Origin of the sequence: Streptomyces olivochromogenes, assembly GCF_001514115.1 — a bacterium.
Lineage (GTDB): Bacteria > Actinomycetota > Actinomycetes > Streptomycetales > Streptomycetaceae > Streptomyces > Streptomyces olivochromogenes.
This window is the reverse complement of sequence record NZ_KQ948456.1, coordinates 343043-398994: the sequence shown is the minus strand read 5'-3', so window position 1 is coordinate 398994 and position 55952 is coordinate 343043. Positions and strand designations below refer to the sequence as shown.

Here is a 55952-nt window from a genome sequence, read left to right as displayed (position 1 = left end):
CGAGGATCGCGCTCTTGATGCCGGCCGAGGAGGCCTTCGCGGCGACCTTGACGGTGACCGGCTTGTTCAGTTCGAGCTTGACCTCGTCGGAGCCGACGATCCGGAAGGTGCCACCGGCGTTGTTCTCGAAGTGCAGCTCGTGGCGGATCGCCTTGTCCGGGCCGGACGTACGCGTGATGGTGATGTCGTACGACTTCTTCACGCCGACCTTGAGGCCGCCCTCGCGGTCGTAGAGGCCGGTGCCGAAGCCCGGGGTCTTCAGGGCGTAGTCGATCGCGGTGTCGACGGGGGCCTTGACGGTGTAGTCGTGGGCGGTCGCGTCGTCCTTGATCGACTTCCACGCGTCCACGATGTTGATGAGGCCCGCGCCCTCCTCGTACGCCTGCACACCCTTGATGTGGTCGGCGGTCGAGGTGAGGGCCGTGCGCAGCTTGGCGGGCGTCAGGGCGATGCCCTTCTGCTTGGCGGCGCTCAGCAGCAGCGCGGACGCGCCGGCGGCCTGCGGGGAGGCCATCGAGGTGCCCTGGAGCATCGAGTAGCCGGCCGGCAGGGAGTAGCCGGCCTGGGCGACCGGGGAGCCCGGCAGCCAGGTCTGCGTGGTGTTGATCGCGGCGCCGGGCGCGGTCAGCGTCGGCGTGAAGCCGCCGTCCTCACGCGGACCGCGCGAGGAGAACGGCATCATCGCGTACTTCTTCTCCACGACGGAGCCGTAGTTGGCGGCCCAGGTGTCCTTGGAGATGGACGCGCCGACCGAGATGACCTTGTCGGCCAGGCCGGGGTCGCCGATGGTGTTGGCGCCGGGGCCGGAGTTACCCGCGGAGATCACCAGCTGGACACCGTAGGTGTCGATGAGACGCGTGTAGAGCTCGGAGCGCGCGTTGTTGCCGTCGTTCAGCGCGGGCAGGCCGCCGATGGACATGTTCACGATGTCGACGCCGTGGTTGACGACGAGGTCGATCATGCCCTCGGTGAGCGCGACGTTGGTGCAACTCGGGCCGAACACGCAGGCGCGCGACGAGACGATCTTCGCGCCGGGGGCGGCGCCGTTCATCTTGCCGCCGAACAGGCCGTTCGCGGAGGTGATGCCGGCGACGTGCGTGCCGTGCTCGCTCGCGATCAGACCGATGTTGACGAAGTCGGCCTTCTTGCCGACCCAGTCGCCCCCGTAGGGGTCCATCGGCACGTCCTTGCGGATCTGCACGACGAACGGCTGGCTCTCGACGACGTCGGTGGCCGGGTTGTCGGTCCCGAAGTGACCGATCTGGTAGCCGTCCTTGTACGGCTTCATCGCGGTGTCGTCGCTGAAGTCGTGGTTGTTGTTCACGTCGACGGTGACGGTGCCGGCCGCCGGGTCGTACAGGACGCCCCACGCGTCGGTGGTGTCGCCGTCACGGTTCACGTCGCCCGCGGCGTCGCCGCCCGCGGTCGCGGACTCCCGGAACGTGCTGATCTCGTACGAGCCCGCCGGGGACGTCCAGCTCTGGCCGCCGTAGGTGAAGGTGGGCCCGGAGACCGCGCTGACCATGGGCCGCCAGCTCAGGTCGTTGTCGAGGATCGGGTCGGTCGAGGTGACCCAGTCGACGATCTTGCGCTCGCCGGTGGTGGTCTTCTGCAGCGCCGGGTGGCTCAGGTCCACGCCGGAGTCGAGGATGCCGATGGTGACACCACGGCCGTCCGCCTTCGGGTTCTTCTTCACGAAGTCGACGGCGCCCGTCTCGAAGGACGGGTTGTACGGGTTCTCGGCGGGGGTGTTCTTGTCGGGCGCGGCGTAGGTCTTCGTGGCCTTCGAAGAGGCGCCCTTGGCCGTGTCGGCGCTCGGCGTCGGGTCGTCGAGCGCGATGTCCTGGCGCAGGTCGATGCCGTGCACCGAGGTCAGCTTGGAGGCGGCGGCGATGGCCGCGTCGGCCTTGGCGGTCGGGACCGTGGCCCGGACGTAACCGACCTTGTCGTACGTCTGGCCGACGGACCCGCCCTTGACCGCGTCCATCTCCTTGGCGACCTGTTCGGTCTGCCCGGGAGCGGTGGCGATCATCATCGTGACGTTCTTGGCGCCGTCGGCCTTGGCGTCGGCGAGGAGGTCCGCGTCGTCCGAACCGAGCTTGGCGCTCGCGGACTTGGTGCCCGGATCGGGTGTGGCGGCTGCGTGGTCCGCGGAGAAGGCCATGGGTATCGGCCCGGCCGCGGAGAGTGCGGCCACCAGGCCTGCGGCCACGGCGATGCGGGCCACGCGTCTCGCGCCCGATATCGGTGCGCGCTGAGGGTCGGTCATCAGCATCCCTTGTAGGTAAAGGAACGAGCGTGGAGTGACCGGTCCCGACGTTCCGCGGGACGCGATCACATCAGTCCGGTATGTGGACCCGGATGACCGCTCAGCTTTACCTAAGGGGCAGTTGTTTGGGGAGAGTTGACCGGGGCGGGATGGAGCCATGGCGTACTTCCGCCATACGTCACGACGGCCAAAGCCCAATATGACAGGACATCGACAAGCATCGTCGACCAGTCCATGGCCGCCCGTCGGCCGCTCCCGGCCGTTCAGGCCTCCCGCGAGCGCGCGTAGTGGCGGGACGCCTTCGCGCGGTTACCGCAGGCCGCCATCGAGCACCAGCGGCGGGTGCCGTTCCGTGAGGTGTCGAAGAAATGCAGGATGCAGGTGTCGTGGGCGCAGCGGCGGATGCGGTCGGGAGCGGTGGTGAGCAGTCCGAGGTAGTCGCGGGCGGCGAGCCAGGCGGGCCCCCAGGACGGGTCGCCGAACTCCGCTTCCTCGCCGGGTCCCTGGCCGGTCAGCGTCAGGCGGACCCGGCCGTGCGCGAGGACGGCGTCGATCCGGGCGGCGGCTTCCTCCAGGGTGCCGTCGACGGCCGAGCGCAGGGCGTCGCGGGCTTCCCGTACATGCAGCAGCACGGCGTCGTCGGCAGGGAAGTCCAGTCCGTTCGCCGCCAGCCACACCGCCAGGCCCTCGGTGTCCGTGAGCAGGTCCTGCGTCACTCCCTCGCGGTTCCAGCGGGTGTTGAGCAGGTCGAGCGAGACCGGCTCCCCGGTGAGCGGGCGGGGATCGGCGGTGGTGGACATGAGGGGCTCCCTTCAGTGCTAACCGCTCAAGAGTAAGTCACTGGTTGACGCTCCCCACTCTAACCCTTAATCTCGATAACAGGGGTTAGCCCTTCTGTGGGGCGGCCGACGACAGACGGGACCGTCATGACCTTGCGCACCGGCCACATCGGCCTGAACGTCACCGACCTCGACCGCTCGCTCGCCTTCTACCGCGACGTCCTCGGCTTCGGAGTGATCGGCGAGGGCAAGGAGGAGGAGCGGCGGTACGCGTTCCTCGGCTCCCTCGCCGGAGACGGCCGCCCGGTGCTCACCCTCTGGCAGCAGGCGCAGGGCTCGTACGACAAGACCCGCGCCGGCCTGCACCACCTCGCCCTCGAAGTGGACTCGGCCGACCGGGTCAGGGAGTACGAGACGGCCCTGCGCGACTACGGCGTCGAGTTCGCGTACGAGGGCGTGGTCGCCCACCGTGAGGGCTCGGCGTCCGGCGGCATCTTCTTCCACGACCCCGACGGCACCCGCCTCGAGATCTACGCGCCGAGCGGGGCACAGGGCGCCCCGGTGCCGTCCGCCACCGCCCCCACCTGCGGTTTCTTCTAGGGGCTGTGGAGAGCGGAGCGCGTCATGACGTACCACCGCGGCTCGCGGGCCGTACAGGAACGGGTGGGTGTGCGCGAGGTCGCCGACCATGTGGGGCGGTCCGTCGGACAGGGCATCCGCCCCGTGGCCGCCGCCTTCCTCGAACTCCAGCCGATGCTGGTGCTGGGCGCGGCCGACCCGGTGGGCGGAGCGGTGTGGGCCTCGCTGCTCACCGGCGAGCCCGGGTTCGTACGGGCGACGGGTGTCCGGCAGATCTCGGTCACGGGCGGCGGTCTGCGCGGGAGCGACCCACTGGCGCGGGCGCTCGCCACCCCGGGCACCTCCGTCGGCACGATCGCGCTCGACCCGCGCACCCGCCGCCGCATGCGCCTCAACGGCCGGGCCCGCCCGACCCCCCGCGGCTTCGCCGTCGAGGCCGACCAGGTCTTCTCCAACTGCCCGAAGTACCTGCAGAAGAGGGAGTCGTACGAGAAGGCCGAGCGTCCGCCCGGCACCCCCCGCCGGTCCGCCGAACTCTCGCCAGGGCAGCGGCGGTTCGTCGAGTCCGCCGACACCTTCTTCCTGGCCACCGTCCACGCGCACGGCGCCGACGCCAGCCACCGGGGCGGCAACCCCGGTTTCGTCCACGTCACCTCACCGCACGAGCTGCGTTGGCGCGACTACCCCGGCAACTCCATGTTCCTGACCCTCGGCAACCTGGAGACGGACCCGCGAGCGGGGCTGCTCTTCCTGGACTGGGCGGCGGGGACGGTGCTGCAACTGACGGGCACGGCACGCACGGAATACGCGGCCGACGGGGAGCGCATGGTCGGCTTCACCGCCACCGAGGTCGTTGAGACACCTGCCGCCAGCCCGATCCGCTGGTCGCCGCCGGAGTACTCACCGGCCAACCCGTCCCTGCCGTAGGCGACTTGCCGAGCCCCCGTGTCGTAACGTCTGGGCATGCCGAAGCAGTTGCGGGTGGCGGCCTACGCCGTATGCGTGCGGGACGGGCGGATGCTGCTGGCCCGCTGGGTCGCGGGTGACGGAAGCAGGCGGTGGACCCTGCCCGGCGGCGGCATGGACCACGGCGAGGACCCCTACGACACGGTCATCCGCGAGGCCGAGGAGGAGACGGGCTACGCCGTCGAGCCCCTCGCGCTGCTCGGCGTCGACTCCGTACTGCGTTCGCACCCGCGCCGACTCGGCTCGCCCAACGACTTCCACGCCCTGCGGATCGTCTACGAGGCCCGCGTGACCGGCGGCGAACTGCGCCACGAGACGAACGGCTCCACCGACATGGCGGCCTGGCACCCGCTCGACGAGGTACCCGCCCTCGACCGGGTCGCGCTGGTCGACGTCGGACTGCGGCTGTGGCGGGAACGGCCGCCCCTCGGCCGCGTCGGCTCCGAAGAGGCGGGGGAGTAGACGCCGGGGAGCAGCCGCGGGGGAGCGGTGGCGGGGAACTGGTCCCCTACCCCGGAAAATGAACACGGAGTGACCGCGTCCCGGCCGTTCGGAGAGGGGTCGTGGACGCGCAGGGTGTTCCAAGATCCACGTACGGTGATCGGCGTCGGCCGTTGCCGCCTCGTTAACGTCCAGGTCACCCCCGGTGCCAACGATCCAGTATGAGCGGGGAGTTACCGCAACGAGCCCCCCGCGACCACTGCCGACGCGTTCGCACTCGGGGAGATCGCGCCATGTCGCGCATACGCTCTGTCGCCACTTCCGCCGCCATGAACCGCCGTACCCTGCTCGCCGCCACCGGGGCGGTGACCCTCTCCGCGGGCATCGGCTACGCCCTGCGGCCCGACTCCGAGGCGCACGCCGCCACCACCGGCACCGGTGAGTCCGCCGTCGCCGTGTCACTCCCCCACTCTCGGCTTCGCTCGAGCGGGGGGACCCCCATGGCGCCCGCCGCCCCCCTCGCTCCCTACGAGCGCGGCACCACCCTGGAGAGCGTGGCCGCGCCGCGCTCCGGCTCGGGCGACTACCGGCGGCTCGGGGACGGCCCCGCCTGGAAGCGGGTCGTTCGCGGCGACCTGGCCGCGGCCAAGTCGGGCCGGGCCGACCGGCGCACCGCGCTCGCCGCGTTCGTGCAGTTCACCGACCTGCACCTGATCGACGTCCAGCACCCGCTGCGGCTCGAGTACCTGCGCACCGGCGCCGCGAACGCCTGGCGTCCGCACGAGTCGCTGACCGTGGCCGGCGCCGTCTCGCTCGTCGAGCGGGTCAACGCGCTGCGGGGCGCCCCCGTCACCGGCTCCCCGCTGCACTTCGTCATGACCACCGGGGACAACACGGACAACAACTCCAAGACGGAGCTGGACTGGTTCCTGAAGGTCATGAGCGGCGGCCGGATCAGCCCCAACAGCGGCGACCCGCGCCACTACGAGGGCGTCCAGAACAGCGGCCTCAAGCTGTACTGGCAGCCGGACGCGGCCCTGCGCGACGCCGACAAGCAGCGCGGCTTCCCGCACCTGCACGGCTTCCTCGCGGCCGCCATCCGTGAGCTGCGCAGCCCCGGCCTCGGCCTGCCCTGGTACTCCACGGTCGGCAACCACGACGCGCTGCCGCTGGGCTGCTACCGGCACGGGGACTCCTTCCTCGCCGAGTTCGCCGTCGGCGGCAAGAAGCTGATGACGCTGCCCGCCTCGGCGAGCGTCGCCCTGCGCGCCGCCATCAAGAACGACAAGGACCCCAAGGGCCTCCAGCTCAGGGACCTCCTCAAGACGCACGCGCGGCAGCTGCGCTCGGTCACCCCCGACGAGTCGCGCGCCCCCTTCACGCCCGCCGAGTACCTCAAGGCGCACCTCGACCCCGCGCACACCGGCCCCGGCCCGATCGGCCACGGCTACTCACAGGCCAACCTCACCGCGGGCACCCAGTACTACGCCTTCCGCATCTCCGACGACATCATCGGCATCAGCATCGACACCACCGACCCGGGCGGCCACTACATGGGCTCCATCGGGACGACCCAGCTGCGCTGGCTGGACAAGACGCTGAGCGACAACAAGGACTCGTACGCCATCGTCTTCAGCCACCACACCAGCAAGTCGATGACCAACCGCCGCACCGACCCCGCGCACCCGACCGACAAGCGCCACGGCGGCGAGGACGTGGTCGCCACGCTCGCCAAGCACCGCAACGTGCTGGCCTGGGTGAACGGCCACACCCACAAGAACGAGATCATCGCGCACTCCGCGCCGAACCACGGCTCCTTCTGGGAGATCAACACCGCCTCCCACGTCGACTTCCCGCACCTCGCCCGCATCATCGAGGTCGTCGACAACAAGGACGGCACGCTCTCCCTCTTCACCACCCTCATCGAGTCCGCGGCCCCGCACCGCACGGACTTCTCCGACCTCAGCCAGACCGGCCTCGCGGCCCTCTACCGCGAGCTCGCCTTCAACGCCCCGGGCCGCAGCACCGAACTGGCCGGCGCCTCGCGGGACCGCAACACGGAGCTCGTACTGAAGAAGGCCTGAGGAAGCCCGAAGAACGGCCGAAACCCACTCAACTGGCGTACAGGCGGGCAACCTTCACATCGGTCCGCCGAGTCCCTCCCCCCGACCAGGGTTCACCGGTGAAGGGGGAACGACATGTCAGTGCGTACGGGACTGGTGGCGGCGACGGCGGTGGCGCTCGCGGCCGCACTGGCGGGGCCCGCGGTGGCGGCTCCCGCCGGGGCCGGCCACCACGGCGCGACCCGCGCCGCCATGGACGCCGCGGTGAAGGACGGCGTGCCGGGCGTGACGGCGACGGCGCGGGACACCGGCGGCACGTGGTCGGCCACGGCGGGCGTGGGCGACGTGCGGACGCTCGCGCCGCGCGGCACGGCCGACCACTACCGCGTGGGCAGCATCACGAAGACGTTCGTGTCGACGGTGCTGTTGCAACTGGAGGCGGAGCGCCGGCTGTCGCTGGACGACAAGGTGGAGAAGTGGCTCCCGGGCGTGGTCCGGGGCCATGGCCACGACGGACGCCGGATCACCGTCCGTCAGCTCCTCAACCACACCAGCGGCATCTTCAACTACACGGCGGACGACGACTTCGCCCGCACGTACTTCCTGAAGGACGGCTTTCTCGAACACCGCTACGACACGAAGACCCCCGAGCAGCTCGTGGCCATCGCGATGACCCACGAACCGCTCTTCGCGCCGGGCACGTCCTGGAGCTACTCCAACACCAACTACGTGCTGGCCGGCATGGTGATCGAGAAGGTCACCGGCCACTCCTACGCCGCGGAGATCCGCCGCCGCGTCATCGAACCGCTCGGCCTGCGCGCCACCTCCGTCCCCGGCACCAGGACGACGCTCCCACGGCCCAGCGGCCACGCGTACTCGAAACTGTCCCGGGCGACGACGGGCCCGACGTACGACGTGACGCGGCTCAACCCCTCCCTGGCCTCCTCCGCCGGGGAGATGATCTCCGACTCCGCCGACCTGAACCGCTTCTACTCGGCCCTGCTGGGCGGCCGGCTCCTTCCGCCGAAGCAGCTGAAGGAGATGAAGACCACGGTGAAGGCCGACGAGATCCCGGGCGCCCGCTACGGCCTGGGTCTCATCGACCGCAAGCTCGGCTGCGGGGTTCATGTGTGGGGCCACGACGGCGGCATCCACGGCTCGACGTCCTCCGCCGTGACGACGGCGGACGGCCGCCACTCCCTGGCCTTCAACTTCAACGGGGACTGGTCGGGGGACAGCGATGCGGTGATCGAGGGGGAGTTCTGCGGCAAGTAGGCCCCTGAACGGCCTCCTTGACACAGGTCCGGGCCCGAGGCTCCCCGCGGGCGCACGCACGAGGAGGGGCCGCCGGATCACCGGCGGCCCCTCCTCTCCCCTCCTGGTACCGCCCCGGTCCGTCACTACCGGGGCAGGACCACGACATACGCCGCCGGATCCCGGTCGTTCGCCGCCATCAGCGCGGTGCGGACCACCGCCGCCTGCTGCTCCATCGCGGTGCGCAGCTTGCGCGGGGTGACGTGGACGACCGTGATGCCCAGCCGCTCAAGGTGCTCGCGCTTGCGGGCGTACTCCGACCAGAGGGCGTCGTCTTCCTGCCGATGTCCGGGCCGGGGCGCCCGGGTGTCCAGCTCCAGGGCCACCGCCTGCTCGGGCCAGTACGCGTCGAGGCCGCCCAGGTGGGGCCCGCCCGGCAGGCGCAGGTCGACGTTCCAGACCGGATCGGGCAGGCCGTACTCCCGCACCATCCGGTAGAGCCGGTCCTCCGCGATCGCCCGGCCCTCCGCCAGCAGCGAGTCCACCGCGTCCACCACGTGCGGCCGGCTCAGCAGCCGTGCCTGCGTCAACTCACGCACCACCGCGGCCGGTTCGCAGTGCCCGGCGCGCACCGCCTCCGTCAGCAGCCGCCGTACCGCGCCCGCGTCCGACAACTCCGCCACCGCGTCGGCGAGGGCGCGCGGCACCGGGGCGACCGGGACACCCGTGAGGTACGAGGGGGCGGGCAGCGAAGGTGTACGGACGATGTGGGCGCAGCCGTGCGAGCGCAGCCGGCGCAGCCGGTGGACCAGGACGTCGATCTTGTCGAGCGAGGTCAGCGGGGGCGCCGAGGTGAACCCGTGCAGGGTCAGCGCCGCCAGGCCCGTGATCAGCGCGTCCGTGTACGGGCGCGGGGCGTGCGGCTCCTCGGCGCCCGGCTGGACGGGGATGCCCGGCGCCGACTCACTTACGGGGGTGCGGCCCGCGAACAGCAGGACGGCGTGCAGGCGTTCCTCGGAGGTGGGCGGCCCCGGGTGGAGGAGGAAGACGCCGGGGAGGATCTGCTGCCAGGGGCCGCCCGGCCGGCACTGCTCGGCGGTGTCGGCGGCCGTGACGCCGTGGGTGCGCAGCTGGGCGGCGGTCAGGACCCGCCGCTGCGTGTGGGACAGGTGACGGAGGGGGCGGGGGGACAGTGGGGTGTTGTGGTTCATGACCGGGGGTTTCCCGCGCCCGATCCGTCCCCTAACCGCTGTTACACGCCCGTCGACAAATCCGGACAAGCTCGTCCTAAAGTACGGGCGTTCGACTGCCGAAAGGCGCTGGTCCGGATCGGGGTTACGGGGCCCGGTGCGCGGGTTCGGTAACGGGGCTCCGGGCGGCCGCACGGGCGGCCCGGAGCCCCGTCACTTCCCGACCGGTCCCGCTACGAGCCCGCCGCCGTGTCGCACGCCTGCCCCCGCAGGGTGCGCGCCAGGTCGTCCCGTGCCTCCAGGACCAGACGGCGCAGGGCCGGTGCCGCGTCCTCGTGGGCGGTGAGCCAGGTGTCCGTCGCGTCCAGGGTCTCCTGGGAGTCCCGCAGGGACGGGAACAGGCCCTTGACCACGTCCATGCCGATCTGGATGGACCGCTCGGCCCAGACGCGCTCGATGGCCGCGAAGTACTTCGCGGCGTAGGGAGCCAGCAGCTCCCGCTGGGAGGGCTGCGCGACGCCCGCGATGGTCGCCTCGACCAGCGCGTTGGACAGCGCGTCCGACTCGACGACCTGCGCCCAGGCCTGGGCCTTGACCGCCGCCGAGGGGCGGGCGGCGAGGCAGCGGACCTGGTGGCGCTTGCCGGAGGCCGTGTCGTCGCGGGCCAGTTCGGCCGCGAGCAGGGAATCGTCGGCGACGCCGTGCGCGGCCAGCGGCTCCAGGAACGCCCAGCGCAGCTCCTGGTCGACGTCCAGGCCGTCGACCTTGGCGGTGCCCTCGAGGAGGTGCAGCAGCAGGTGCAGATCGGCCTGATCGGAGGCGACCGTCGCGAAGAAACGGGCCCAGGTCAGCTGGTGCTGGCTGCCGGGCTCGGCGAGCCGCAGCTCCTTCAGGGCGCCTTGGGCGAGCAGCCGGCCGCCCTCCGCACGCCAGTCGGGGGCCGCGTAGTGGACGAGCGCCGAGTGTGCCCAGGCGTGCAGCATCTGCAGGACGCCGATGTCGGACTCGCGGCCCGCGAAGCGCAGCACCAGGCCCACGAAGTCCCGGGCCGGCATCAGCGCGTCCCGGGTGAGGTTCCACAGCGCCGACCAGCACAGCGCGCGGGCGAGCGGGTCGGTGATGTCGCCGAGCTTCTCGCGCAGCGTGGCCAGCGAGTTCTCGTCGAAGCGGATCTTGCAGTACGTGAGGTCGTCGTCGTTGACGAGGACCAGCTCGGGGGCGTCCGCGCCGGCCAGCTCCTCGACCACCGTACGGGGGCCGACGACGTCGACCTCGGCGCGCGCGTACCGCACCAAAGAGCCGTTGACGTCCTCACGCCGGTACAGGCCCACCGCGACACGGTGCGGGCGCAGTTCGGGGTGCGACTCGGGGGCCTCCTGGAGCACGGCCAGCTCCGTGATGCGCCCCTCGGCGCTCAGGATCACCTGCGGGGTCAGGGAGTTCACCCCGGCCGTCTGGAGCCATGCCCGCGACCAGGCGGCCAGATCGCGCCCGCTGGTCTCCTCCAGCGCCGACAGCAGATCGCCGAGGCGCGTGTTGCCGTACGCGTTCCGCTTGAAGTAGCGGCGCGCGCCCTCCAGGAACGCGTCCTGGCCGACGTACGCGACGAGCTGCTTGAGCACGCTCGCCCCCTTCGCGTACGTGATCCCGTCGAAGTTGAGCTTGGCGTCCTGGAGGTCACGGATGTCGGCCGTGATGGGGTGGGTGGAGGGCAGCTGGTCGGCGCGGTACGCCCAGGCCTTGCGGCGGTTGGCGAAGGTGATCCAGCCGTTCTCGAAGCGGGTCGCCCCGACCAGCGCGAACGCGCCCATGAAGTCGGCGAAGGACTCCTTGAGCCACAGGTCGTCCCACCACTCCATGGTGACGAGGTCGCCGAACCACATGTGCGCCATCTCGTGCAGGATGACGTTGGCCCGGCCCTCGTACGACGCCTGCGTCACCTTGCCGCGGAAGATGAACTCCTCGCGGAAGGTGACGAGCCCCGGGTTCTCCATCGCGCCGAGGTTGTACTCGGGCACGAACGCCTGGTCGTACTTCCCGAAGGGGTAGGGGAAGTCGAAGTGGTCGTGGAAGAAGTCGAGCCCCTGCTTGGTCACCAGGAACACGTCGTCGGAGTCGAAGTGGGGCGCAAGCCCCTTGCGGCACATCGCGCCGAGCGGGATCTCCAGCGTCGTACCGTCGTCGAAGGTGCGCGTGTAGCTGTCCGTGACGTAGTGGTACGGGCCCGCCACGAACGCGGTGATGTACGTGGAGATCGGCTTGGTCTCGGCGAACCTCCACACACCGTCGGCGAGTTCACCGACGCCGTTGCTCCAGACCGTCCACCCCTGCGGGGCCCGCACCTCGAAACGGAAGGGGGCCTTGAGGTCCGGCTGCTCGAAGTTCGCGAAGACGCGCCGGGAGTCGGCGGGCTCGTACTGGGTGTAGAGGTAGACCTCGCCGTCCTCGGGGTCGACGAAGCGGTGCATGCCCTCGCCGGTGCGGGAGTAGGCGCACTGCGCGTCGACGACCAGCTCGTTGTCGGCCCGGAGGTCCTCAAGGCGGATGCGGGAGCCGTCGAAGACCTCGCCGGGGTCCAGGTCCTTGCCGTTGAGCGACACGGCGGTGACGCTCGGTGCGAGCAGATCGGCGAAGCTCGCGGCGCCGGGCTCCGCGCAGCGGAAGCGGATCGTGGTCACCGAGCGGAACGTGCGCGGCTCGGCCTCGATGTCGCCCAGGGCGGAGCGCAGGTCGAGGGAGACCTCGTACCCGTCCACGGACAGCAGCGCTGCCCGCTCCTGGGCCTCGTCGCGGGTCAGATTCTCACCGGGCACGGGCGGCACTCCTTCGGGGCGTCACGGAATGGACATGGGTACTGCGGAACGGATGTCCGGCATCCGACGGCGGACACGGCTGGACAGGAGCGATCCTGCCATGTGCCCCTGACGCGGGACACCCGGGAACGAGGTGGTGTCACCCGGGAATGAGGCGAGCGGCCTCCGGTGTTGCTGCGGGAAACACCGCTTTCCGAGGAGAACCATGCCCGAGACCGTCTCCACCAAGACCCCCGTAGATTTCTGGTTCGACCCGCTGTGCCCCTGGGCCTGGATGACCTCGCGCTGGGTGCTGGAAGTGGAGAAGGTCCGGGACATCGAGGTCCGCTGGCACATCATGAGCCTCGCGGTCCTTAACGAGGACAAGCTGGACCAGCTGCCCGAGGAGTACCGGGACATGCTCGCCACCAAGGCCTGGAAGCCGATCCGGGTGGTCACCGCCGCCTGGCAGAAGCACGGCGAGGACGTCCTCGGCCCGCTCTACACCGCGCTCGGCACCCGTATCCACAACCAGGGCGAGGGCGCGACGATCGAGGCGATCGCGGGCGCGCTCGAGGACGTCGGCCTCCCGGCCTCCCTGCTCGACTACGCCGACCAGGAGGACTTCGAGTTCGACGCCGAGCTGCGCGCCTCCCACAAGGAGGGCATCGACAAGGTCGGCCAGGAGGTCGGCACCCCGGTGATCGCGCTCCCCGGCGACGACGGCGAGCAGATCGCCTTCTTCGGCCCGGTCGTCACGCCCACCCCGCAGGGCGAGGCCGCGGCCAGGCTGTGGGACGGCACGCTGCTGGTCGCCTCGACCCCCGGCTTCTACGAGATCAAGCGGACCCGCACGAAGGGCCCGGACTTCAGCAACCTGTAGGGGTCACCAGGAGTCATTCCGGGTCGGGCATCTTCTGGGGCGGGTCGAACGGCTTGACCCTCAACGCCGTGCGGATGTTGCGGCAGTCGAAGTCGGTTCGCCCGCAGATCCAGTAGTCGTCCACATACGCGTTCGGCTTCTGGAGGTTCGCCAGCTTGCGGATGATGTCCCGCTCACGGTCGTCCCGGGGCTGGCGGTGCGGCTGGTAGGACCCACACGTGTAGCAGGGGTACGTCATTTCCCTCGGCATCCCGCAACGATGCCCCGGAAGCCCGCATACCGTAAGGCCCCGTGAGGCTCCTCTTCGCTCCTCACGGGGCCTTCGTGATACTGCCGAACAGACCCGGACGGAGGGCTTCCGCCGGAGCGCACACGCGAGCGTGCCCCGACCGGAATACTGGCGGGTCATGAGTACGACGAGCATGACCCACAGCGCCGTGAGTCCCTCAGCCTCAGTGAGTACGACCCTGCTGCTCGCCCGGCACGGCCGGACCGTCTGGCATGCCGAGAACCGCTACGCCGGAGTGAGCGACGTCCCCCTCGCCGACGAGGGCCGTGCCCAGGCCGAGGCGCTCGGCCGCTGGGTCGCCGCGCACCCCGTGGACGCCGTCTGGACGTCGACCCTCTCGCGCGCCGTCGCCACGGCCGAGCCCGCCTGCCGCGCCCTCGGTCTCACCGCGTACCGCGAACCCGCCCTGCGCGAATGCGACTTCGGGGTGGTGGAGGGCCATACCCTCGCCGAGTTCGAGGCCGAGAACCCGGCGAGGGCGAAGGCGTTCCGGGTCGACCCGGTGTCGTACCCCTTCCCGGAGGCGGAGGACCCGCGCACCGCCGCGGCCCGAGGGGCGGCCGTCCTGCGCCGGATCGCGGCCGCGCACCACGGCGAACGCGTCCTGGTCGTCGCCCACAACACGCTGCTCCGGCTGGTGCTCTGCTCACTGCTGTCCATCCCCCTGGGCGAGTACCGCAGGGTCCTGCCGCGGCTGCGCAACGCCGCGGTCACCGAACTCCGTATGACGGACGGGGCCGCCGCGCTGCTGTCGCTCAACGTGCCCTGCGCGTGACGCGGGCCGTGCACACGGGAGGGCCCCCGCGAGTCACGTCCTCGCGGGGGCCCTCCTTTTCTCCGCCTGCCACGTGAAAGGTGAGAAGACGATCACGAGCAGGACGTTTCATATCCGCCTCAGGGGGTCGGCAGCAACACGTTCGCGCGGGACCTGGCCGCCTCGTGACGCCGGGCCACGTCCTGCCAGTCGACGACCTGCCACATCGCGTCGATGAAGTCGACCTTCTGGTTGCGGTACTGGAGGTAGAAGGCGTGCTCCCAGGCGTCGAACACCAGGATCGGCACCGAGCCCTGCCCCACGTTGCCCTGGTGGTCGTAGATCTGCTCGACGACGAGGCGACCGCTGAGCGGCTCGTAGGCGAGGACGCCCCAGCCGGAGCCCTGGGTGGTCGCGGCGGCCTTCGTCAGCTGCGCCTTGAACCCGGCGAAGGAGCCGAACGACTCGGTGATCGCGTCCGCGAGCTCGCCCACACCGTCCACGGCGAGGGGCTCGCCGCCGCCGTTCCCGGTCATGTTCGTCCAGTAGATGCTGTGCAGGATGTGGCCGGAGAGATGGAAGGCCAGGTTCTTCTCCAGGCCGTTGACCGCTCCCCACGACTCCTTGTCACGCGCCTCGGCGAGCTGCTCCAGCGTGTCGTTGGCCCCCTTCACGTACGCCGCGTGGTGCTTGTCGTGGTGCAGCTCGATGATCTCGGGGCTGATCACGGGTGCGAGCGCGGCGTAGTCGTAGGGCAGCTCAGGGAGTGTGTAGACGGGCATGGCAGGGTCCCCTCCGGCCTCGTAAGACCTTATTGCACATAGGTTGCAAGTGCACGCTAGCAACAAAAAGACCCTCGCGCGTGTCGCACGAGGGTCTTTCGGGGGAGCGGGAACGGTCGGCGGACCGGGGTGCCGGAACGGTCAGCGGGCCGCGCGTGCCCGCTGCCAGGCGTATCCGACGGCAGCCAGGAACAGCGTCATCCCGCCCGTGGAATACAGCTGCACCCGGGTGTCCGGCTCCCGGGCCATCAGGACGAAGATCGCGGCCATGCCGGCCAGCGCCACCCAGGTCAGCGCCGGGAACAGCCACATCCGCACGACCAGCTTCTCCGGCGCCTCGCGCTCCACCCGGCGCCGCAGCAGCAGCTGGGAGACCGCGATGAAGATCCACACGACCAGGATCACCGCGCCGATCATGTTCAGCAGCCAGGGGAAGACGTCGTCCGGCCGCCAGTAGCTCAGCAGCACGCACACGAAGCCGAAGACGCAGGAGACGAGCACCGCGACGCGCGGGACCCCGGCCGAGACCCTGCCGAGGGCCTTCGGGCCCTGGCCGCGCTCCACCAGCGAGTAGGCGATGCGCGAGGAGCCGTAGATGTTGGCGTTCATCGCCGAGAGCAGCGCGACGAACACGACCACGTTCATCAGCTGACCGGCGCCGGGGATGCCCAGGTGGTCGAGGGCGGCGACGTACGGGCCCTTCTCGACGACCTCCTTCGAGTCCCAGGGGACCAGCGTGACGATGACCGCCATGGAGCCGATGTAGAAGAGCGCGATGCGCCACATCGCCGTACGGACGGCACGCGCGACGCCCTGGACCGGGTCCTGCGACTCGGCCGCAGCGATGGTGACCGTCTCCAGACCGCCGTACGCGAAGACCGACGCGAGCAGGCCGACGACCAGCCCCTCGCTGCCGTGCGGGAGGAAGCCGCCCTGGCCGGTGAGGTTCGCGGTGCCCGGGGAGTCCGTGCCGGGCAGTACGCCCGCGACGGCCAGCACGCCCAGCACCAGGAACAGGCTGATCGCGCCGACCTTCAGCGCGGCGAACCAGAACTCGAACTCGCCGAAGTTCTTCACGGCGGCGAGGTTCGCGACGCAGAAGACCACCATGAACAGGGCGACCCAGGCCCACTCGGGCGTACCCGGCAGCCAGCCGGTGACGATCTTCGCCGCCCCGATCCCCTCCAGCCCCACGGCCGTGCAGAGCAGCACCCAGAAGGACCACCCCGCGGTGAAGCCCGCCCACGGTCCGATCGCCCGCTCGGCGTGCGCCGAGAACGAGCCCGAGGACGGATACGCGGCGGACATCTCGCCGAGCATCCGCATCACCAGCATGACCAGCAGGCCGGAGACCGCGTACGCGATCACGATCGACGGTCCTGCGGCGGCGATCCCCGCGCCGGACCCCACGAACAGGCCGGCGCCGATCACGCCGCCGAGGGCGATCATCGACAGGTGGCGCTGCTTGAGGCCGTGGGACAGCGGGGTGTGTGCGTCGGGAGCGGTGGGTGGGGTGTCGAGGGTGGTGCGGGACATGAGAGCGGGTGGTCCCTTACGTGCGAGGGGAAAAAACGCCCACAGTCTGGGCAGCCTCTCCGCTCAGGGGGAGAGGCCGCCCACTATGCGGACACCCGCGGTACGGAGCGTGAGATTCCCTTTACTCGGCCACGCACGTCTGGCGCGTGTTACTCGGCCACGGACGTGTAGTGCGAGGCGTCGCCCTCGATCGAGTGGCTCTCCTTGCCCTCGATGCCGACCGGCACGTCACCGGCGACGGTCACCCGGTGCAGGCGGCGCGGCCGGCCGTCGTAGTTGTCGATCGCGTAGTGCTGGGTGATCCGGTTGTCGAACAGGACCAGCTGGTTCGGGGACCAGCGCCAGCGCAGGATGTTCTCCGGCCGGGTGACGTACGACTGGAACAGGTCGAGCAGCTTGCGGGACTCGCCCACCGACAGCCCGACGATCCGCTGCGCGAACCCGCCGATGAACAGCCCGCGCTCACCGGTCAGCGGGTGGACCCGGACGAAGGGATGGGCGGTACGGAACTTGATGGACGTGAACTGGGCGCGCTGGGCGGCCTGTTCCTCGTCGATCTGCTCGTCGGGCACCGCGTAGTCGTAGTCGTTGGTGTGCTCGGCCCACAGGGTGTCGGCGAGCGCGCGCAGCGGGGCGGGCAGGTCCCGGTAGGCGGCCGCCGAACTGGCGATCAGGGTCTCGCCGCCGTACGGCGGGACCGTGATGCTGCGCAGGGTGCTGGCCTGGGGCGGGTTGAGGACGAAGGTCACGTCGGTGTGCCAGTGGTTGGCGCGCCCGCGCTCACTGTCGACGGGGAGCACGTTCGGGGCGCCGTCGACGGCGGACACCGTCGGGTGGGCGGTGGTGAGGTCACCGAAGTGGCGGGCGAAGGCCTGCTGGCCCTCGTCGTCGAGGTGCACGTCGTCGAAGGCCAGGGCCTTGTGGACGTTGAGGGCCTCGCGGATCGCGGTGACCTGTTCCTCGTCGAGCGGCTTGGAGATGTCTACGCCGGAGACCCGGGCGCCTATGTTCGCGGTGACCTTGCTGATCTCGATGGACATGCGGGGTCCTTTCAGACGAGAGCGGGCTGGAGGTACTGGTTGGCGGGGCGGGGGAGGCCGTAGCGCTCCCGGAGGGTCCGGCGCGGTCCGTACTCCGTGCGGAGCAGGCCGCGGGCGCGCAGGATCGGGACGACGTGGTCGACGAAGAGACCGAGGCCGGAGGGAAGCACGGCGGGCATGATGTTGAAGCCGTCGGCGGCGCCGCGCGTGAACCACTCCTCGATGGCGTCCGCGACCTGCTCGGGCGTTCCGGCGAAGGTGAGGTGCCCGCGCCCGCCGCCCAGCCGCCCGATCAGCTGCCGTACGGTGAGCCGTTCGCGGCGGGCGAGTTCGACGACGAGGGTGTAGCGGCTCTTGGCGCCCTCGATGACGTCCTCGGGAGGCAGGTCCGCGGGGAGCTGGGCGTCCAGCTCCAGGGTTCCTGACTCCAGTTGCAGCAGGTGCTCCAGGCGGTCCACGCCGTGCGTGTACACGATGTGGTCCTCCAGGACCTGCTCGTTCGCCCGGGCCTCGGCCTCCGTCGAGCCGAGCACCGGGACGATGCCGGGCAGCACCTTGATGTGCTCGGGGTCCCGGCCGGCCGCCGCCGTACGGGACTTGAGGTCCGCGTAGAAGGCCTGCGCGTCGGCGAGGGTCTGCTGTGCGGTGAACACCGCCTCCGCGTAGCGCGCCGCGAACGTCTTGCCGTCCTCGCTCGACCCCGCCTGCACGAGCAGTGGGTAACCCTGCGGCGAGCGGGGCACGTTGAGAGCGCCCTGGACACTGAAGTACGTCCCCTGGTGGCGCGGCGGGTGGATCTTGGCGTCGTCGCCCCACACACCGGCCGCCTTGTCGGCGACGATCGCGTCGTCCTCCCAGCTGTCCCAGAGCTTGAGCGAGACGTCCAGGAACTCGGCGGCGCGCGCGTACCGTTCGGCGTGCGCGGGCTCGGCGTCGAGGCCGAAGTTGCGGGCGGCCTCCGCACCGGCCGTGGTGACGATGTTCCAGCCCGCCCGGCCGCCGCTGATGATGTCGAGAGAGGCGAACTTGCGGGCCAGGTTGTAGGGGGAGTTGTAGGACGTGGACGCCGTGGCGATCAGGCCGATGTGCTCGGTGGCCGTCGCCAGTGCGGTGAGCAGGGTGAGCGGCTCCAGGGCGCCGGCCGGACGTTGGGCCAGGTTGCTCCACAACTGGGGTCCGTCGGCCAGGAAGAGGGAGTCGAAGGTGCCGCGTTCGGCGATCCGGGCCAGCTCGACGTAGTGGGCGAGTTCGACGTGGGCGTACGGGTCGCTCTCCGGCAGCCGCCACGACGCCTCGTGGTGGCCGGTGTTCATCAGGAAGGCGTTCAGGTGAAGGTGGCGCGGGGTGCTCATTGGTGGTCCTCCGTGACGCCCAGGGCGGCGAGCAGCCGCTCGCGGTACTCGCCGAGGAGCGGATGGCGATACGAGCGGGGGTGCGGGGCTTCGATGGTCAGGTCGAGGCCGATCCGGCCCCGGTCGAGCACCAGGACGCGGTCGGCGAGCACGATCGCCTCGTCCACGTCGTGGGTGACGAGCAGCACGGAGGGCCGGTGGCGCTCCCACAGCTCGCGCAGCAGGACGTGCATCCGGATCCGGGTCAGCGCGTCCAGCGCGCCGAACGGCTCGTCGGCCAGCAGGAGTTCGGGCTCACGGACGAGTGAGCGGGCCAGGGCGGCGCGCTGGGCCTCGCCGCCGGACAGCTCGTTGGGCCAGGCGCGTTCGCGGCCTTTCAGGCCCACCTCGGCGAGGGCTTCGCGGCCCTTCTCGGCCGCGTCCTTGCCGTTGGTGCCGAGCAGCACGTTGTCGAGGACCCGCCGCCAGGGCAGCAGCCGGGAGTCCTGGAAGACGACCGACACCCGCTCCGGGGCGGTGAGCCGGCCGCTGCCGACGACCTCGTGGTCCAGGCCCGCGATGGCCCGCAGCAGCGTGCTCTTGCCGGAACCGCTGTGCCCGAGCAGGGCCGTGAACTGTCCGGCGGGCAGGTCGAGGTCGATGTCGTCGAGGACGGTACGGCCGTCGAACGACCGTGTGAGACCCCGGAGCTGGACGGCGGGGGCGGCGGTCAGCTGCTGAGTGTGCGGCGCCATGACAGCACCCTCCGTTCGACGAGACGGACCGCGCTGTCGGAGACCAGGCCGAAGACGCCGTAGATCAGCAGGCCGACCAGGATGACGTCCGACTGGCCGTAGTTCTGGGCCTGGAACATCAGGTAGCCGAGGCCGCTGGTGGCGTTGATCTGCTCCAGGACCACCAGGCTCAGCCAGGAGCCGGTCACCCCGAGCCGCAGCCCCACGAAGAAGCCGGGCAACGCGCCGGGGATCACGATCTGGCGGATGAACTGGAGCCTCGACAGCCCCTGGACCTCCGCGAGTTCGACGTAACGGTGGTCGATGCCGGACAGCGCGGCGTGCAGATTGAGGTAGATCGGGATGTAGACGACGATCGCGATGATGGCGATCTTGAAGGTCTCGCCGATGCCCAGCCAGAGGATGAACAGCGGGATGAGGCCCAGGGTCGGGATCGCCCGGTTGAGCTGCACGGTCCCGTCGATCAGCGCCTCGCCGATCCGGCTGAGCCCGGAGGCCAGTGCGAGGACGACGCCGGCGGTGAGGCCGAGGGCGAAGCCGTAGGCCGCGCGCTCCAGGGAGGTCAGCATGTCCGTGGGCAGCGTGCCGGCCGTCCACAGGTGGCCGGCGGTCCTCAGGACCGTCCAGGGCGCCGGGATCGCACCCGGGTCCAGCTGTCCGGCGGCGGAGGCGGCCGCCCACAGGGCGAGGAAGAGGGCGGGGCCGACGATCCGGGAGGCGGGCAGGCGTTTTCCGGGGGCGAGGCCGCGGCGCCGCCTGCGCCGTACGGCAGGCGTGTCCTCGGCGGCGGTCACCGGAACGGTGGTCGTGGTCGTCGTCATGGCCGTCACTTCCGGTACTCCGCCGGGACGGCCTTCGCCGCGATGCCCTCGAAGCGGCGGTCGAAGAGCGAGCCGACCTTGAACGCCTTCACGAAGCCGCCCTCGGCCAGCAGATCGGCGGTCTCCTGCTCCCACTTCACCGCCTCGTCCCAGCTCGGCGGGAACAGCGGCTTGTTGGCGAGCTCGGTGATCGACCGGGCCTGTGCGAGCGTGAGGTTCTGCGTCTTGACGTAGAACGCCTCGTTCCAGGCGTCCGGGTGCTCGTACGCCCCCACCTGCCCCTGCGCCCAGCGCGGGATGTACGCCGCGACGGCGGCCGCCTTCGCCGGGTCGGCCAGCACGGAGGTGGGCGCCCACAGCAGGTTGAGCAGGTCGACCACGTCGGTGGTGATCGCGCGGGCGCCCTTCGACCCGTACTGCTTGAGGTACGCCGGTGCCTGGCTGTTGGCGAGCGGGGCGATGTCGACCTGGCCCGACTGCAGGGCCGTGAAGAACTGGTTGCTGGTCAGCGGGACCAGCTTCACCTCGTCGTACGCGAGCCCGGCCTCCTTCAACGCCCGCAGCAGGACGACGCCCTGGGCCTGACCCTGGGAGAACGCCAGCTTCTTGCCCTTGAAGTCCGCGACGGTGTGGATGTCGCTGCCGGGCTTGGTCGCGAAGAGGTAGTTGGGCTTTCGGGTGACGTCGATCGCGACGATCTTGGCGTCGTAGCCCTGGTAGTGCGCCTGGATCGGCGGGATGCCCGCGTTGTTGGCGACGTCGAGGGACTTGGCGCGGAAGGCGTTGATGACATCGGGTCCGGCGCCGATGTTCACCCAGCTGGAGACGGTGAACGGCAGGTCGGTGAGGCCCGCGAGCTTGAACTGGAGCTGCTGGACGTTCTGGTACGAGGCGATCTTGAGGCTCGTACCGGAGGGGACCTTGGCGGACAGCGGGGCGGACAGGGACCCCTTGGACTTGCTGTCGGCGGCACTGGCCCCCGCGCAACCGCTCAGTCCGGCCGCGGCGGCCACGCCGAGCAGGGAGGACAGGAACAGCCGCCGGTCCACACCGGGCGAGAAAGGGGACGACGAAGAAGACAGTGGTGGCATGGGAGGACTCCGGGGATCCAAGTGGCGGAAATGCGCGCGCGGAATTCCGGGCAGGGGGAATTCACCAGGGGAAGGAAGTGGAAGAAGCGAAATACGCGCGCATGGGGAAGCGGGAGGCGCGCGCCGAAGGCGCGGCAGAAGAAACCGGGTGATCGTCGACGCGCCAACGCGTCAGCAGGTCACCACATCAACAGGTCGACACACCGCCCGGCCGACACACCGGCAGGTCAAGGGATCGACGCGGCAGTGACCCGGCGTCAGCAACAACGCGTGCGTGCGACCCGCATAAGGTCGACGACGCGGCACTTGGTCAGCGGAACCTGCACCCGCGAGCTGCTCATGAGAAGGATGCTCCTGTCCTTCGACGACCGCTGTCAACATTCCGAGTTTCTGAATTAATTCGTCCCCGGTGACAGGCTCAGCGGATCCCGGTAGACCACGTCGAGAGCCACCGATCCGCCCGCCACGGCGAGTACGGATTCCGGGAAACTGGTCGGCAGGACGGAGGCCGCCCGGTCCGTACCCACCTCCGCGCGCAGCGCCCCGAGGCAGTCCTCCCGATACACGGTCCCGACCTCCGCGACGACGACCGTGTCCGGGTTGAGCACGTCCAGCAGCAGCCGGGCCGCCCGCCCGACCGTCCGGGCCCGCTCCAGCAGCAGACGTACGGCGACGGGGTCGCCGTCGGCGGCGGCGCCGACCACGTGCATCGGGTCGGCGGTGGTGATGACCCCCTCCTCCCGCGCCCGTCGGCACAGTGTCCGCTCGCTCAACTCGGCCTGGAGGCAACCGGTCCGGCCGCAGTCGCACCGCTCCGAGCCGCCCGGCAACGGCAGATGGGCGATTGCTCCGGCCTGGGAGCGGGGACCGTGATGCACCTCGTCGTGGGTGGCGAAGGCGGCGTCCACCACGTTGCCGACGAACAGGTGCAGCACGCTGCGGCTGCCGCGCGCCCGCCCGAACAGCCGCTCCCCGTTGACCAACGCCCGCGCGTGCCCGTCCACATGGACCGGCAGCCCGATCGGCGTGCCGAGCGCGTCCCGGACGTCGACGTCACGCCAGCCGAGCAGCGCGTGCTCCACGATCGTCCCGGAGTCGCGGTCCACCCAGCCGCCGGCCGCGACGCCGACGCCGAGGGGGGTGCGGCAGGGGTGGTCGGTGAGCAGGGCGGCCAGCCCGGCGGCGGCGTTGGCGAGTACGCGGTCGGGCTCCGTGCCGTCGTCGTGGGCCAGCCGTCGCTCCGTGACGACCCGGCCGCGCAGGTCGAGCAGGGCGACGGTGGTGTACGGGACGGCCACGTGGACCCCGCCGACCACGAACCGGGAGTCGTCCAGGTGGATGGGGACGTGGGGACGTCCGACGCCGTTCGACTGCCGGGGCGTCGGAGCCTCCCTGATCAGACCGAGCGCGGTGAACCGGGCGCAGTAGTCGGTCACCGAGGCGGGGGAGAGGCCGGTCAGCCGGGCGACGGTGCTGCGGGCGACCGGACCGTGCTCCAGGACGGAGCGCAGGATGGCGCTGGCGCTGGTGCGGCGGCGGTCGTCGGCGGTGGCGCGGTGGGGTGTCGTGGGCGGGGAGGGGGCCAGGGCGGTACGAGGCATGGCGCTTCCTAGGGAGCGTGTCCGAAACGGTCGCGTCTCGGCGAGCCGGATGCGCTCCGCCCGCCCTACCCGGGGCGACAGGTGGCGGTGCCCTGGCGTCGCAGGTCGACATAGCGACGCGACACGAAGTTCTCAGCCTGGGCGACCATGCCCTGAAGGGTAGGTCTTACCCTCGATTCCGGCCAGAGGCGCCGTCCTTCGGCCGCCGGCCGACCCGGGGCTTTCAGGGGCGCGGGGAACTGCGCGAACGGCCCCCTCCGGGCCGCAGCCGAACGAGACGCCCGACGGGGTCCGGGGCGGAGCCCCGGAGGGATGGGACGGGCAGGGGCGGCGGGGGCGAATTGGCGGGACCCTACAGAGCGCGCTCGAAGCTCCCCCGGGACAAAACCATCCCACCTCAGTGACCAGCATCACGCCCCGATAGGTGTACGCGGCCTCTTTTGTAAGGGCTCCACCAAGTCCCGGATCCCCGCTTTGTCGATCGCACACGGTGATCCACCCGCCCCCCTGGGATAGCGTCACCGTGTCCCGACCCCCCGTCACCCGCCGGAGTCCCCATGAGCACCGCTGCCGCCACCCCCCGCCAAGGCATCCGCCCCGGCGAGGTCCTCGCCGACCTGCTCCCGGCCTCCCGCGTCAGGGACATCGCCCTCGTACTCGGCGGAGCCGCCCTCACCGGCCTCGCCGCCCAGATCTCCCTGCCCGTGCCGGGCTCCCCGGTCCCGGTGACCGGCCAGACCTTCGCCGCCCTCCTCGTCGGCACGGCCCTCGGCGCGGGCCGCGGCTTCCTCTCGCTCGCGCTCTACGCCCTCGTCGGCATGGCCGGCATGCCGTGGTTCGCCGACGGCGGCTCCGGCACCGCCGCCCCGTCCCTCGGCTACATCCTCGGCATGATGTTCGCCTCCGCCGCCGTGGGCGCCCTCGCCCGCCGCGGCGCCGACCGCTCGTTCCTGCGCACCGCGGGCACGATGCTGCTGGGCGAGGCGATCATCTACGCGGTCGGCCTCCCGTACCTGGCCGCCGCCACCGGCATGTCGCTGAGCGCGACCCTCGCGGCGGGGTTCACCCCGTTCCTGATCGGCGACGCCCTGAAGGCGGCGCTGGCGATGGGCGTCCTGCCCACCGCCTGGAAGTTCCTCAACCGCTGAGGCCGTAGTCCCCTCGCACGAGGTGCGCAGTCCCCTCGCAAGAGGCTCGCCGGGTCGTACTCCGACCACGACCCGGCGAGCCTCTTGCGCGTTGTGGACCCGTACAGCCCCACCGCACTGTCCCCGCAGTACGTGTGCGGTGCGCGGAAGGTGGGCCGGTACGCCGCGCACACGGCGTCCCGGCCCACCCGGTCACGACTGCGGCTGTCGACGTGGCCGCCGCTGGGCCCACCACATTCCCGCCGCACCGACGGAGACGAGCACCGCCCCCGCCGCGCCTAGCGGCAGCAGGTCACTCCCGGCGCCGGTCTTGGGCAACTGGTCGCCGCCGGGTGTCACCGGCTTGTTCTCGGTGTCGAGCAGCAGCGGAGTGGCCGGGGCGTTCGGCGACGGGTTCGTCGTACCGAAAGGCACCGGGCCCTGCTGCCAGAACGTCTTCTTTCCGTCGCTGTCCTGCACCGGCAGGCAGATCTTTCCGGTCTTGCTCAGATCGAAGGTCGCGGCGACGGCGTACGACTGTGACTTTCCGGCCGCGAGATTGCCGACATCGCACACGAATCCACTGTTCGAACCCTTGGGCAGATCCTTGTCCGCCATGGCGGAACAGCCCTTGACGCTCTTGACCTTCAGGCCGTCGAATCCGACCACCAATAGCCGGATCTTTCCGCTTTCCTTGGTTCCCTCGTTCTTCACCGTGGCGGTCAGCGCCGTTTCGTGCGAGCTGTTGTCCACCGAGATCTTCTCGGGCAGCGACGTGGTCAGCTTCACGCCCGCCGGCGCCGGGTCCATGGCCTTTCCCCCCTTGCTGCTCCCCGGTCCCTGGTCGTCCGCGACGGCGGTGAAGGAAAGGATCATCACGGCCGAGAAAGATGCCGTGAGCAGCGATCCCGTGATGGTCGTCGTGTGACGAGAACTCATGTTCGCCCCCCTTGGCTGCGCCTGAATTCGCAGTACTTGAAGAGGTACCACAAGATTTCTCCGCACTATGCTGGTACGGCATGAAGTGTGACCATTGTGTTTCAGCTGTGGCGGACGATTGTGGCGGGTGTTGAGGGGGTGCAGGGGATTGACGGGGAATGCGAGTGGCGGTGTTCCGGGATTATTGGTGACGGGTCGATATCGGCTCGCCGAGAGTATTGGCCAGGGGGGAATGGGGCGGGTGTGGCGAGCCACCGACGAAATGCTCGACCGGCAGGTCGCCGTCAAGGAAATGCGGATCGACGGACTCGACCCGGAGGACACCCGAACCCGCCGTGAACGCACCCTGCGCGAAGCCAGGGCCACGGCTCGGATCGATCATCCCAATGTCGTGCGCATCTACGACGTCGTGGACCAGGGCGAGAGGCTGTGGATCGTCATGGAACTCGTCGCCGGCCGCTCCCTCGAACAACTCGTGGTCGAGGACGGACCGCTCGACCCGCCCGCCGCGGCCCGTATCGGACTCGAACTGGTCGCGGCCCTGCGCCAGGTGCACGCCGGGGGAGTACTCCACCGGGACATCAAGCCGGGCAACGTCCTGGTCGAGCGGCGCGGACACCGTGTCGTCCTCACCGACTTCGGCATCGCCGCGCTCCAGGACGCGGAGGCGCTCACCATGGTCGGGATGCTGGTCGGCTCCCCGGACTACATGGCACCCGAGCGTGTCTCCGGACGCCCCCAGGGCCCGCCGTCCGACGTCTGGTCGCTGGGTGCGACGCTCTGCGCGGCCCTCGGCGGCCGCTCTCCGTTCTCCCGTTCGACCACCCTGGCGACGTTGCACGCGGTCCTGTACGAGGAGCCCGAACTTCCCTCCACGGCCGGTGACCTGGGGGAGATTCTGGCCGCCCTGCTGGAGAAGGAGCCGTCGACCCGACCGGGTCTGGCGGAGCTCGAGACGGCGTTGCGCCCGATCACGTTCCCTCGACCGGAGGAGACCGAATCCCCGGATGCGGGGCTCGTGTCCGAACCAGCGGCGGAGTCACCGGAGTCACCGCAGCCATCGGAAGCGGTGGAGGCACAGGGACCATCGGAAGCGGCAGAGGTACGGGAGGCACCGGAGGCATCCAGGACGTCAGAGGTATCCGAGGCGTCAGGGGCGGGAGGGGCGGGAGGGGCTCTGGATGTACTGGGGATGCCGGAGACGCCGGAGACGCCGGAAGCCGCGCCGCCCTCCGTCCCCCCGTTCCGCCAGGAGTCGCCCACGCGCGCGCTCCTGGACGTGAGCCTCATACGCGCGGCGCAACACCTCCCGCCCCGGCGGGCCCCCGAACCGACCCCCGAACCAGACTCCGAGCCGGACCTCGTACAGGACGCGATCCCGGAGCCCGCCCCCCTACCCGATCCAACCCCCGCACCCCCACCCCCACCAGCGCCCGCCCCGCCCCCCGAACCCACACCCACACCCACCCCCGAACCAGCCCCCGAGCCCATCGCACCCCCGCCGCTTCCCGAACCCCCCTCCCTCGCCACGCACACCACGGTCTCCCGCGCGGTGGTCATGCCGCCGGGCGAACTTCCCGGCCCCGCCGTGCCCTCCGTCCCACGGCGGGGCCGACGCCGGATGGGCCTGGCCGCCGCCGGTGGCGTGGTGATCGTGGGAACCGTCGTCGGGCTCGTCATGACGCAGACGGGCGGCTCCTCCCGCGACACGACCGGCGCGTCCACTTCCACTTCCACTTCGACCTCGACCTCGGCCTCGCCATCGACCTCGTCGACGTCGCCGGACTCCGCGCAGACCTCCTCCACCGCCCCCTCCTCCCCACCCCCCACCGTCGATGGCACGTCACGCCCGCCGAGCCTGCCGGCGGGTGCCCGGAAGGAGGCCGGACTGTACGCGTGGGTGCCGCCGCAGGGCTGGCAGCGGGTGGCGCAGAGCGGTTCCGAGGTGCACTACACCTCGCCCGACCGTGCGCAGGAGATCGTGGCCAACGCGACCCCGGCCCGTGGTGACCTGCTGGCGCAGTGGCAGCAGGCGGAGGTGGGTACGAGCAAGGGCCTGAACTACAACCGGATCCGCCTGGAGCGCACCACGTTCCGGGGCGCGCCCGCGGTCGTCTGGGAGTACACCGTCACGGCCAGGGGCCGGCTCTGGCACGTCCGACTGCTCGGCTTCCGCTCCGGCGGCACGTCGTACGAGATCAGCACCTGGTACCACCCCGATGTGGAGGCGACCGCGCTGCCCGTCTACGACGCGGTCAAGAAGAGCTTCACGCCCCTGTGAACGGGGAGGGGCCCGGCGGCAGCTGCCGCCGGGCCCCTCCCCGTTACCTGTTCCGCCGGAATCCGCGTCCGCGCGCTCAGGCCTCCGACGTGGCGTCGACCGGCTCCTTGGCGCCGCCCACCGGCGCGCCGACGCCCGCGGCCTCGGTCGCCGTGGAGCCGCCGAGCTTCTGCTTCACGAAGGCGATCGCGAGCACGATCGCGGCGACGAGCAGCGACAGCAGCACGGTCTCGCGTCCGTCGTGTTCCGTGTCGGTCAGCATGTAGCCGAGGACGAAGACGATCAGCGCGGCCGTCGCCCAGGTCAGGTAGGGGTACAGCCACATCTTCACGACCAGCTTCTCCGGCGCCTCGCGCTGGATGATCTTCCGCATCCGCAGCTGCGAGAAGCAGATGACCAGCCAGACGAACAGGGCGACCGCGCCGGAGGAGTTGACGAGGAAGAGGAAGACCGAGTCCGGGAACTTGTAGTTGAAGAAGACGGCGACGAAGCCGAAGACGACCGACACGACGATCGCGGCCATCGGGACACCGCGCGAGGTGGTCTTCGAGAACACCTTGGGCGCGTCGCCGCGCTCGCCGAGCGAGAACGCCATCCGGGAGGCCGTGTAGAGCCCGGAGTTCAGGCAGGACAGCACGGAGGTCAGCACGATGAAGTTCATGATCTCACCGGCGTGCGCGATGCCGAGCGAGTCGAGGGCGGCGACGTAGGAGCCCTTGTCCTTGATGGACGGGTCGTTCCACGGCAGCAGGGACACGACGACGAGGATCGAGCCCAGGTAGAAGACGCCGATGCGCCAGATGATGCTGTTGGTGGACTTGGTGACGGCCCGCTGCGGGTCCTCGGACTCACCGGCGGCGAGGGTCGCGATCTCGCTGCCCATGAAGGAGAAGACGACCAGGAGCACACCGGTGAGGATCGCGCCGGGTCCGTGCGGCAGGAAGCCGCCGTGCTCGGTCAGGTTCCCCAGGCCGGCCTTCGGGGCGTCGACACCCGGCAGCACGCCGAAGATCGCGAGCCCGCCGACGATGATGAACGCGCCGATCGCCACGACCTTGATCCCGGCGAACCAGAACTCGAACTCACCGTACGAGCCGACGGAGACCAGGTTGGTCGCGGTGAGCACGACCATCACGATGAGCGCCCAGCCCCACTGCGGTACGCCGGGCATCCACCCTTCGAGGATCTTGGCTCCCGCGGTCGCCTCGACGGCCAGCACGACCACCCAGAAGAACCAGTACAGCCAGCCGATCGAGAAACCGGCCCAGCGCCCGAGCGCGCGGTCCGCGTGCGCGGAGAACGAACCGGAGGTCGGGTTCGCGGCGGACATCTCGCCCAGCATCCGCATCACCAGCACCACGAGCGTGCCGACGAGGGCGTAGGAGAGGAGGATTCCGGGGCCCGCGGTGGCGATGCCGGAGCTGGAGCCCACGAAGAGGCCGGCTCCGATGACGCCACCAATGGCGATCATTGTCAGATGACGGTTCTTGAGTCCGGCCTGGAGGCCCGAACCGGGTTCTCCGGGGCCTCCGGGGCCGCTTGCGGCCTTCGTGGGGGTCGGCTGCGAGGTCATGAGGGGGATTCCTTTGCGCCGGGTGAGCAGATTCCCGTACGAGCGGTGTACGGACCCGAGCGGGTCCTTGTAGGGACCCTGTAACGAGCCGGTCCAGTGAATCGGAGGCAAAGGGATTCGTGAACCTTTGAATCCGGATCGTTACTTGAGGTTTCCTTGAGGTTTGTAGTCTTGCTCACAGTTTTCGCTGGCTACACCCGGCGAGGTCGATCCGAAACGGCCGTGTCACACTCGGACCATGCGCGTGTATCTCGGCTCCGATCATGCCGGTTTCGAACTCAAGAACCACCTCGTCGAGTGGCTCAAGGCCGCCGGGCACGAGCCCGTCGACTGCGGGCCCCTCATCTACGACGCCCAGGACGACTACCCGCCGTTCTGCCTCCGTGCGGCGGAGCGTACGGCGGCCGATCCCGAGGCCCTCGGCATCGTGATCGGCGGCTCCGGCAACGGGGAGCAGATCGCGGCGAACAAGGTGGACGGGGTTCGTGCCGCGCTCGCCTGGAGCGAGGAGACGGCGTCGCTGGGGCGGCAGCACAACAACGCCAACGTGGTGGCGGTGGGTGCGCGTATGCACTCCGAGGAGGAGGCGACGAAGTTCGTGGAGGTCTTCCTCTCCACGCCCTTCTCCGGTGACGAGCGCCACATTCGCCGCATCGACATGCTCTCGGCCTACGAGAAGACCGGCGACCTCCCGCCCGTCCCGCCCCACCACCCCCAGCAGGCCTGAGTCTTCGACTGCGGGTTGCTCGCGCCCCTGTGTGATCGGGGCTGCGCCCCGGATCCCCGGCCGTGCGGAGTTCTTCGACTGCGGGTGGGTGGGGGCTGGTCGCGCAGTTCCCCGCGCCCCTACAGGATCGGGGCTGCGCCCCGGATCCCCGGCCGTGCGGAGTTCTTCGACTGCGGGCGGCTGGGGGCTGGTCGCGCAGTTCCCCGCGCCCCTACGGGATGGGGGCTGCGCCCCGGATCCCCGGCCGCCCGGAGTTCTTCGACTGCGGGCCGGTGGGGGCTGGTCGCGCAGTTCCCCGCGCCCCTAAAAGCCTCCGCCGCGTCCGGAGCCAGAGGACCAGCCCACCCACCCCGGCCCGCACCTCCGGTCCGTCCGGTGCCCGGGGACGAATCCGAAGCTGGTGTCCCACCGGCCCCGGCCCGCATCCTCAGCCCGTCCGGCGTTTGAGGACGAGGCCGTCCAGGCCGATGCGGGGGTCTGGGGCGGAGCCCCATGGGGGTCCAGGGGGCGGAGCCCCCCGGTGGGGTGCAGGGGCGGAGCCCCGCGGGGGTTCAGGGGCGCAGCCCCTGGCGGGGTGCAGGGGCAGAGCCCCGCAGGGGTCCAGGGGGCGAAGCCCCTGGCGGGGTTCGGGGGTGTGCCCCCGGTGGGGTGCAGGGGCGGCAGCCCCGCGGGGGTTCGGGGGTGAAGCCCCCGGTGGGGTTGAAGGGGCGGAGCCCCTGGGGATGGGACGGGTAGGGGCGGCGGGGGCGAAACAAACCCCGAGACGCCGGCGCCGTAGAAGACACTGCTGCACGAGGAGGACCCCGTGCCCGAGGGGCACACGATTCACCGGCTGGCCGAGGACTACGAGGCCAGGTTCGCAGGCGGGCCCACCCGCGTCACCAGCCCCCAGGGCAAGTTCACCGACGCCGCCGCCCTCCTCGACGGCACCCCCCTCGAACACGCCGACGCCCACGGCAAACACCTCTTCCTAGCCTTCCGCACCGCCGACTGGATCCACATCCACCTCGGCCTCTTCGGCAAGGTGAACTTCGGCGACGCCCCCGCCCCACCCCCCACCGACACGGTCCGCCTCCGCCTCGCGAACGCCACGTCGTACGTCGACCTCCGCGGCCCCACCACCTGTGCCCTGATCACGGACGACGAGAAGCAGGCGATACACGCCCGCCTCGGCCCGGACCCCCTCCGCGCCGACGCGGACCCGTCGGCGGCGTACCACCGCGTCTCCCGCAGCCGTACGACGATCGCCGCCCTCCTCATGGACCAGAAGATCATCGCGGGCGTCGGGAACGTCTACCGCGCAGAAGTACTCTTCCGGCACGGCATCGATCCGTACCGCACGGGGAAGGACATCACCCCGACGCAGTGGGACGCGATGTGGACGGACCTGGTGGCACTCATGCGCGAGGGCGTCCGCCACAACCGCATCGACACCGTCCGCCCGGAACACACCCCGGAGGCCATGGGCCGCCCACCGCGCGTGGACGACCACGGCGGCGAGGTGTACGTGTACCGCAGGGCCGACCTGCCCTGCCACATCTGTGGCGGCGAGATCCGCACCGCCGATCTCGCCGCCCGCAATCTCTTCTGGTGCCCGACCTGCCAGAGCAGGTAGACACATAGAGCACATAGAGCACATAGAGCTCATAGAACAGGTAAAACAGGACAGATGAGCCGGGGTCGCCCCCCCCCGGGACTAGAACCCGTGCGGCAACCAGGGCGCGACCGTCGACGAGAAACCCACCGAGGCCTCCGCGAGCGCGCCTTGGCGCAACTCCCGCACCCGCCCCGCCGCCGCGAGCGAGGCCAAGGACACCCCGCCGAGATACGCCGCCCCCAACTCCCGTACGGACAGCGCGAGATCGGCGGCGTCCGACGTGCGCACACAGGTCGCGCCCTTGGCGTCCCCGGTCAGCCGCCAACGCCCCTCGTTCCAGGGGCAGAACGCGTCCTCCACCTCGAACACCACGTCCACCGGCGCCTGATACGTCCGCGCCTCCAACGCGGCACCGACGTCCACGAGCCGCACGTGCAGCGCGTCCCGCATCCGCACCGCGCAGCGGCGGATGTCGGACACCATGTACTGCCACGCCTCGTCGACGGGGCGACCGAGCGCGCGCAGCGTGGACGTCAGGTCGATCTCGAAGAGGAACCGCCACAGCGCCGCGTGCGTCGCCGGGTCGAGCGCCTCCAACTGGTCGAGGCGGACGGTGAACCCGGCCCCGCGGTGGTCGCCGTCCTGCTTGATCCGGTACCGGGCGTAGCCCACGACCGCGTCGTCCCGCTCGGCGACCACGCACTGCAACGGCGACGCCCCGTCCCGCTCGCTCTCCGGGTCGAGCAGCATCGCCCGGTCCCAGCCGGGCCGCCGCGCCAGCATGCCCGGCCGGCCCGGGACCAGCCGCGCGTACACCGCCTCGCAGGCGTCGAGCACCTCGGCAGGCGCGGCGTACCGCAGACGTACGTCATCGGTGCCGGGCGGTACGGACAGCCGTACCCGGGTCGTGTCGATCTCGACGTTGTACTGGTGGGTCGCGATGCCGTAGCCGAACCGGCCGTAGATCACCGGCTCCGACGCGGTCAGCACGGCCAGCGGTTCACCCCATGAGCGGATGTCGTCCAGCTGCCGCCGCATCATCGACCTCAGCAGCCCGCGCCGCCGGTGGGTGGCCGCGACGCTCACCATCGTGATGCCCGCGGCCGGTACAGAGGTGCCGCCGGGGACGGTGACCCGGAAGGAGAACGCCCCCGCGGTGCCCACACACTGGTCGCCGTCCCAGATCCCCAGGAAACGGTCGTACTCTGTGAGCGCGTTCATCACATCGCGCTCCTCGGACGACTCCGGTACGCCCCCGAACGCGCGGATCAGGTTGTCGTACCACGTGTTCCACTCGGGTTGCCGCAGCACCCGCAAGTCAGTCGTCATACGCCATGCCTACCAGGGCAATGCGGTACGAGCGAGGGAATTTCCCCCACCTCCGGAGGCGCCGTTCACTGTGATGTTGAGCGCTCGGACGGGGGACAAGTGGGACCTCCCGTGCCAAGCACCTGGTCCGATGGATAGGGTCCCGAACTAATGGCAGCAGGACGAGAGCGGCGCGCGGAAGCCGAGACGTTCACGGCCCGGTTGAAGAAGCAGTGGCACCGGGCCCGCACCGGCGTGCGCAGATCCGCCGTCGACTACTTCCGCGGCGACGGTTCGGACTGGATCGCACTGGCCGGTCTGCTGCTCACCATCCCCGTGATCGCGGCCACGACGCTGATGAACTCGGTCTGGTGCTCCCCGGCCGCGCTGGTCCTGCCGATCGTCGCGGGCGGCCTTCTGCTGCGCCCCGCCAGCCTGCTCGGCCTGTACGCGGCCGCCGCCACCGCGCTGATAGTGGAGTCCGTGAAGCTGGGCCCGTACACCGAGGGCCCCTCCCGGGTCACCCCGGGCGTGGTCCTGGTCGTCGCGGCCTGCGGCTTCTTCGGCCTGCTGATCGCCCAGTTCCGCAGCCGGGTCGGCGTGCCCTGGCGGCGCGGCGGCACCATGCTCTTCGACCTGCGCGAACGCATCCGGGTGCAGAGCAAGCTGCCGGGCCTGCCGATGGGCTGGCACCGGGAGATGGCGTTGCGCCCGGCGGGCGGTCAGTCGTTCTCGGGGGACTTCGTCGTGGCCGCACGTACGAACAGCGGCCGAACCCTCGAAGTCGTCCTGACCGATGTGTCCGGAAAAGGCATGGATGCGGGGTCGCGCGCCCTGCTCCTCTCGGGAGCCTTCGGCGGCTTGTTGGGATCGCTCCCACCCCACGCCTTCCTGCCCGCCGCGAACGGCTACCTCCTGCGCCAGGACTGGGACGAGGGCTTCGCCACGTCGATCCACCTGGTCCTGGACCTGGACTCCGGCGACTACGAACTCTTCTCCGCCGGGCACCCGCCGGGCCTTCAGCTCAGCGCGGGCAGCGGGCGCTGGGAGGAGAAGGCCGCGGAGGGTCCGCTCCTCGGGGTGTACGACGGTGCCCAGTTCGACCCCGTCAAGGGTTCCCTGCGGCCCGGGGACGTCCTGATGCTCTTCACGGACGGTCTGGTGGAAACCTCCGACCGTGACATCGTCGAGGGCATCGACCGCCTCACCGGCGAGGCCGACCGCTATGTCGCGGGCGGTTTCCACGGCGCCGCGTGGCACCTCATCGAGGCGGTCGCCAAGGACGTCAACGACGACCGAGCCCTCCTCCTGATCTGCCGAGACGGCGCCACCGCCACCCGCTGACGACTCTGCGTTCCGCCCGCGGCGGGTGGGGTTCTCCCCACCCGGAGTCGGCGGTCCGCCTCATGGTCCCACCCCCCTCCACATCCGTACGTTCGAGACATCACCCGAGCGAACAGACGAATGCGGCGAGAGGACGGACCCACCATGGGCCTGCGGAAGAAGCGCCACGAACACGCGAACGCGGTCGCGGCCGACCCGGGCCCCACCGCCGACTGGGCCGTGGAACTCCGCGGCGTACGACGCCAGTACGGCCGTGGCGGCAACACCGTCCACGCCCTGCGCGGCCTCGACCTCGCCCTCCCCCGCGGCAGTTTCACCGCGATCATGGGCCCCTCGGGCTCCGGAAAGTCCACGTTCCTTCAGTGCGCGGCCGGCCTCGACCGCCCCACCGCCGGCACCGTCCATCTCGGCGGCACGGACATCACCGGCATGAGCGAGAACAAGCTGACCGCCCTGCGCCGCACCCGCCTCGGCTTCGTCTTCCAGGCCTTCAACCTCCTGCCCTCCCTCACGGTCGAACAGAACGTCGTCCTCCCCACCCGCCTGGCGGGCCACCGCCCCGACCGCCACCGCGCCGCCGAGGTCCTCGCCCAGGTCGGCCTCGCCGACAAGGCCCGCCGCCGCCCCGGCCAGCTCTCCGGCGGCCAGCAGCAACGCGTCGCGATCGCCCGCGCCCTGGTCACCCGCCCGGACGTGGTGTTCGCGGACGAGCCGACGGGAGCCCTGGACACGACCACGGCCGCCGAGATCCTCGGCCTGCTCAGGGGAGCCGTCGACGGCCTCGGCTCGACGGTCGTCATGGTCACCCACGACCCGGCGGCCGCCGCCTGGGCGGACCGCGTCCTGTTCCTCGCCGACGGCTCGATCGCCGACCACCTCGAACGCGCCTCGGCCCAGCACATCGCCGCCCGCATGACGTCGCTCACCACCCCCGCGTACGCCCGAGCGGCAGCCTGATGACCAGGTCCGCACCCAGGTCCGCCCCCGGGCCGGCCCCCAGGCCCGCACGCCTGCCCAACGGTCTCGCCCGCGCCGCCCTCCGCTTCAGGCCCGCCGGTTTCGTGGGTACGTTCGTCGCACTCGCGATGGCCGCACTCGTCGTCGCGGCCTGCGGCATCCTCCTGGAGACGGGCGTACGGGCATCCGTGCCGCCCCAGCGCTATGCCCACGCCCCGGTCGTCGTCGCCGCCGACCAGCGCGCCCATCTCGTCAGTGGCCACGGCGAGGACCGCGAGGACGAGGCCACCCAGGTCCCGGACCGGGCCCGCCTCGACAACTCCCTGGTGGCGAAGGCCGCGTCGGTACCGGGAGCGCGTACGGCGATCGCCGATGTGACCTTCCCCGTCCAGGCCGACGCGCACGAGACCGGTACCGCACAAGAGGCCCGTACCGCGCACGGCTGGGGCTCCACGGCCTTCACCGGCGAGAAGGTCGTGGCCGGCCGCGCCCCCGGCCCCGGTGAGGTCGTCCTTTCCGACGCCGGGGGCAGGGCCGTCGGCGACCGCGTCACGCTCACCACCGCCGACGGACCCCACACCTTCCGTGTCTCCGGCACGACCGCCTCACAGCCCACGCCCACCGTCTGGTTCGCCGACGCCGAGGCCGTACGCCTCTCCGCGCACCCGGGCCGGGTCGACGCCATCGCCGTCCTCCCCAAGGACGGCGTCCGCGCCGGGACGCTGAAGTCCCAGGTGGCGCGGGCCCTCGGCGCCTCCTCGCCCGCGCGGGTGCACACCGGCGACGAGCGGGGCGCCGTCGAGAACGCCTCGCTCGCCGAGGCCAGGGAACTGCTCACCGGACTCGGCGGCTCCTTCGGGGGCGTCGCCACCGTGGTCGCCGTCTTCACCGCGGCCGGTACCGTCGCCCTCTCGGTGGGCCAGCGCCGCCGTGAGTTCGCGCTGCTGCGGGCCATCGGTACGACCCCGCGGCAGATCCGCCGCACGATCGCCACCGAGGCCCTGCTCGTCGCCCCCGCGGCGGGAGTGGTCGGCTGCCTCCCCGGTATCGGCCTCGCCCACTGGTGGTTCGGACAGCTGAAGGACAAGGGCGCGGTCCCCGAGGCCGTCGACCTGTCCGTCTCGTACATCCCGCTGCTCATCGCCGTGGGCACCGTGCTGCTCACCGCGCTGTTCGCGGGCTACATGGCGGCCCACCGTTCCTCGCGGATCAAACCGGGGCTCGCGCTCGGCGAAGCGTCCGTGGAACGGCTGCGGCCGGGCTGGATCCGTACGCCGCTGGGGCTCGCTGCGGCGGCCGGCGGCTTCGTCTGCGCGGGCCTCGCCGCCTCGCTGACCGGCGAGGACGCGGCCAACGCGGCGCTCGGCGTGGTCATGCTCTTCATGCTGGCCGTGGCGTTGCTCGGGCCGCTGGTGGCGCGTGTCTGCGCCGCCCTGTTCGGGCTGCCGCTGCGCGGCGCGGGCGCCTCCGCCGCGCTGGCCGCCGCCAACTCCCGTACGAACGCGCGTCGGCTGGCCTCCGCGATCACCCCGATCGTGCTCGCCATGGCCTTCTCCTCGGTGCTCGTGTTCATGCACACGAGTGAGGAGCGGGCCACCCTGGAGCAGCAGCGCCGCGGCATCGTCGCCGATCACATCGTCACCTCGGACACCGGTCTCGCCCCGGACGCGGTGGCACGGGCCGCCCGCGCGCCCGGCGTGACCTCGGCCGTGGGCCTGTTGAAGACGGCGGTACTGGTGCCGGTGAGCGGTTCGCTGGAGTCGGCCACCGCCCAAGGGGTCACCGGATCCGTGCGGGAACTCGCCGCCGTCCAGGACCTGGACGTCCGGCGCGGCGCCCTCTCCCTGAAGCCGGGCGAGGTCGCGATGGACGCCTCGCTCGCGGACAGCGCCCACGCCGAGGTGGGCGACCGGCTCGCGCTCCGCCTGCCCGACGGCACCAAGGTGTCCCCGACGCTCGTGGCGACGTACGGCCGGGGCCTGGGGCTGTCCCAGGTCACGCTCGCGAGGTCCGACCTGGCGCGTCACGTGAGCGACTCCTTCGACAGCGAGATCTGGACGAAGGGCGGCACGGCGGCTGGTCTCTCCGGGCTCGGCACGGTCCGCGACCGCGCCGACCACACCATCGCCGAGTCCCGGGACCGCGCGCTCAACGCCTGGGCGAACACCGTGATGGCGGCGGTGCTCGGCGGCTTCGCGGCCGTCGCCGCCGCCAACACCCTCGTGATGACGGTCCTCGACCGGCGCGTCGAACTCGGCACGCTCCGGCTGATCGGCTCCACCCGCCGCCAGGTGCTGCGCATGATCCGCTGGGAGGCCCTGCTGGTCGCCCTGGCCGGCATCGTCCTCGGCACGGCCATCGCGCTCGCCACGCTGGTGCCGATGATGAAGGGGCTGACCGGGCAGGGACCGTACATCCCGCCCCTTTTGTACGGGTCCTTCGCCGGGGCGGTTGTCATGCTCGGTCTGACGGCGGTCACCGTCCCCGCCCGCGCGGCGCTGCGGCGGGAGACACTGGAGGGGTGACGCAGACTCTCCTGACCCTGGCCGAAATAGAGGCCCTCGCCCGTACGGCGCATGCCGCCCAGACCGACAAGGCGGGGCGGCCGTACACGGAGCACCTGCAGGCCGTCGCGGACGGGGTCCGTGAGCGCGGCGGCGACGACGAGCAGATCGCGGCGGCCTGGCTGCACGACGCCGTCGAGGACGACGTGCTCTCCGAGGACTGGCTGCGCGAGGCCGCGCTGACCGGGCGGACGAAGGACATCGTGCTGGCGCTGACCAAACGCGAGGGAGAGCCCCCGGAGTCGTACGCGAAACGCATTCGTACGACGCCGGGAGCTCTCGTGGTCAAGGCCTCGGACCTGGCACACAACGCCGATCCGGCCCGGCTCGCGGTCCTCGACGAGCACACCCGCGCGCGGCTGACCAAGAAGTACGCCGCGATGCGGGCGCTGCTCGGACTGCCGCCGGGCTGACGGCGGCCGTACCGGGTCGACGGTGGTTACGCCGGGGTCTTGGCTCGTTCGCGGGCCAGCTCCGTGGCGTCCCGCTTGAACGCCCACTCCATGCTGGGTTCCATCGCGAAGCGGAAGATGCGCCGGACCGGCGCCGTGCACAGCAGGGTGACGGCCACGCCCGCGACGAGGGTCACGAAGATCTCGCCGAGCGGCCGGTGCAGCCACTCGTGGTCGAACCAGCCCCAGTAGTCGCCGCCCTTGACCAGGAAACCGTGCAGCAGATAGCCGTACAGCGTGCCCGCGCCGAGCGCCGTGAACCACATCCTGCGGCGCGGCACCCAGGCGAAGAAGCACGCGGTGAGCACCAGCGAGCAGCCGAGGAGGGCGAGCACCATCACGGGGCCGACCCACCAGGGGACACCCAGCTCCTGGGCGCTGTCGCGGTGGTAGAACCAGCCGGGGTTCATCCGCGGTACCGCCCACCAACTCACGACCAGCGCGGCGGCGAACACCGGCACTGACAGGATGCGTACCTCGCGGCGGCGCACCAGCTGGAAGTGCTCGGGCTTCATGCACAGGCCCAGCACGAAGAACGGCAGGAACTGGAGCGTCCGCTGCAGATCCAGGTCGTCACCGATGGACGGCGACGTGGTCGCGAGCATGGCCACGAGGAGCGCGAGCGGAAGCGGCCAGCGGACCAGCTTCCACAGCGGCGTCGTCAGCCGCCAGATGAACAGCGCGCACAGGAACCAGGTGAGGAACCAGGGGTCGAGCAGGCTGATCGGCAGCGACGGATCGTCGTCGGCCCAGCGCTTGAAGAGGACGTACGCCACTTCGAAGACGACGTACGGCACGGCGACACCCGTGACCAGCCGCTTCAGCCGGTCGGCGCGCATGTCGAAACTGCGGGAGAAGTAGCCGGAGATGATGATGAAGGCCGGCATGTGGAAGGCGTACACGACCATGTACGCGGCTTCGAGGACGCGGCTTTGACCCTTCAGGGGCTCCCAGGCATGGCCCATGGCCACGAGCACGATCGCCAGGTACTTGGCGTTGTCGAAGAAGGCGTCACGCGGTTTGCCGGGCCGGGTGGCCGTGGCGGCCGTGGGGGCGGTGGCGGGGGTGGCGCCGGCCGGCTTCGAAGTCCGGTCGGACGGCCGGCTCGGGGCCGAACGCGGGGTCGGCACCCCCTCCGTCGACCGTTCTGCCGGGGGGAGCGGTGTTCGACGGGGACCGTTCGGGTGGAGCGAGTTCGTCACGAAGCCTCCCGCCAGGAACCGCGGGGAGCGGAGGGAGCGGGGGCGACGATCCAGGACCTTGCTGCTCTTGCGGGGGACGAGGCGGCGTGGAACATCTGAGGCACCCTAGCGTTGTCTGTGTGTCTTCGTAAAACTCCTGGCGTTATTCCTGCTTATCACGTGTGAGTTCGTCCGTGAGTAACGTTTCGAGTACTCCGGATTTGAGGATTTCCCCTTACCGCATGCGGCAGTTGCGGCGCCGTTCTGTCCGCATTCGTCATGACTAATTGGTGCATAACACTCGCGGGCGACTCTGGTGAAATGTCCAGCCTTCGGTGTCTTCGGGGTCATCTTCCGGGCGAACTCCGGGGTTTCTTCGTCGCGCCTGTGGCAGCAATTGGAAATTCCTGCGCACGGGATGTGTGGACACGGCAACGATCCCTCGGAATTTCCCATGCGGACGCACGGTCGAATTACCGTACGGGGTCGCACAGTTGGTCCGTCACGGGAGGACGGGGGAGCGCGGTTCCCGGGCGGCCCCGACCGACGATGTGTCACCTGCGGCATACGGGGGCCGCGTTGGTGGCACGATGGTTCTGGCGGGGGTGTGCGGGGCTGCACCCCCGGGCCGGGAGAGCGGACCGACCGTAGGGTGTGATCAGTTGTGGCCATTTCGCTGTCAGTGGTACTGCTGTTGGCGATCATCCTCGTGGTGCTGATCCGAGGGGGATCGATCAAGGCGGGGCCCGCCATCGTCGCGGTGCTCTTCGGCTTCTTCCTCGCGTCGACCGGAATGGCTCCGTCCATCCAGCGCTTCCTGGACTCGATAGCGCAGACGATCAACTCGATCAGTTTCTGATCCCTGGTTCTGATCTCCGGGCGGGACGGGCCGGCGCCTTCACCGCCCCCATTCGTGGACGCGGCCCCGTCGGCCGCGCCCAGGGCCGACCGCGCTCTCCACGCCGACTCGATCAGCGACCCGACCGACCGGGAAATGGATCGGTGATCCGACCGGCCGGCAAAACGACCGGCGAAACGACCGGCGAAACGAGTCGGTGATCCGGTCGGCGATCCGACCGGTGGGCAAAACGACCGGCGATCCGGCAGGCCGGGAAAACGATCAGGGCCGGGCCGGAGGAGTGATCCTCCGGCCCGGCCCTGAGCCGTATGGAGCGGGCGACGGGAATCGAACCCGCGTAGCTAGTTTGGAAGATCGCGTACGTCGATGAGGCCTGAACTGGGAAGACGCTGACCTGCGGCTTCTCGCAGCGGCCTCTCCCGCTCCCCGTAGTTCCCCGCCTCTTCCCGTCCGATCGGGCACGCAAGGGGCACAGGGGCCCCTCTACCGGCCTCGCGGGGGAGTCCTCGACTCTCCCGACCTCGTGCGCTCTATCGCCGCCCAGGCGGGCGCCTACGGGCGCCTAGGTGCCTTGGCGTGCAACCCCACCGGCCTGCTGAGGGAGCTGAGCTTGGTGGTGAGGGCTGCTGTGTGGCCGAGGGTCTTGAGTCCCATGGCGTCCGCGATGGCCTTGTTGATGGAGCTGATCCCGGCGGATTTGGCTGCGGCCTCGCCGAGCGCCCTGAAGGCGACGGATTCTGATGCAGGCCTGCTGAGGGAGCTGAGCTTGGTGGTGAGGGCTGCTGTGTGGCCGAGGGTCTTGAGTCCCATGGCGTCCGCGATGGCCTTGTTGATGGAGCTGATCCCGGCGGACTTGGCTGCGGCCTCGCCGAACGACTTGGCTGCCCAGCGAAACGCTTCGTGATCCGAGTCCATCGTTCGTGCTCCGCGTTGGCCGGCGGCGGCAGCGTTTCGAATTGTGGCGTTCGCCACGTCCGCTCGATGCTGGGCGAGAACACTCTGCCGCGCGATGTTGTAAGGCTCACCGGCCGCGGCCATGCGCTTGCGGGTGGCCTTCTTGAGCGCCTTGTTCACCGTCATGGTTGATCCTTTTCCTGCGCGGACCCACGCTCCCCGCTCGGAAGGGCGCACATGTCGCCACACAACGGGAACGAACCATGACGCGAGTCTGAGACCCTTGGCCGTCATCACGACCCCAGCGTGGGCAGGGCCGATCAGGCGCAAGCAGGCGTCTGCTGCTTAACCGGAAACCTTAGCGCACTGATCGGCTTCAGGGGTCGTGTTTCCCTCTTCTTCTCAACTCAACGACTAGTGGCGTTCCGTCCGGCGTGCCACGGCTCACACGTTGCGGAGCGAGGGTTCTGATCCAGAGCGGTCAGTGCCGGTCGTTTCGGGCGCCCCGCGACGCCGGAGGCCCCTTGCGAAATGCCGGTAGGTGCTGTGGTTGCTTCGTGTACGCGGCACGACCTAGCGGCGCCAGCGCTCACGGTGGTTGCGGATGCACTCCAGGCTAAGAGTGTGCTGCGGGTGGGTCCTCAGGGTCCGGCCAGGAACTCCCATCTCGACAACGGTCAAGTCGTCCTCGATGACGATGGCTCCGGCGTCCAACTTGACGTGGCAGTTCGGACACAGGCAGAGCACGTTGTCCGTCCGGTCGGGGCCGTTGTGGGGGCGGCCGAGAGCCTGAATGTGGGCTCCTTCGCTGTAGGCGCCGCCGGGCGTCTCGATGGTGAGCCCGCATACCTGGCACTCATCCACGTGCCAGCGCTTTACGGTGTTCTTGACCGGGCCACTGCGGACGACACGCTGGACAGTCGAGCTGACTCGTTCGGGCGCGTCATTGCCGACGGGGGCCCTCACGTCGTTCTGCGGTGTGTCGACGGGCAGCTGTTCGAGCTCGATGGGAGGCGTGGGAGTGCCGAGGGCAGCTTCCATACGGAACTGCCAGATCAGATGACCGTCGATTCCCAACTTGCTGCCGTAGCTCACAACTCGGTAGAGGCCGTCGTACCGGTAGCCGGACCGGGGTGCGTAGATGGACTCACACTTGCTTCCGCGGATGACACGGACCGGAAGCCCCTGGAGGTGGCTCGTCACCAATGCAGCGTTACCCGAATCGTCCAGAGACTGATCGCTAACCTGGTTGCCGGCTCCGTCCTGCCCTCCGTGGCCCGTGTAGATGATCACGTCGCCAAGGTCTTCGTCGTCCTTGTATCCACCTGACAGCACGATGGACTCGGCGCCCTTGGCCTTCGTGCCGCAAATGCCGGCGATGCGGGGACGATGCACTCCCGCCTCACTGGCGAGGACTCGACTCACGTACGGCTGGCCCACCGGCACGCTCGGGATTTCACCAATCATGTGCGCAGCTTGGCAGGCGCCACTGACAGTCGGCATCCAGTTAGTTGGTGAGCGCATCACCGATAGGTTGATCACGGCGGCGGGCCTCAGTCCCCGATGTTCAGGGGACTGAGGCCCGCGGCTGTGGCCATGTCGAGGCTAGGCGCTCGCCGCCGCCTCCGTGGAAGTCTGCGTGGGGACGGCCTCGTTGCCGTGGACGACAGTGGCGATGGCCGAGAAGATGAGAGCTCCTGCGGACTCCCAGCCGGTGCGACCAGCAACCAGCTTGCCAGTGTCAGGGTCGACGAGGTTGCCGGCGAAGATGGTGTCCTCCGGCCCGATGTCGGCCGTCTTGGTGGTGCGGTCAAAGCCGACCTTGTCCAGGGCGCGGACGGCGTCGCTGACGCTGGTCTTCCCGTCCGCGATGATGGCGTGAACCGCGAACGCGATGGCGTACAGAACGCCCGCGGAAGTGAGGTAGGTAGCTTCACGCAGTTCGGGAACGGTGACGTTGCCGTCGACGACGTCAGCGAAGCGGACCAGCTCACCCAGTCCGGTCCAGAAGTCCTTCAGAGTGGCGCGAGCCTTTTCGGGGTCGCTCTTGTCCCCCTCGAAGTGGGCGTTAACCGCCTTGTCCATGGTGGCGGGGGAGCGGTACCCGTTGCCGACCAGGAGCAGACCCGACACGTAGCGCACCGTCTTGAAGCTGAAGGCCTTGGCGGAGAGCTTGCCCGGGTTGTCCTTGAAGTACTCGACCCTGTCCTGCAGGAGCGGAACATCATCGAAGAGGTCGGCCAGTTCGCGGTTGATGGGCTGACGGCGGTCCATCGACTGCCCCATTGACGCCGTCGGAGCTTTGACGTTGCGCTGAAGATCCGCGAAGTCCTGGGCACGGTGCTTCGGGTCGTCCTCGATCACGATGATCAGAGGCTGGCCGGAGGTGCGCAGCCGTTCGATGATGGGGTCGTCCTCGTCGCGACTCTGCACAATCTTCTCGTACGCGCCGATGCGGTGCTGGCCGTCGCCGATGTCGAACTTCGCGCCGATGTCGATGGCGAGCGTACCGACCTGAGCAGCATCGATCTCGGTGGTGACGCCAGGAACCGGGATGGGCTTGAACTCGGCCTCCTTCGAGTTGAGGTAGAGCACCGCGGCTCCAAGTACGAACTTCTCCTCGGTTTCGAGGTAGTTGACGATGCCGGCCATGTGGTTGTTATCGCGGGGCCGGTTGCCGTGTGTGGTCGTCTTCACCGGGTCCCACGCCTCGGGCTTGGCAACCATCGAGACGAGGTCGACCGCGGACATCGCCGTGGTCATCATCTGACGACCACCCTGCTTGTAGCCAATGACGGGGATGTGGATCTTAGGCATCAGGGTTCCCTCCCTGTCGACGCTAACGCCAGTCTCGTCGAGGCTGAATGGGCGTCAGGTGACGAGAAAAGACGCTACTACGCAAGATATCTAGATCACAACCCGTCAGTTCTTGCGTAGTGGCACCTAATTCGTGCGTAGCGGGGTGGTGTGGGGTGGCGAATCGCGCCTTTCCGCAGGTCGTGCTGTTCTGCGGACGAATGAGGAAGGGGTGCAGAAATCCCTGCCCCCAGCTTCCATCCCGTCTGCCGTCGGCCCACACACCGTGGAGCGGGCGTGGTTCAGGGCGTCAAGGTGGAGCGCGCCACTGTACGAACGACCTTGACGCCCTGGGCCGCGGCTGCTCGGCTCTGCCTGGGTCGATGGCAGACGGGATGGAAGCACCCCCACCGTCACCCGATACGGGCCGGCACTCGCCTACGGCGCCCCGTCCATCCTGGAGCCTGAGCGCCCCCGCCGGAGGCACGTTCTGAGGCTCGGATTCGATTCCTGCATCTTCCACAGGTCCCGTCTCTCCGCGGCCTGTGGTGTCCGGCAGGCCTCAGCCGTGGCGTACCTGCTTTTTGATCACAACGCGTCCTGTCGGGTGTACGCGCGGGGTCATGCTCGCCCGTCACGCGGTCGCGCCCGTCTAGGTGGGGCCTGGTGTGCGGGGTGGGCTGGGGTGTCAGGCTCGGTCCGGTGTATCGGCCCTGGCGTGCCGGAGCGTGGAACGGTGATCACCCCGAGGCGATTGTGAGTGGCGCGGGGCCGGGGGCCGGGGCGGCGCGGGCCGAAGGCATGAGCGCAGCCCCGAGTCCCCGAGCCCCTCGCCGGCCCGCGGTGCGGGCTGGTGGGGTGGGATCTCCGTAGCGGCGACTGGAAAGCCGTGGGGCCAGCGCTCCGGATGGCCGAAGGCCAAGAGTCCCCCGGCCCTCTCCCGTGACGCTGTGTGCCCTGTTCGGGGACGGAGCGTTATCGCTGCGGTCGGCGAAGCAAGGGGGAGGAGCTGTGGCTCCAGCGACGGGGGCTGCGGTGGTGTTGTCTTCTCTCAAGTGCGCCACGGCTGAGGCCTGCCGGACTCTGCGGGTTGTGGCTTGGCGGGCCCCCTCCCCCCGCCCATCGGGCGGGGGCTTGATGAGGTAGAGAAACCTGTAACAGGTCAGCTCACGCCGCATCGGTCGGCAAGTTCCCGGAGCGTATCGGGCACGCGTCGGCCTGAAAGCTGGATCAGGTCGCGAATGATCTCGCGGGCCAAGTGGTGATCGCGTATCTGCTCTGGCGCGTGGGTCTCGGCCTCCAAGAGTGCGGCGGTTGCCTCGCCGACGTGTCGGCGTTGCGCATGGGCCCGTGCCACGTCGAGCAGGAAGCGCGCTTGACGTTCGGCTGAGAGCCCGCCGGCGTCGACTTCCGTCGCGATCTCCAATGCCAGTCCAGCGTCCCCCAGTTCCACGGCTGTGCTTACCGCGTGGAGCCTGACGTTTGTGGGGCCGAACTCGGTGTCGAAGTCGTTCCGGTCCTCGCCCAAGCGGGTGGCGATCTCTCCTGCTCGGTTGAGGTGCGCGTGTGTCTGAGGTCGGTTGCCCTCCCTTGCGTTGATCACGGCAAGCACGAGGTTCATGGCGCCGAGAAGCGACAGTTCCTCTGGTGGGCAGGCGGGGTCTTCTGCCCGTGGGTCCAAGACTTCGACCGCCGACTTTGCGGCTTGTTCGGCCTGGTCCATGTGCTGCTGCCGCATGAACGCGTGAGCCATGCGAAAGAGCCCGGCCACCACCTCCAGAGGCTGGCCGGCCATCTCGGCCGCTTGCAAGGCGCGGTCTGCGGCTACCCATGCGGCATCGGCCTGGTCCTGCCGGGTGAAGCTGGCGGCGGCTGCCTGGTAGCTCCGTGCCCTGAGTGAGTGCAGCTCGACGCGATCGGCTGCCGGCGCGTGGCGTACCGCGACTTCGATGGCGGGGAGCAACTTGGAAAGGTGGTCGCTCAAGGCTGCAAAGCTCGACGCGTGCACGTACTCCCACGCTTGGTCAACGAGGTGGCGGAACTCGGCAAGCGCGGGTACAGGGGAGCTCGGTCCGCGGTCGAACAGGCTGCCCAAGGCGGGGTGGCCCGTGAGAGCGACACGCAGGCCATCTAGATCGTTGCTTTCCGGCTCGGGTGTGTCGTCCACGAGATCCGCCGGGGAGAGGGCAGCGTCGGGCCGAACCTCCCGTACCGAGACACCCAGTGCATCAGCGAGGCCTTGGAGGATCGCCAGGCGTTCAACGGGCTGTACGCCGCGTTCGACTTGGGACACCCAGCTCTCAGACCGCCCCATAGCGGTGGCAAGGTCGGCTTGCGACATGCCTGCTGCCCGCCGCAGTTCCTTAACCCGCTGCCCGGTCGTGGGTGGGAGGGTGCTCACTTCGCGGCCTCGCGCGGGTACTTGCCGGCGTACGGCTCAAGCCAGTCCACGTCAGTCTTCTCGACGTACTGCGTGCGCTCGCTCAGAAATCGCAGCGTGTGCGGCTGGCGCTCGTGCTCGTCAAACGCTGCCCGATCAGCGTAGATCTCGAAGAAGATCCGCTCATTGGGTGCCCCCTCGACTGTGAGGCAGGCGTAGACCAGCGTCCCCGGCTCGTGCGCCCGAATTCCCGCTTCCGTCTCCTTCACCAAGGCATCGAAAGCTTCCTCCATGCCTTCACGCAGGCTGAATCGGACAAAGAGAGCAAAGTTTGCCATAACTCCTCCTTCTTCCCGCGCCCAGTCTCGCAGAATCAGAGTTTTGCTGCTACTCGCAGGTTTTCTGTTGACCCGCAGAAAAACTGCGGGTAGCTTCGGGAGTGTCAGAGAACAAGGCACCCCGGACCGCGTGCCATCCGCCAAGATCACAACGCAGTCCGGGGCTCATCCCACAAGGGGAGAACTCCATAATGCCGTCCTTCAAGATCGACGTTTCGACCGCTGTGGTGTTCGTGGCGACCGCGCCGACGCCGAAGCTGGTCAACAAGCAGACCGGAGAAATTGCGCTCGACAAGGAGACCCGGGCGCCGCTGTACGTGGTCGGCCTCCTGGTCTCGGACGAGGGGGAGGGGAACCTCTACCAGGTGGCCGTTCCGGAGACGGGCCTCCCCGAGGGCCTCACCCCCGGGGCGCCGGTGAAGGTGATCGGCCTGAAGGCGCGGGACTGGGAGAACGAGTTCAACGGGCAGAAGCGGCATGGCATTTCGTTCCGCGCGGTGGCCGTGACGGCGGTGGCCTGAGCCATGGCTGATCTGTCCCTGTGGCTGGAGGCGTCGGGCGCCTTAGCGGGTGCCGGTGGTCTCGGCTACGCCAAGTTCCGCGCGCCGCGCGTGTACTGGTCGTTCGTCGGGCTGCCGGCGGCCTGGGGTCGCTTCACCCTGAGCTACCGCTCGACGATGGATGTGTGCGGGCTGACGGTGCAGCCGTCGGGACTGCGGGCGTTCATGGTCCGCAACGTCGCCCGGCGCGAGGTGCAGCCGGTGCCGCCGCGGGTCCGCCGGGTCCGGGGAACGTCCACCGGTCTGCGGGTGACCCTGCGCCTCCCCGCGGGCCTGGAGCCGGCGGACGTGGTCGCTTCCTCGGAACGTCTTCGCCACGCCTGGGGCGTGCACTCGGTCACCGTGATCGAGACAAAGCCCGGGTTCGTGGAACTGCGCATGACCGGGTACGACGTACTGCGCCGGGTGCGGATGCCGCGCAAGGCACAGCCTCACGACATGATCGTCCCCGTCGCGCTGCGGGAGGACGGAACCGCGTTCGTCCGCGACTACCGCAAGGTCCCGATGGCCCTGACGCTGGGCGCCAACCAGTCGGGCAAGTCCATGTTCCAACGCAACCTGGTCAAGGGCCTGGCCCAACTGCCGGTGGCGCTGGCGGGCATCGACTGCAAACGCGGGGTCGAACAGTCCGCCTACGCGCCGCGCCTGTCGGCCCTGGCCACCGACCCGGACCGCGCCGCCGCACTGCTCGATGTCCTGGTCGCAGAGATGGAATCCCGCTTCGACCTGCTGAGCCTGTACGGCGTCTCGGACCTGTGGGAACTGCCCGAGAAGGTACGGCCGGTGCCGATCGTGCTCCTCGTCGACGAGATCGCGGAACTCTTCCTGATCTCCTCGAAGAAGGATGAGGAGCGCCGGGAACGCCTGGTGACGGCGCTGATCCGGCTGGCGCAGATGGCCCGTGCCGCCGGGATCTACCTGGAGATCTGCGGGCAGCGCTTCGGCTCCGAACTCGGCAAGGGCGCCACCATGCTCCGCGCGCAGCTCACCGGGCGCGTGGTGCACCGCGTCAACGACAAGCAGACCGCCGAAATGGGCCTAGGTGACGTCGCCCCGGAAGCGGTCCCGATGGTCACGACGATCCCGCCGGACAAGGCCGGCCTGGCGGTCGCCGCGGACTCCTCCGGCGGCTGGTCCCGCATCCGTACCCCGATGACGACACAGGCCGAAGCCACGGCGGTCTGCCGGGAGTTCGCCCACCTGGTCCCGGACCTGCCCGCGCTCGACCCGTTCCGCCCACACGTCCCGGCCGGCTCGACGCCGCAGAGCGTGCCGCCGCTGGTCAAGCCGGTACCGGTACCCGAGTAGCACTCCCGTTCCACCCCGGTGGGCGCGACCGCTTCGCGCCAGGTCCCTGCCCGAGCCATGCCTGAATCAGGAGGACCACCGATGTGCAACGACTGCGAGGACTTCCACCGCACGGTGCTGATGCTCGGCTCCCTGGCCCTGTACGCCGACCAGTACGGCGCCGACCACGCCTTCGTGGACGCGATCGCCCCGTCCATCGCGGCGTCCCTTCCCGAGCCCCCGCCGGGTCTGTTCCCGCCCGGCTTCGACCCCGCCGACGGTCCCGAGTACCCCGGCGAGTGGTGACCCGTGGCCACGAAGAAGACACCCCCGCGCCCTGCCCCCACCGCGACCCCGGCTCCGCCGAAGTGTGGTCCGTGCGACGGCACCGGGGAGGTCGCCACCACGGTCCACGTGGGTCGCAAGCGCCGCGCCGTCGGCAAACAGGCGGGTATCTGCCTGGCCTGCTTCGGCACCGGCGAGGCCACCACCGACTGAACTGCCGAGGTCGGGCGGCCGGACACCGCTCCCCGCCCGTCCCCCGGCTCGACCCCCGCGAAGGAGGTGAGGACATGTCCCGCTCGATCCGCCCGGACGCCGTACTCGTACAGGCCGTGATCGCCGGTGCGCTGTCCTTCGCCCACCTGCACGACCTTGCCGATGCCGCCGGGCAGACCGGATGGAAGGCATGGGCCTACCCGATCAGCGTCGATCTGCTGCTCGTGGCCGCATGGCGCCGGCTGCGGACCGCACGCAAGGACCGATCGGCGTGGACCTGGTTCGTGATCGCCTTGTTCGCCTCGCTCGGGGCGAACATCGCGACCGCCGGACTCCTCGATCTGCACAACGTCCCGGCCTGGCTGTGCATCCTCGTCGCTGGCTGGCCCGCGCTGGCCTTCCTCGGCGGCACGCTCCTGGTCCACGCACCCACCGACACCCCGGCGCCCGCCGAATCCCGTTCACAGCCTGTGGACGAACCGGGCGTGACCGAGGCCGACATGCGCCGCGCCGACCCCCCGGCCCCGCCTGCGGCCCCGGAGCTCCCGGCCGCACTGCCTGAACCCGCCGTGCCTGCGGTGACGGTGCCGGCCGCGCTCCTGGACCACGCCCGAAAGATTGCCGAATCGCACCGCGCCACGACCGGGACCCCGATGGCCGCGGACGCTCTCTCCGCCCGGCTCGGACTGCCCGGCCCGATGACGGCCGCGATCGCCGCCCAACTCCAACTCACCTGACCAGAAGGGACAGACATGCCCGTCTACCGGCGCTTCCGCAACGTGATCCGTATCGGCCCCGTCGAGGTCGGCACCTACTTCGACGGCCGCGGACGCAACCGGCACACGGCGGCCTGCACCGCCCCCGGCTGCGGCTTCTCCACCGACTACAACGACCGCGCCGCCGCCGAACTCGCCGCCCGCACGCACCGCTGCCAGCCGTAGGAGACCCCGATGGACGTTCCGCTCTGGCTCGCTCTGATCGTCATCGGCTGGCTTGGCGTCAAGCTCGCCCGCCCGCCGTGGTGGCTCGTGGCCGTGCTGCTGCTCGGCGGTTACCTGATCGCTCACAGCTTCCTCGGCCCCGCCGTCGGCGCGGCCGTCAAGTAACCCGACCTGGAAGGAAACAGACCATGTTCACCCCGAAGTACCCGACCCCCGACACCGCCCCGCCCCCCGCGGCGCCCGCACTGGCCCCCACCGCGAACACCCCGGTGACCTCGGCCCCCGCCCCGGCCCAGGCCCCGCAGACCCCGGCACGGCCCACCATCCAGCTCACCCCCGGCACGGCCGTCGCCCTCGTCGGTGGCGGTACCGCGGTGGTCCTCGTTGTGGGCGCGGTCCTGGTCTCGCTGCTCCTAGCGGTCGCCATCACGGCCATGTCCGTGGCCCTGTGCGCGGTCGTCCTCCGCTCCCTGCTCAACAACCAGAAAGGGCAGTGACATGGGCTTGTTCAGTCGCAAGGGCGACGACACCCCGTCCAACCCGGAGATGGCCGAACTCGGCCGCGAATACGGCATCGCCAAGCGCCACGGCGACCGCAAGGCCATGCGCCGCATCGCCCGCGAGGTGGGCGCGAACACGGTCACGGACGCCGATGCGGAGTCCTTCCGGCAGGGGCAGCAGGCCTACGAGAACATCCCGCCCGTTCCCCGCGCGCGCCGCAACCGCCGGCGCTAACCGGCCCCCGGAGCGGCCTCGGTCGCCAAACTTCCGCCGCTCCGGGCGCCTCACCACCTTCCAGATCCAACGGACCCGAAAGGGAAGCCCCATCATGCCTCAGCGCGCCCAGAACACGCCCATCTGCCGTGACTGCGACGGCTTCGCCACCGCCGCGATCACCACCGGTACCCGCAACGGCGACGGCTCCCGCTCCACCCTCCGTGTCACCTGCCCGGCCTGCAAGGGCACCGGCTACGTCCTGCCCGTCGCTGTCCTCGCCCGCGCCGGGAGGTGACCGGGATGTTCCGCAAACTCCCCGTCGACCTCACCCCGACCGAGGAAAGCCCCGGCCTCCGGGTGCGTGGTGGCACGAAGTACACCCGCTCTCAGGGCGACTACGTGTGCGGCGGCTGCGGTGCCGAGGACCACGCCAACGGCGACAACGACGTCAAGGCCCTGGTCGACGACTACAGCACCAACCACGGCCCCGCCCACAAGCGGAGCGGGCGGTGATCGTGTGACCGACACCGCCACCCTGGCGGGTCTCGACCCGGCCACCCTCGGCGACGTACTGAGGGTGGCCGGCTCGGCCGACTTCGACCGCTGGCAAGACCAGATCCGCCGCACCGGCGGCTGCTCCGACCCGATCCGCCTCACCGGCGCAACGAAGACGATCGACCCGACGACCAAGACCGTGCTGCACGCCTACACGACCGAGCACGAGCCGGGCGGCATGCTCCGGGTTGCCTGCGGCAACCGCCGTGCCTCCCGCTGCCCGGCCTGCGCCTGGACCTACGCCGGCGACACCTACCACCTCATCCGCGCCGGACTGACCGGAGACCCCGACAAGGGCACCCCGCACACCGTGCGCGATCACCCCCGCGTCTTCGCCACCCTCACCGCCCCCTCGTTCGGCCCCGTCCACAACCGCCCCGGCAACCGGCCCTGCCGCTGCGGCCAACAGCACCGCGAGGACGCGCCCGAACTCGGCACCCCGCTCGACCCGACGACCTACGACTACGCGGGCGCCGTGCTGTGGAACAACCACGCCTCCGACCTGTGGCGCTACTTCACGATCTACCTCCGCCGCGAGATCGCAAAGCGAGCCGGCCTCACCCAGAAAGACGCCCACGAACAGTCCCGCGTGTCCTTCGGCAAGGTCGCCGAATACCAGAAACGCGGCGCCGTCCACTTCCACGCCGTGATCCGCTTCGACGGACCAGACGGCCCCGACACCCCGCCCCCACACTGGGCCACCCTCGACCTGCTCACCGACGCCATCCGCGCCGCCGCAGCCCGCGTCGCGGTCGACGTACCCCCGGCCCGATACCGGCCGAACCCCGACCAACCGGCCCGCAGGGAGCCGGCGCGCACCGTGCGATGGGGGACACAGCTCGACGTCCAGCGGATCAAGGCCTTCGGCGACGGCGAGGAACTCACCGAACAGGCCGTGGCCTCCTACGTCGCCAAGTACGCCACCAAGGCAGCCGAGACCACCGGCGCCGTCGACCGCCGGATCGGCAACAAAGAAGCCCTCGTGCTGCTCGAGGTGCCCGACCACCCGCGCCGGTTGATGGAGGCCTGCCTCGACCTGCACGCGCTCTACCCCGACCGGAAGCTACGGGACTGGGCCCACATGCTCGGCTTCCGCGGCCACTTCTCCACCAAATCCCGCCGCTACTCCACCACCCTCGGCGCGCTGCGCCAGGTCCGCGCCGACTACCGCGCCGCCCAGCAACGCGCCGCCCTCGGCCTGCCCGACCCCGACGACACCCCGGAGGCAACCACCCTCGTGCTCTCCCACTGGACCTACGCCGGCCACGGCCACACCCCCGGCGAATCCTGGCTCGCCGCCAACATCCACCGGGACATCCAACTCAACCGCGAGACAGCACGCGAAGCCATGACCGATCTGCGTTCGGAAGGAGAGCACGACCATGAATGAGCGATACCTCAGCGTTGACCAGGTCGCCGAAGTCCTGGGTACGACCGTGCGCTTCCCTCGGCGCCTGATCGAAGAGCGCCGCATCACCTATGTGAAGGTCGGCCGACACGTCCGCATCCCCGAGAGCGCCGTACGGGAGTACATCGCCGTCAACACGGTGCAGCCGCGTCGGCGTGGCGCTGTCCTCCGGGGGGTGGCTGCCTGATGGCCAGCAAGCGCCGACAGTTCGGGCGTGTCCGAAAGCTCCCGTCCGGCCGCTACCAGGCCCGTTACGTGGCTCCTGACGGACAGCTCCGACCTGCCCCCGAGACGTTCCGCACGAAGAAGGACGCGGACGACTGGTTGGCCGACAAGCAGACCGAGATGCGCCGTGGCGACTGGCACGACCCGGACGCCGGGAAGGTGGCGTTCGGCCCGTATGCCGCTGCCTGGATCGAGGAACGCGAACTGACGACGACCACCCGGCAGTTGTACGGCTCGCTGCTGCGGCACCACCTCGAACCCGTTTTCGGGGCGGTGAATGTCGCTGAGATCTCGCCTCCGCTGGTGCGCCGTTGGCGGGCCGACAAGCTTGCGTCCGGTACGGGACCGACGACCGTCGCCAAGGCGTACGCCCTGCTACGCGCGATCATGGGTACCGCCGTGGCCGATCAGATGATCAGGCGCAACCCGTGCACGATCAAGGGTGCGAGCACCGTGCACACCCCGGAGCGGCCGACCGCCACCGTGCAGGAGGTCTACGACCTGGCCGACGCGATCCAGCCGCGCTACCGGGCGCTCGTGCTCCTGGCCGGCTTCCTCGGTCTGCGCTGGGGTGAGCTGGTCGGCCTGCACCGCCGGGACATCGACCTCGACGGGGGCGCCCTTCGTGTCCGCCGCGCCGTGGCCGAGCTGAACAACGGGCAACGTGAGATCAAGGCGCCCAAGAGCGCTGCGGGCAAGCGCACGGTGGCGATCCCGGGTGCGATCCTCCCGGACGTCCGCGCTCACCTGGAGCGATACGCCGAACCAGGTGCCGACGGTCGCGTCTTCATCGGCGCCAAAGGGGCGACCCCGCGCCGTAACCACTTCAACCGGCTGTGGCGTACGGCCTGCTCGGACGCCGGAATCGAGGGCCTGCACTTCCATGATCTTCGGCACACGGGCAACACCCTCGCCGCGTCCACGGGGGCGAGTACGCGGGAGCTGATGGCGCGTATGGGGCACAGCACCGCCCGCGCCGCGCTGATCTATCAGCACGCGAGCGCCGACCGTGATCGGCTGATCGCCGACGCGGTGAGCGGGCTCGTCGACAAGGGGCGGAAGAAAGTCCGGAAGGCAAAGAAAAAGCGAGATCGAAAGCCCAAGGGGCACGAGGGGGACACGCGGGACTGATCGGAGTCCCGGAAAGCGATCAGGGCCAGGCGGAGGAATAATCCTCTGACCTGGCCCTGAGCCGTATGGAGCGGGCGACGGGAATCGAACCCGCGTAGCTAGTTTGGAAGACTAGGGCTCTACCATTGAGCTACGCCCGCACAGAGAGCACCGCAGGTCAGTGACCCCGGCACAGGAGGCATCGTAGCGGGTCGCACCCCGTCCCCGCACACCCCGTTCCGCGACCCCGCGGACGCTCGTGAAATGCGGCAGCCGCGCTGTCTCCGGGCATGTACCCTACGTGTCGCACCGACGGGGTGTGGCGCAGCTTGGTAGCGCGTCCGCTTTGGGAGCGGAAGGCCGTGGGTTCAAATCCCGCCACCCCGACCACCAGCCGGTTCCGGCGACACGTCAGGCAACGGATCAGGCGAGAGAACAGACGCCCGACGGCCGATGGCCGGGATCGCAAGATCGCCTTTTGGGGCGTGTACCGCCTGCGGTTACTATGCAGGTTGCGCGCCCGTGTGTCTGCACTGTTACGTCTCTCAAGGGCCGCGAATCCGCTGAGGCTCTGCCTGATCTCGGCAGAAACAAACAGCAGAACCCCGCAGCAGTACCCCCAAGAAGTCAGCCACAAGGAGACCGAACCGTGAAGAGCGCCGTGGAGAACCTGAACCCGACTCGGGTTCGGCTCACTGTTGAGGTGCCCTTCGAGGAGCTCAAGGACAGCCTCGACGCGGCGTACAAGAAGATCAACCAGCAGGTCACGGTGAAGGGCTTCCGGAAGGGCAAGATCCCGGCGCGCGTCATCGACCAGCGGTTCGGTCGCGGCGCCGTGCTCGAAGAGGCCGTCAACGACGCGCTCCCGAAGTTCTACACCGAAGCGGTCAACGAGGCTGAGCTGAACGTCCTCGGCCAGCCCGAGGTCGACATCACGGAGCTGAAGGACGGCGAAACGCTGAACTTCACCGCCGAGGTCGACGTCCGCCCGACCATCGAGATCCCGGACTACTCCGGCATCGAGGTCGAGGTCGACGCAGTCGAGGTCGCCGACGAGGACGTCGAGAAGGCCGTCGAGGAGCTCCGTGAGCGCTTCGCGTCCACCTCGCCGGTCGAGCGTGCCGCCCAGGACGGCGACGTCGTCACGATCGACCTGGAGGCCAAGGTCGACGGAGAGGTGCTGGAGGACGGCGTCGCTTCCGACGTCTCCTACACCATCGGCTCCGGTGAGCTGCTGGACGGCATCGACGAGGCCGTGAAGGGCCTGGAGGCCGGTGGCGAGGCCACCTTCGCCTCCGAGCTCAAGGGCGGCTCGGCGGCCGGCAAGGAGGCCGAGGTCACCGTCAAGGTCACCCAGGTCGCCGCGCGCGAACTGCCCGAGCTCGACGACGATTTCGCGCAGCTCGCCTCCGAGTTCGACACCCTCGACGAGCTCAAGGCGGACAGCCGCAAGCGCCTCGAGAACATGAAGCAGTACGACCAGGCCACGCAGGCCCAGGAGCGTGTCCTGGAGAAGCTGCTCGAGCTGGTCGAGGTCCCGGTCCCCGAGAAGCTGCTCGAGGACGAGATCAACACCCGTAAGCACAACCTGGAGCACCACCAGCTCGGCCAGATGGGCCTCGACCTCGAGAAGTACCTCGAGATCCAGGGCAAGACGGTCGAGGAGTTCGACGCGGAGACCAAGGAAGCCGCGGTCAAGGGCATCAAGACGCAGTTCGTCCTTGACGAGCTCGTCAACAAGGAGAAGCTGAACGTCAACCAGGAGGAGCTCACCGAGCACCTCATGCGGCGTGCGGCCTCCTCCGGCATGTCCCCCGACCAGTTCGCCCAGGCGGTCGTCGAGGGCGGCCAGGTCCCGATGCTGGTCGGCGAGGTCGCCCGCGGCAAGGCCCTCGCGGTCGTCGTCGAGGCCGCCACGGTCAAGGACACCAACGGCGAGGTCGTCGACCTCGACGACGAGGAGGACGAGACCGAGTCGGCCACCGAGGTCGTCGCCGAGGTCACCGACGGTGACGAGGCGTCTGCCGAGGAGAAGCCCGAGGCGTAAGCCCACGGCGCTTCAGCAGCTGTACGACGGGCCCCCGGGGACTTCTTGTCCCCGGGGGCCCGTCGCCCTTT

General features: G+C 70.0%; 53 protein-coding genes and 2 tRNA genes (1 of these 55 cut by a window edge). 32 read left to right on the top strand and 23 right to left on the bottom strand.

The window, feature by feature from the left end:
- Positions 1–2269, bottom strand: partial view of a S8 family serine peptidase gene (locus AQJ27_RS19470; protein ID WP_067370246.1) — the 5' portion only. It extends 1034 nt beyond the left edge of the window; 2269 of the gene's 3303 nt are visible here — the first part of the coding sequence; its start codon is at positions 2267–2269; its stop codon lies off the left edge, out of view.
- A 263-nt stretch (positions 2270–2532) separates the two neighbouring features.
- Positions 2533–3069 carry a CGNR zinc finger domain-containing protein gene (locus AQJ27_RS19465; protein ID WP_067370244.1) on the bottom strand — a complete coding sequence of 179 codons (537 nt, stop codon included), beginning with the start codon at positions 3067–3069 and terminating at the stop codon, positions 2533–2535.
- Between the two features lie 126 nt (positions 3070–3195).
- On the opposite strand from AQJ27_RS19465, the gene AQJ27_RS19460 reads away from it, so the two are divergent.
- The 5 genes from AQJ27_RS19460 (at position 3196) to AQJ27_RS19440 (ending at position 8372) form a co-directional block, all read left to right on the top strand.
- On the top strand, positions 3196–3648 hold the full coding sequence (locus AQJ27_RS19460; protein ID WP_067370241.1) for a VOC family protein: 453 nt from the start codon (positions 3196–3198) through the stop codon (positions 3646–3648).
- Between the two features lie 24 nt (positions 3649–3672).
- Positions 3673–4554 carry a pyridoxamine 5'-phosphate oxidase family protein gene (locus AQJ27_RS19455; RefSeq protein ID WP_067370239.1) on the top strand — a complete coding sequence of 294 codons (882 nt, stop codon included), beginning with the start codon at positions 3673–3675 and terminating at the stop codon, positions 4552–4554.
- A 36-nt stretch (positions 4555–4590) separates the two neighbouring features.
- Positions 4591–5055 (top strand): NUDIX hydrolase, encoded by a 465-nt coding sequence (locus AQJ27_RS19450; protein ID WP_067370236.1) that lies wholly within the window; start codon positions 4591–4593, stop codon positions 5053–5055.
- A 272-nt stretch (positions 5056–5327) separates the two neighbouring features.
- Positions 5328–7118 carry a TIGR03767 family metallophosphoesterase gene (locus AQJ27_RS19445; protein ID WP_067370233.1) on the top strand — a complete coding sequence of 597 codons (1791 nt, stop codon included), beginning with the start codon at positions 5328–5330 and terminating at the stop codon, positions 7116–7118.
- Between the two features lie 114 nt (positions 7119–7232).
- Positions 7233–8372, top strand: coding sequence for a serine hydrolase domain-containing protein (locus AQJ27_RS19440; RefSeq protein WP_201264274.1), 1140 nt, complete (start codon positions 7233–7235; stop codon positions 8370–8372).
- A gap of 125 nt (positions 8373–8497) precedes the next feature.
- Here the strand turns inward: AQJ27_RS19440 and AQJ27_RS19435 are convergent, their stop codons facing one another.
- Both AQJ27_RS19435 and pepN read right to left on the bottom strand, forming a co-directional pair.
- Positions 8498–9562 carry a hypothetical protein gene (locus tag AQJ27_RS19435; protein WP_067370231.1) on the bottom strand — a complete coding sequence of 355 codons (1065 nt, stop codon included), beginning with the start codon at positions 9560–9562 and terminating at the stop codon, positions 8498–8500.
- A 212-nt stretch (positions 9563–9774) separates the two neighbouring features.
- Positions 9775–12354, bottom strand: coding sequence for an aminopeptidase N (pepN, locus tag AQJ27_RS19430; RefSeq protein ID WP_067370228.1), 2580 nt, complete (start codon positions 12352–12354; stop codon positions 9775–9777).
- A 205-nt stretch (positions 12355–12559) separates the two neighbouring features.
- Here pepN and AQJ27_RS19425 point away from each other — a divergent pair, with 205 nt between their 5' ends.
- Complete coding sequence (locus tag AQJ27_RS19425) at positions 12560–13216, top strand: mycothiol-dependent nitroreductase Rv2466c family protein (protein WP_067370225.1); 657 nt, start codon at positions 12560–12562, stop codon at positions 13214–13216.
- Positions 13217–13229: 13 nt separating this feature from the next.
- On the opposite strand, the gene AQJ27_RS19420 is transcribed toward AQJ27_RS19425, so the two are convergent.
- Entirely contained in the window at positions 13230–13466 is a 237-nt protein-coding gene (locus AQJ27_RS19420; RefSeq protein WP_143601643.1) for a hypothetical protein, read from the bottom strand.
- Between the two features lie 157 nt (positions 13467–13623).
- Between AQJ27_RS19420 and AQJ27_RS19415 the strand changes: the two genes are divergently transcribed.
- Positions 13624–14280, top strand: a complete 657-nt coding sequence (locus tag AQJ27_RS19415; protein WP_067370220.1) for a histidine phosphatase family protein — start codon at positions 13624–13626, stop codon at positions 14278–14280.
- Between the two features lie 119 nt (positions 14281–14399).
- On the opposite strand, the gene AQJ27_RS19410 is transcribed toward AQJ27_RS19415, so the two are convergent.
- From AQJ27_RS19410 to AQJ27_RS19375, 8 genes are all read right to left on the bottom strand, one after another.
- Positions 14400–15041 (bottom strand): superoxide dismutase, encoded by a 642-nt coding sequence (locus AQJ27_RS19410; protein WP_067370218.1) that lies wholly within the window; start codon positions 15039–15041, stop codon positions 14400–14402.
- A gap of 141 nt (positions 15042–15182) precedes the next feature.
- Positions 15183–16577, bottom strand: a complete 1395-nt coding sequence (locus AQJ27_RS19405) for an amino acid permease (protein ID WP_067370215.1) — start codon at positions 16575–16577, stop codon at positions 15183–15185.
- A 149-nt stretch (positions 16578–16726) separates the two neighbouring features.
- Entirely contained in the window at positions 16727–17617 is an 891-nt protein-coding gene (locus AQJ27_RS19400; RefSeq protein ID WP_067370212.1) for a TauD/TfdA dioxygenase family protein, read from the bottom strand.
- An 11-nt stretch (positions 17618–17628) separates the two neighbouring features.
- Entirely contained in the window at positions 17629–18969 is a 1341-nt protein-coding gene (locus AQJ27_RS19395; RefSeq protein ID WP_067370211.1) for an LLM class flavin-dependent oxidoreductase, read from the bottom strand.
- A complete protein-coding gene (locus AQJ27_RS19390) occupies positions 18966–19703 on the bottom strand; it encodes an ABC transporter ATP-binding protein (RefSeq protein WP_067370208.1) in 738 nt (245 codons plus the stop codon). The genes AQJ27_RS19395 and AQJ27_RS19390 overlap by 4 nt, the downstream gene beginning before the upstream one ends.
- Positions 19679–20524: an ABC transporter permease gene (locus AQJ27_RS19385; RefSeq protein WP_067370619.1), complete on the bottom strand. Its 846-nt coding sequence runs from the start codon at positions 20522–20524 to the stop codon at positions 19679–19681. Before AQJ27_RS19385 ends, AQJ27_RS19390 begins: the two co-directional genes overlap by 25 nt.
- Before the next feature lie 5 nt (positions 20525–20529).
- A complete protein-coding gene (locus tag AQJ27_RS19380; protein ID WP_067370205.1) occupies positions 20530–21615 on the bottom strand; it encodes an ABC transporter substrate-binding protein in 1086 nt (361 codons plus the stop codon).
- Positions 21616–22010: 395 nt separating this feature from the next.
- Positions 22011–23216: an ROK family transcriptional regulator gene (locus tag AQJ27_RS19375; protein ID WP_067370202.1), complete on the bottom strand. Its 1206-nt coding sequence runs from the start codon at positions 23214–23216 to the stop codon at positions 22011–22013.
- A 557-nt stretch (positions 23217–23773) separates the two neighbouring features.
- Here AQJ27_RS19375 and AQJ27_RS19370 point away from each other — a divergent pair.
- On the top strand, positions 23774–24364 hold the full coding sequence (locus AQJ27_RS19370) for a biotin transporter BioY (protein ID WP_067370200.1): 591 nt from the start codon (positions 23774–23776) through the stop codon (positions 24362–24364).
- Between the two features lie 192 nt (positions 24365–24556).
- Here AQJ27_RS19370 and AQJ27_RS19365 read toward each other — a convergent pair whose 3' ends face one another.
- Positions 24557–25282, bottom strand: coding sequence for an LPXTG cell wall anchor domain-containing protein (locus AQJ27_RS19365; RefSeq protein WP_067370199.1), 726 nt, complete (start codon positions 25280–25282; stop codon positions 24557–24559).
- Positions 25283–25409: 127 nt separating this feature from the next.
- Here AQJ27_RS19365 and AQJ27_RS19360 point away from each other — a divergent pair, with 127 nt between their 5' ends.
- Positions 25410–27563, top strand: coding sequence for a serine/threonine-protein kinase (locus tag AQJ27_RS19360; RefSeq protein ID WP_425275214.1), 2154 nt, complete (start codon positions 25410–25412; stop codon positions 27561–27563).
- A 76-nt stretch (positions 27564–27639) separates the two neighbouring features.
- Here the strand turns inward: AQJ27_RS19360 and AQJ27_RS19355 are convergent, their stop codons facing one another.
- Positions 27640–29136 (bottom strand): amino acid permease, encoded by a 1497-nt coding sequence (locus AQJ27_RS19355; protein WP_067370191.1) that lies wholly within the window; start codon positions 29134–29136, stop codon positions 27640–27642.
- Positions 29137–29374: 238 nt separating this feature from the next.
- On the opposite strand from AQJ27_RS19355, the gene AQJ27_RS19350 reads away from it, so the two are divergent.
- Together AQJ27_RS19350 and AQJ27_RS19345 are read left to right on the top strand one after the other, a co-directional pair.
- The gene (locus AQJ27_RS19350) at positions 29375–29863 is read left to right on the top strand and encodes a ribose-5-phosphate isomerase (RefSeq protein WP_067370189.1); all 489 of its coding nucleotides are present in this window, start codon (positions 29375–29377) and stop codon (positions 29861–29863) included.
- Between the two features lie 805 nt (positions 29864–30668).
- Positions 30669–31478 (top strand): Fpg/Nei family DNA glycosylase, encoded by an 810-nt coding sequence (locus tag AQJ27_RS19345; RefSeq protein WP_067370188.1) that lies wholly within the window; start codon positions 30669–30671, stop codon positions 31476–31478.
- Positions 31479–31559: 81 nt separating this feature from the next.
- Here the strand turns inward: AQJ27_RS19345 and AQJ27_RS19340 are convergent, their stop codons facing one another.
- Positions 31560–32789, bottom strand: coding sequence for a GNAT family N-acetyltransferase (locus tag AQJ27_RS19340; RefSeq protein ID WP_067370187.1), 1230 nt, complete (start codon positions 32787–32789; stop codon positions 31560–31562).
- A gap of 150 nt (positions 32790–32939) precedes the next feature.
- Between AQJ27_RS19340 and AQJ27_RS19335 the strand changes: the two genes are divergently transcribed.
- The 4 genes from AQJ27_RS19335 to AQJ27_RS19320 all read left to right on the top strand — a co-directional run bounded on the left by AQJ27_RS19335 (position 32940) and on the right by AQJ27_RS19320 (position 38046).
- The gene (locus tag AQJ27_RS19335) at positions 32940–34112 is read left to right on the top strand and encodes a PP2C family protein-serine/threonine phosphatase (RefSeq protein WP_067370179.1); all 1173 of its coding nucleotides are present in this window, start codon (positions 32940–32942) and stop codon (positions 34110–34112) included.
- Between the two features lie 144 nt (positions 34113–34256).
- On the top strand, positions 34257–35069 hold the full coding sequence (locus AQJ27_RS19330; protein ID WP_067370177.1) for an ABC transporter ATP-binding protein: 813 nt from the start codon (positions 34257–34259) through the stop codon (positions 35067–35069).
- The gene (locus tag AQJ27_RS19325) at positions 35069–37594 is read left to right on the top strand and encodes an ABC transporter permease (RefSeq protein ID WP_067370176.1); all 2526 of its coding nucleotides are present in this window, start codon (positions 35069–35071) and stop codon (positions 37592–37594) included. Before AQJ27_RS19330 ends, AQJ27_RS19325 begins: the two co-directional genes overlap by 1 nt.
- Positions 37591–38046 (top strand): HD domain-containing protein, encoded by a 456-nt coding sequence (locus AQJ27_RS19320; RefSeq protein ID WP_235613477.1) that lies wholly within the window; start codon positions 37591–37593, stop codon positions 38044–38046. Before AQJ27_RS19325 ends, AQJ27_RS19320 begins: the two co-directional genes overlap by 4 nt.
- A gap of 26 nt (positions 38047–38072) precedes the next feature.
- Here AQJ27_RS19320 and AQJ27_RS19315 read toward each other — a convergent pair whose 3' ends face one another.
- Positions 38073–39287, bottom strand: coding sequence for an acyltransferase family protein (locus AQJ27_RS19315; RefSeq protein WP_067370173.1), 1215 nt, complete (start codon positions 39285–39287; stop codon positions 38073–38075).
- A gap of 643 nt (positions 39288–39930) precedes the next feature.
- On the opposite strand from AQJ27_RS19315, the gene AQJ27_RS19310 reads away from it, so the two are divergent.
- Positions 39931–40125: a hypothetical protein gene (locus AQJ27_RS19310; protein ID WP_054231893.1), complete on the top strand. Its 195-nt coding sequence runs from the start codon at positions 39931–39933 to the stop codon at positions 40123–40125.
- 552 nt (positions 40126–40677) lie between these two features.
- Here the strand turns inward: AQJ27_RS19310 and AQJ27_RS19305 are convergent.
- The 5 genes from AQJ27_RS19305 to AQJ27_RS19285 all read right to left on the bottom strand — a co-directional run bounded on the left by AQJ27_RS19305 (position 40678) and on the right by AQJ27_RS19285 (position 46533).
- Positions 40678–41205, bottom strand: a complete 528-nt coding sequence (locus tag AQJ27_RS19305) for a hypothetical protein (RefSeq protein WP_067370170.1) — start codon at positions 41203–41205, stop codon at positions 40678–40680.
- A gap of 387 nt (positions 41206–41592) precedes the next feature.
- Positions 41593–42486 (bottom strand): YDG/SRA domain-containing protein, encoded by an 894-nt coding sequence (locus AQJ27_RS19300; protein ID WP_067370168.1) that lies wholly within the window; start codon positions 42484–42486, stop codon positions 41593–41595.
- Between the two features lie 138 nt (positions 42487–42624).
- Positions 42625–43836: a DNA sulfur modification protein DndB gene (locus tag AQJ27_RS19295; protein WP_067370165.1), complete on the bottom strand. Its 1212-nt coding sequence runs from the start codon at positions 43834–43836 to the stop codon at positions 42625–42627.
- Between the two features lie 1141 nt (positions 43837–44977).
- Positions 44978–46216, bottom strand: coding sequence for a helix-turn-helix domain-containing protein (locus tag AQJ27_RS19290; RefSeq protein WP_079065083.1), 1239 nt, complete (start codon positions 46214–46216; stop codon positions 44978–44980).
- Positions 46213–46533, bottom strand: a complete 321-nt coding sequence (locus AQJ27_RS19285; protein ID WP_067370158.1) for a putative quinol monooxygenase — start codon at positions 46531–46533, stop codon at positions 46213–46215. The genes AQJ27_RS19290 and AQJ27_RS19285 overlap by 4 nt, the downstream gene beginning before the upstream one ends.
- A 191-nt stretch (positions 46534–46724) precedes the next feature.
- Between AQJ27_RS19285 and AQJ27_RS19280 the strand changes: the two genes are divergently transcribed.
- The 14 genes from AQJ27_RS19280 to AQJ27_RS19220 all read left to right on the top strand — a co-directional run bounded on the left by AQJ27_RS19280 (position 46725) and on the right by AQJ27_RS19220 (position 53855).
- Positions 46725–47054 (top strand): SCO3933 family regulatory protein, encoded by a 330-nt coding sequence (locus AQJ27_RS19280; RefSeq protein WP_067370155.1) that lies wholly within the window; start codon positions 46725–46727, stop codon positions 47052–47054.
- 3 nt (positions 47055–47057) lie between these two features.
- Positions 47058–48401, top strand: a complete 1344-nt coding sequence (locus AQJ27_RS19275; RefSeq protein ID WP_067370153.1) for an FtsK/SpoIIIE domain-containing protein — start codon at positions 47058–47060, stop codon at positions 48399–48401.
- A gap of 81 nt (positions 48402–48482) precedes the next feature.
- Complete coding sequence (locus tag AQJ27_RS19270; protein ID WP_067370150.1) at positions 48483–48686, top strand: hypothetical protein; 204 nt, start codon at positions 48483–48485, stop codon at positions 48684–48686.
- Between the two features lie 3 nt (positions 48687–48689).
- A complete protein-coding gene (locus tag AQJ27_RS19265) occupies positions 48690–48878 on the top strand; it encodes a hypothetical protein (RefSeq protein ID WP_067370147.1) in 189 nt (62 codons plus the stop codon).
- 74 nt (positions 48879–48952) lie between these two features.
- Positions 48953–49615, top strand: a complete 663-nt coding sequence (locus AQJ27_RS19260; RefSeq protein WP_067370145.1) for a DUF2637 domain-containing protein — start codon at positions 48953–48955, stop codon at positions 49613–49615.
- A gap of 15 nt (positions 49616–49630) precedes the next feature.
- Positions 49631–49819 carry a mobile element transfer protein gene (locus tag AQJ27_RS19255; RefSeq protein ID WP_060897042.1) on the top strand — a complete coding sequence of 63 codons (189 nt, stop codon included), beginning with the start codon at positions 49631–49633 and terminating at the stop codon, positions 49817–49819.
- 9 nt (positions 49820–49828) lie between these two features.
- The gene (locus tag AQJ27_RS57360) at positions 49829–49984 is read left to right on the top strand and encodes a hypothetical protein (protein ID WP_096239750.1); all 156 of its coding nucleotides are present in this window, start codon (positions 49829–49831) and stop codon (positions 49982–49984) included.
- A gap of 23 nt (positions 49985–50007) precedes the next feature.
- The gene (locus AQJ27_RS57910) at positions 50008–50316 is read left to right on the top strand and encodes a SpdD protein (RefSeq protein ID WP_067370138.1); all 309 of its coding nucleotides are present in this window, start codon (positions 50008–50010) and stop codon (positions 50314–50316) included.
- Position 50317: 1 nt separating this feature from the next.
- On the top strand, positions 50318–50554 hold the full coding sequence (locus AQJ27_RS19245) for a hypothetical protein (RefSeq protein ID WP_067370134.1): 237 nt from the start codon (positions 50318–50320) through the stop codon (positions 50552–50554).
- Positions 50555–50648: 94 nt separating this feature from the next.
- Positions 50649–50831, top strand: coding sequence for a hypothetical protein (locus AQJ27_RS19240; RefSeq protein WP_067370130.1), 183 nt, complete (start codon positions 50649–50651; stop codon positions 50829–50831).
- Positions 50832–50836: 5 nt separating this feature from the next.
- The gene (locus tag AQJ27_RS19235) at positions 50837–51049 is read left to right on the top strand and encodes a hypothetical protein (RefSeq protein ID WP_067370129.1); all 213 of its coding nucleotides are present in this window, start codon (positions 50837–50839) and stop codon (positions 51047–51049) included.
- Positions 51050–51053: 4 nt separating this feature from the next.
- Entirely contained in the window at positions 51054–52481 is a 1428-nt protein-coding gene (gene repSA, locus AQJ27_RS19230; protein WP_067370127.1) for a replication initiator protein RepSA, read from the top strand.
- Positions 52474–52686 (top strand): excisionase family DNA-binding protein, encoded by a 213-nt coding sequence (locus AQJ27_RS19225; protein WP_067370125.1) that lies wholly within the window; start codon positions 52474–52476, stop codon positions 52684–52686. Before repSA ends, AQJ27_RS19225 begins: the two co-directional genes overlap by 8 nt.
- Positions 52686–53855, top strand: a complete 1170-nt coding sequence (locus AQJ27_RS19220) for a tyrosine-type recombinase/integrase (RefSeq protein ID WP_067370123.1) — start codon at positions 52686–52688, stop codon at positions 53853–53855. Before AQJ27_RS19225 ends, AQJ27_RS19220 begins: the two co-directional genes overlap by 1 nt.
- A gap of 66 nt (positions 53856–53921) precedes the next feature.
- On the opposite strand, the gene AQJ27_RS19215 is transcribed toward AQJ27_RS19220, so the two are convergent.
- A tRNA-Gly gene (locus AQJ27_RS19215) sits at positions 53922–53995 on the bottom strand.
- Between the two features lie 152 nt (positions 53996–54147).
- Here AQJ27_RS19215 and AQJ27_RS19210 point away from each other — a divergent pair.
- Together AQJ27_RS19210 and tig are read left to right on the top strand one after the other, a co-directional pair.
- A tRNA-Pro gene (locus AQJ27_RS19210) sits at positions 54148–54224 on the top strand.
- A gap of 259 nt (positions 54225–54483) precedes the next feature.
- Positions 54484–55881, top strand: coding sequence for a trigger factor (gene tig / locus AQJ27_RS19205; RefSeq protein WP_067370121.1), 1398 nt, complete (start codon positions 54484–54486; stop codon positions 55879–55881).
- Positions 55882–55952: the final 71 nt, after the last annotated feature.

Excerpts from the sequence above, each read along its gene's own strand:
- AQJ27_RS19465 (WP_067370244.1), bottom strand. The coding sequence starts at position 3,069 with ATGTCCACCACCGCCGATCCCCGCCCGCTCACCGGGGAGCCGGTCTCG.
- AQJ27_RS19460 (WP_067370241.1), top strand. The coding sequence starts at position 3,196 with ATGACCTTGCGCACCGGCCACATCGGCCTGAACGTCACCGACCTCGAC.
- AQJ27_RS19455 (WP_067370239.1), top strand. The coding sequence starts at position 3,673 with ATGACGTACCACCGCGGCTCGCGGGCCGTACAGGAACGGGTGGGTGTG.
- AQJ27_RS19450 (WP_067370236.1), top strand. The coding sequence starts at position 4,591 with ATGCCGAAGCAGTTGCGGGTGGCGGCCTACGCCGTATGCGTGCGGGAC.
- AQJ27_RS19445 (WP_067370233.1), top strand. The coding sequence starts at position 5,328 with ATGTCGCGCATACGCTCTGTCGCCACTTCCGCCGCCATGAACCGCCGT.
- AQJ27_RS19440 (WP_201264274.1), top strand. The coding sequence starts at position 7,233 with ATGTCAGTGCGTACGGGACTGGTGGCGGCGACGGCGGTGGCGCTCGCG.
- AQJ27_RS19435 (WP_067370231.1), bottom strand. The coding sequence starts at position 9,562 with ATGAACCACAACACCCCACTGTCCCCCCGCCCCCTCCGTCACCTGTCC.
- AQJ27_RS19425 (WP_067370225.1), top strand. The coding sequence starts at position 12,560 with ATGCCCGAGACCGTCTCCACCAAGACCCCCGTAGATTTCTGGTTCGAC.
- AQJ27_RS19420 (WP_143601643.1), bottom strand. The coding sequence starts at position 13,466 with ATGCCGAGGGAAATGACGTACCCCTGCTACACGTGTGGGTCCTACCAG.
- AQJ27_RS19415 (WP_067370220.1), top strand. The coding sequence starts at position 13,624 with ATGAGTACGACGAGCATGACCCACAGCGCCGTGAGTCCCTCAGCCTCA.
- AQJ27_RS19410 (WP_067370218.1), bottom strand. The coding sequence starts at position 15,041 with ATGCCCGTCTACACACTCCCTGAGCTGCCCTACGACTACGCCGCGCTC.
- AQJ27_RS19405 (WP_067370215.1), bottom strand. The coding sequence starts at position 16,577 with ATGTCCCGCACCACCCTCGACACCCCACCCACCGCTCCCGACGCACAC.
- AQJ27_RS19400 (WP_067370212.1), bottom strand. The coding sequence starts at position 17,617 with ATGTCCATCGAGATCAGCAAGGTCACCGCGAACATAGGCGCCCGGGTC.
- AQJ27_RS19395 (WP_067370211.1), bottom strand. The coding sequence starts at position 18,969 with ATGAGCACCCCGCGCCACCTTCACCTGAACGCCTTCCTGATGAACACC.
- AQJ27_RS19390 (WP_067370208.1), bottom strand. The coding sequence starts at position 19,703 with ATGGCGCCGCACACTCAGCAGCTGACCGCCGCCCCCGCCGTCCAGCTC.
- AQJ27_RS19385 (WP_067370619.1), bottom strand. The coding sequence starts at position 20,524 with ATGACGACGACCACGACCACCGTTCCGGTGACCGCCGCCGAGGACACG.
- AQJ27_RS19380 (WP_067370205.1), bottom strand. The coding sequence starts at position 21,615 with ATGCCACCACTGTCTTCTTCGTCGTCCCCTTTCTCGCCCGGTGTGGAC.
- AQJ27_RS19375 (WP_067370202.1), bottom strand. The coding sequence starts at position 23,216 with ATGCCTCGTACCGCCCTGGCCCCCTCCCCGCCCACGACACCCCACCGC.
- AQJ27_RS19370 (WP_067370200.1), top strand. The coding sequence starts at position 23,774 with ATGAGCACCGCTGCCGCCACCCCCCGCCAAGGCATCCGCCCCGGCGAG.
- AQJ27_RS19365 (WP_067370199.1), bottom strand. The coding sequence starts at position 25,282 with ATGAGTTCTCGTCACACGACGACCATCACGGGATCGCTGCTCACGGCA.
- AQJ27_RS19355 (WP_067370191.1), bottom strand. The coding sequence starts at position 29,136 with ATGACCTCGCAGCCGACCCCCACGAAGGCCGCAAGCGGCCCCGGAGGC.
- AQJ27_RS19350 (WP_067370189.1), top strand. The coding sequence starts at position 29,375 with ATGCGCGTGTATCTCGGCTCCGATCATGCCGGTTTCGAACTCAAGAAC.
- AQJ27_RS19340 (WP_067370187.1), bottom strand. The coding sequence starts at position 32,789 with ATGACGACTGACTTGCGGGTGCTGCGGCAACCCGAGTGGAACACGTGG.
- AQJ27_RS19335 (WP_067370179.1), top strand. The coding sequence starts at position 32,940 with ATGGCAGCAGGACGAGAGCGGCGCGCGGAAGCCGAGACGTTCACGGCC.
- AQJ27_RS19330 (WP_067370177.1), top strand. The coding sequence starts at position 34,257 with ATGGGCCTGCGGAAGAAGCGCCACGAACACGCGAACGCGGTCGCGGCC.
- AQJ27_RS19325 (WP_067370176.1), top strand. The coding sequence starts at position 35,069 with ATGACCAGGTCCGCACCCAGGTCCGCCCCCGGGCCGGCCCCCAGGCCC.
- AQJ27_RS19305 (WP_067370170.1), bottom strand. The coding sequence starts at position 41,205 with ATGACGGTGAACAAGGCGCTCAAGAAGGCCACCCGCAAGCGCATGGCC.
- AQJ27_RS19300 (WP_067370168.1), bottom strand. The coding sequence starts at position 42,486 with ATGATTGGTGAAATCCCGAGCGTGCCGGTGGGCCAGCCGTACGTGAGT.
- AQJ27_RS19295 (WP_067370165.1), bottom strand. The coding sequence starts at position 43,836 with ATGCCTAAGATCCACATCCCCGTCATTGGCTACAAGCAGGGTGGTCGT.
- AQJ27_RS19285 (WP_067370158.1), bottom strand. The coding sequence starts at position 46,533 with ATGGCAAACTTTGCTCTCTTTGTCCGATTCAGCCTGCGTGAAGGCATG.
- AQJ27_RS19280 (WP_067370155.1), top strand. The coding sequence starts at position 46,725 with ATGCCGTCCTTCAAGATCGACGTTTCGACCGCTGTGGTGTTCGTGGCG.
- AQJ27_RS19275 (WP_067370153.1), top strand. The coding sequence starts at position 47,058 with ATGGCTGATCTGTCCCTGTGGCTGGAGGCGTCGGGCGCCTTAGCGGGT.
- AQJ27_RS19270 (WP_067370150.1), top strand. The coding sequence starts at position 48,483 with ATGTGCAACGACTGCGAGGACTTCCACCGCACGGTGCTGATGCTCGGC.
- AQJ27_RS19260 (WP_067370145.1), top strand. The coding sequence starts at position 48,953 with ATGTCCCGCTCGATCCGCCCGGACGCCGTACTCGTACAGGCCGTGATC.
- AQJ27_RS19255 (WP_060897042.1), top strand. The coding sequence starts at position 49,631 with ATGCCCGTCTACCGGCGCTTCCGCAACGTGATCCGTATCGGCCCCGTC.
- AQJ27_RS57360 (WP_096239750.1), top strand. The coding sequence starts at position 49,829 with ATGGACGTTCCGCTCTGGCTCGCTCTGATCGTCATCGGCTGGCTTGGC.
- AQJ27_RS57910 (WP_067370138.1), top strand. The coding sequence starts at position 50,008 with ATGTTCACCCCGAAGTACCCGACCCCCGACACCGCCCCGCCCCCCGCG.
- AQJ27_RS19245 (WP_067370134.1), top strand. The coding sequence starts at position 50,318 with ATGGGCTTGTTCAGTCGCAAGGGCGACGACACCCCGTCCAACCCGGAG.
- AQJ27_RS19240 (WP_067370130.1), top strand. The coding sequence starts at position 50,649 with ATGCCTCAGCGCGCCCAGAACACGCCCATCTGCCGTGACTGCGACGGC.
- AQJ27_RS19235 (WP_067370129.1), top strand. The coding sequence starts at position 50,837 with ATGTTCCGCAAACTCCCCGTCGACCTCACCCCGACCGAGGAAAGCCCC.
- AQJ27_RS19225 (WP_067370125.1), top strand. The coding sequence starts at position 52,474 with ATGAATGAGCGATACCTCAGCGTTGACCAGGTCGCCGAAGTCCTGGGT.
- AQJ27_RS19220 (WP_067370123.1), top strand. The coding sequence starts at position 52,686 with ATGGCCAGCAAGCGCCGACAGTTCGGGCGTGTCCGAAAGCTCCCGTCC.